Source organism: Mycoplasma sp. 21DD0573, from assembly GCF_034863425.1.
GTDB lineage: Bacteria > Bacillota_I > Bacilli_A > Mycoplasmatales > Metamycoplasmataceae > Mycoplasmopsis.
The window spans coordinates 1-53,521 of sequence record NZ_JAYFEZ010000006.1; the positions used below are offsets into that span (position 1 = coordinate 1).

The 53,521-nt window shown below is 27.7% G+C and carries 40 protein-coding genes, 2 tRNA genes and 1 rRNA gene; 25 read left to right on the forward strand and 18 right to left on the reverse strand.

The genetic code is table 4. The annotated features are described in order from the left end of the window. Positions 1-834: 834 nt before the first annotated feature. The 4 genes from VBM86_RS01105 (at position 835) to nusG (ending at position 3,962) form a co-directional block, all read left to right on the forward strand. A complete protein-coding gene (locus VBM86_RS01105; RefSeq protein WP_323189574.1) occupies positions 835-2,835 on the forward strand; it encodes a hypothetical protein in 2,001 nt (666 codons plus the stop codon). Positions 2,836-2,938: 103 nt separating this feature from the next. Beyond that, positions 2,939-3,088 carry a 50S ribosomal protein L33 gene (rpmG, locus tag VBM86_RS01110; RefSeq protein ID WP_257089433.1) on the forward strand — a complete coding sequence of 50 codons (150 nt, stop codon included), beginning with the start codon at positions 2,939-2,941 and terminating at the stop codon, positions 3,086-3,088. Between the two features lie 2 nt (positions 3,089-3,090). Further along, a complete protein-coding gene (gene secE / locus VBM86_RS01115) occupies positions 3,091-3,348 on the forward strand; it encodes a preprotein translocase subunit SecE (RefSeq protein WP_323189575.1) in 258 nt (85 codons plus the stop codon). A gap of 11 nt (positions 3,349-3,359) precedes the next feature. Next, positions 3,360-3,962, forward strand: coding sequence for a transcription termination/antitermination protein NusG (gene nusG, locus VBM86_RS01120; protein WP_257089437.1), 603 nt, complete (start codon positions 3,360-3,362; stop codon positions 3,960-3,962). A 164-nt stretch (positions 3,963-4,126) separates the two neighbouring features. Here the strand turns inward: nusG and VBM86_RS01125 are convergent, their stop codons facing one another. Continuing rightward, positions 4,127-7,234, reverse strand: coding sequence for a type I restriction endonuclease subunit R (locus VBM86_RS01125; RefSeq protein WP_323189576.1), 3,108 nt, complete (start codon positions 7,232-7,234; stop codon positions 4,127-4,129). On the opposite strand from VBM86_RS01125, the gene VBM86_RS01130 reads away from it, so the two are divergent. Both VBM86_RS01130 and VBM86_RS01135 read left to right on the forward strand, forming a co-directional pair. Next, the gene (locus VBM86_RS01130) at positions 7,235-7,891 is read left to right on the forward strand and encodes a hypothetical protein (RefSeq protein ID WP_323189577.1); all 657 of its coding nucleotides are present in this window, start codon (positions 7,235-7,237) and stop codon (positions 7,889-7,891) included. Between the two features lie 30 nt (positions 7,892-7,921). Beyond that, positions 7,922-8,542 carry a restriction endonuclease subunit S gene (locus tag VBM86_RS01135; protein WP_323189578.1) on the forward strand — a complete coding sequence of 207 codons (621 nt, stop codon included), beginning with the start codon at positions 7,922-7,924 and terminating at the stop codon, positions 8,540-8,542. A gap of 13 nt (positions 8,543-8,555) precedes the next feature. Here the strand turns inward: VBM86_RS01135 and VBM86_RS01140 are convergent, their stop codons facing one another. The 4 genes from VBM86_RS01140 to ychF all read right to left on the reverse strand — a co-directional run bounded on the left by VBM86_RS01140 (position 8,556) and on the right by ychF (position 12,165). Further along, a complete protein-coding gene (locus tag VBM86_RS01140; RefSeq protein ID WP_323189579.1) occupies positions 8,556-10,031 on the reverse strand; it encodes a type I restriction-modification system subunit M in 1,476 nt (491 codons plus the stop codon). A gap of 172 nt (positions 10,032-10,203) precedes the next feature. Further along, a complete protein-coding gene (locus VBM86_RS01145; protein WP_323189580.1) occupies positions 10,204-10,815 on the reverse strand; it encodes a DDE-type integrase/transposase/recombinase in 612 nt (203 codons plus the stop codon). Positions 10,816-10,956: 141 nt separating this feature from the next. After that, positions 10,957-11,030 (reverse strand) — tRNA-Trp (locus tag VBM86_RS01150). Positions 11,031-11,067: 37 nt separating this feature from the next. Next, positions 11,068-12,165, reverse strand: a complete 1,098-nt coding sequence (ychF, locus tag VBM86_RS01155; RefSeq protein WP_323176617.1) for a redox-regulated ATPase YchF — start codon at positions 12,163-12,165, stop codon at positions 11,068-11,070. A gap of 108 nt (positions 12,166-12,273) precedes the next feature. Between ychF and VBM86_RS01160 the strand changes: the two genes are divergently transcribed. Genes VBM86_RS01160 through aspS form a run of 3 tightly spaced genes read left to right on the forward strand, consistent with a single transcriptional unit; the run spans position 12,274 to position 17,024 of the window. Next, positions 12,274-13,929 (forward strand): MAG5620 family putative phospho-sugar mutase, encoded by a 1,656-nt coding sequence (locus VBM86_RS01160; protein WP_323189581.1) that lies wholly within the window; start codon positions 12,274-12,276, stop codon positions 13,927-13,929. Positions 13,930-13,954: 25 nt separating this feature from the next. Then, positions 13,955-15,316, forward strand: coding sequence for a histidine--tRNA ligase (gene hisS, locus VBM86_RS01165; RefSeq protein WP_323189582.1), 1,362 nt, complete (start codon positions 13,955-13,957; stop codon positions 15,314-15,316). A gap of 1 nt (position 15,317) precedes the next feature. Beyond that, complete coding sequence (gene aspS / locus VBM86_RS01170; protein WP_323189583.1) at positions 15,318-17,024, forward strand: aspartate--tRNA ligase; 1,707 nt, start codon at positions 15,318-15,320, stop codon at positions 17,022-17,024. Between the two features lie 50 nt (positions 17,025-17,074). Here the strand turns inward: aspS and VBM86_RS01175 are convergent, their stop codons facing one another. From VBM86_RS01175 to gltX, 7 genes are all read right to left on the reverse strand, one after another. Continuing rightward, the gene (locus VBM86_RS01175) at positions 17,075-17,581 is read right to left on the reverse strand and encodes an adenine phosphoribosyltransferase (protein WP_323189584.1); all 507 of its coding nucleotides are present in this window, start codon (positions 17,579-17,581) and stop codon (positions 17,075-17,077) included. 8 nt (positions 17,582-17,589) lie between these two features. Further along, entirely contained in the window at positions 17,590-19,395 is a 1,806-nt protein-coding gene (gene infB, locus VBM86_RS01180; RefSeq protein WP_323177620.1) for a translation initiation factor IF-2, read from the reverse strand. Then, positions 19,388-19,666, reverse strand: coding sequence for a YlxR family protein (locus VBM86_RS01185; RefSeq protein ID WP_323189585.1), 279 nt, complete (start codon positions 19,664-19,666; stop codon positions 19,388-19,390). Before VBM86_RS01185 ends, infB begins: the two co-directional genes overlap by 8 nt. Further along, complete coding sequence (locus VBM86_RS01190; protein ID WP_323189586.1) at positions 19,653-21,377, reverse strand: NusA N-terminal domain-containing protein; 1,725 nt, start codon at positions 21,375-21,377, stop codon at positions 19,653-19,655. The genes VBM86_RS01185 and VBM86_RS01190 overlap by 14 nt, the downstream gene beginning before the upstream one ends. Before the next feature lie 21 nt (positions 21,378-21,398). Further along, positions 21,399-21,830, reverse strand: coding sequence for a hypothetical protein (locus tag VBM86_RS01195; RefSeq protein ID WP_323177618.1), 432 nt, complete (start codon positions 21,828-21,830; stop codon positions 21,399-21,401). Between the two features lie 167 nt (positions 21,831-21,997). Then, entirely contained in the window at positions 21,998-22,405 is a 408-nt protein-coding gene (locus tag VBM86_RS01200; RefSeq protein WP_323177617.1) for a hypothetical protein, read from the reverse strand. Further along, positions 22,395-23,813, reverse strand: a complete 1,419-nt coding sequence (gene gltX / locus VBM86_RS01205; RefSeq protein ID WP_323189587.1) for a glutamate--tRNA ligase — start codon at positions 23,811-23,813, stop codon at positions 22,395-22,397. Before gltX ends, VBM86_RS01200 begins: the two co-directional genes overlap by 11 nt. A 209-nt stretch (positions 23,814-24,022) precedes the next feature. On the opposite strand from gltX, the gene VBM86_RS01210 reads away from it, so the two are divergent. From VBM86_RS01210 to VBM86_RS01230, 5 genes are all read left to right on the forward strand, one after another. Then, a complete protein-coding gene (locus tag VBM86_RS01210; RefSeq protein ID WP_323189588.1) occupies positions 24,023-25,171 on the forward strand; it encodes a LacI family DNA-binding transcriptional regulator in 1,149 nt (382 codons plus the stop codon). A gap of 182 nt (positions 25,172-25,353) precedes the next feature. Next, the gene (locus VBM86_RS01215; RefSeq protein ID WP_323189589.1) at positions 25,354-26,319 is read left to right on the forward strand and encodes a DHH family phosphoesterase; all 966 of its coding nucleotides are present in this window, start codon (positions 25,354-25,356) and stop codon (positions 26,317-26,319) included. 2 nt (positions 26,320-26,321) lie between these two features. Next, positions 26,322-27,302 carry a DHH family phosphoesterase gene (locus VBM86_RS01220; RefSeq protein WP_323189590.1) on the forward strand — a complete coding sequence of 327 codons (981 nt, stop codon included), beginning with the start codon at positions 26,322-26,324 and terminating at the stop codon, positions 27,300-27,302. 173 nt (positions 27,303-27,475) lie between these two features. Next, a tRNA-Lys gene (locus tag VBM86_RS01225) sits at positions 27,476-27,551 on the forward strand. 159 nt (positions 27,552-27,710) lie between these two features. Beyond that, positions 27,711-29,036: a DUF2179 domain-containing protein gene (locus VBM86_RS01230; protein ID WP_323189591.1), complete on the forward strand. Its 1,326-nt coding sequence runs from the start codon at positions 27,711-27,713 to the stop codon at positions 29,034-29,036. A gap of 117 nt (positions 29,037-29,153) precedes the next feature. Here VBM86_RS01230 and VBM86_RS01235 read toward each other — a convergent pair whose 3' ends face one another. Together VBM86_RS01235 and VBM86_RS01240 are read right to left on the reverse strand one after the other, a co-directional pair. Then, positions 29,154-29,678, reverse strand: a complete 525-nt coding sequence (locus tag VBM86_RS01235; RefSeq protein WP_323189592.1) for a DUF4256 domain-containing protein — start codon at positions 29,676-29,678, stop codon at positions 29,154-29,156. Positions 29,679-29,680: 2 nt separating this feature from the next. Further along, entirely contained in the window at positions 29,681-32,131 is a 2,451-nt protein-coding gene (locus tag VBM86_RS01240; RefSeq protein ID WP_323189593.1) for a hypothetical protein, read from the reverse strand. Between the two features lie 158 nt (positions 32,132-32,289). On the opposite strand from VBM86_RS01240, the gene secG reads away from it, so the two are divergent. From secG to VBM86_RS01265, 5 genes are all read left to right on the forward strand, one after another. Then, positions 32,290-32,529 carry a preprotein translocase subunit SecG gene (gene secG / locus VBM86_RS01245; protein WP_257089479.1) on the forward strand — a complete coding sequence of 80 codons (240 nt, stop codon included), beginning with the start codon at positions 32,290-32,292 and terminating at the stop codon, positions 32,527-32,529. 4 nt (positions 32,530-32,533) lie between these two features. After that, positions 32,534-34,759, forward strand: a complete 2,226-nt coding sequence (gene rnr, locus VBM86_RS01250; RefSeq protein ID WP_323189594.1) for a ribonuclease R — start codon at positions 32,534-32,536, stop codon at positions 34,757-34,759. Positions 34,760-34,863: 104 nt separating this feature from the next. Next, a complete protein-coding gene (metG, locus tag VBM86_RS01255; RefSeq protein ID WP_323177609.1) occupies positions 34,864-37,197 on the forward strand; it encodes a methionine--tRNA ligase in 2,334 nt (777 codons plus the stop codon). A gap of 24 nt (positions 37,198-37,221) precedes the next feature. Further along, entirely contained in the window at positions 37,222-37,506 is a 285-nt protein-coding gene (locus VBM86_RS01260) for a putative quinol monooxygenase (protein ID WP_323177608.1), read from the forward strand. Between the two features lie 80 nt (positions 37,507-37,586). After that, positions 37,587-38,246 (forward strand): deoxynucleoside kinase, encoded by a 660-nt coding sequence (locus VBM86_RS01265; protein WP_323189595.1) that lies wholly within the window; start codon positions 37,587-37,589, stop codon positions 38,244-38,246. Positions 38,247-38,407: 161 nt separating this feature from the next. On the opposite strand, the gene VBM86_RS01270 is transcribed toward VBM86_RS01265, so the two are convergent. Further along, positions 38,408-39,019 (reverse strand): variable surface lipoprotein, encoded by a 612-nt coding sequence (locus VBM86_RS01270; protein ID WP_323177606.1) that lies wholly within the window; start codon positions 39,017-39,019, stop codon positions 38,408-38,410. A gap of 386 nt (positions 39,020-39,405) precedes the next feature. Between VBM86_RS01270 and lepA the strand changes: the two genes are divergently transcribed. Beyond that, positions 39,406-41,208: a translation elongation factor 4 gene (gene lepA, locus VBM86_RS01275; protein WP_257089491.1), complete on the forward strand. Its 1,803-nt coding sequence runs from the start codon at positions 39,406-39,408 to the stop codon at positions 41,206-41,208. Positions 41,209-41,233: 25 nt separating this feature from the next. Here lepA and VBM86_RS01280 read toward each other — a convergent pair whose 3' ends face one another. Continuing rightward, entirely contained in the window at positions 41,234-42,631 is a 1,398-nt protein-coding gene (locus tag VBM86_RS01280) for an MIP family Ig-specific serine endopeptidase (protein WP_323177605.1), read from the reverse strand. Between the two features lie 267 nt (positions 42,632-42,898). Here VBM86_RS01280 and VBM86_RS01285 point away from each other — a divergent pair, with 267 nt between their 5' ends. Continuing rightward, the gene (locus VBM86_RS01285) at positions 42,899-45,436 is read left to right on the forward strand and encodes a S8 family serine peptidase (RefSeq protein WP_323189596.1); all 2,538 of its coding nucleotides are present in this window, start codon (positions 42,899-42,901) and stop codon (positions 45,434-45,436) included. Positions 45,437-45,540: 104 nt separating this feature from the next. Next, positions 45,541-47,637, forward strand: coding sequence for a hypothetical protein (locus VBM86_RS01290; RefSeq protein ID WP_323177603.1), 2,097 nt, complete (start codon positions 45,541-45,543; stop codon positions 47,635-47,637). 222 nt (positions 47,638-47,859) lie between these two features. Here VBM86_RS01290 and VBM86_RS01295 read toward each other — a convergent pair whose 3' ends face one another. Then, positions 47,860-49,767, reverse strand: coding sequence for a M13 family metallopeptidase (locus VBM86_RS01295; RefSeq protein WP_323189597.1), 1,908 nt, complete (start codon positions 49,765-49,767; stop codon positions 47,860-47,862). Positions 49,768-49,883: 116 nt separating this feature from the next. After that, positions 49,884-50,099, reverse strand: a complete 216-nt coding sequence (locus VBM86_RS01300; RefSeq protein ID WP_257089500.1) for an MAG6790 family protein — start codon at positions 50,097-50,099, stop codon at positions 49,884-49,886. Positions 50,100-50,252: 153 nt separating this feature from the next. Between VBM86_RS01300 and VBM86_RS01305 the strand changes: the two genes are divergently transcribed. From VBM86_RS01305 to VBM86_RS01315, 3 genes are all read left to right on the forward strand, one after another. After that, positions 50,253-52,433 carry an MYPU_1760 family metalloprotease gene (locus VBM86_RS01305; RefSeq protein ID WP_323176597.1) on the forward strand — a complete coding sequence of 727 codons (2,181 nt, stop codon included), beginning with the start codon at positions 50,253-50,255 and terminating at the stop codon, positions 52,431-52,433. Positions 52,434-52,466: 33 nt separating this feature from the next. Beyond that, the gene (locus VBM86_RS01310; protein ID WP_257089504.1) at positions 52,467-53,114 is read left to right on the forward strand and encodes a DUF402 domain-containing protein; all 648 of its coding nucleotides are present in this window, start codon (positions 52,467-52,469) and stop codon (positions 53,112-53,114) included. Between the two features lie 190 nt (positions 53,115-53,304). Further along, positions 53,305-53,521, forward strand: a 16S ribosomal RNA gene (locus tag VBM86_RS01315); the annotation flags it as partial.

Sequence of the window (53,521 nt, forward strand, 5' to 3'; positions counted from 1 at the left end):
GAGACAAATCGTTTTTACTCTCTGACGATTTTGTCCCCTCTATATTTCTTTTATTTTTTCACTTACAAAATATGCATGTATAGACCTTTTTTTGATTGTATTTATGTTTTTTCATGTTTTAGGTAAACTCACTTGAATTTTATTTCCAATAATTATTCATTCTTGCATATTAATAACATTGGGTAAGTGTTAGGTTATGAAAACGTATCATCTCAGTTGCTTGGGGGAGTGTGTGGGATGGTCAAAATTAATTAAACTTGAATTTAAGTTTTAAGGGTTAAGGAAAATTCGTAAGTTTAATTAATATGTTTTCTCTTGTTGCTTTTTATTTTATTAGTGTAAATTTTTGAGGTACTTCTCAAAATTACGGTTATCTTCTTGTATGTTGTGGGGACTAAACTCTTTTTCACTTTCCAGTTTATGTTCTTCATTACTCACTTTGGTTTTTTATTAAATTTTTATAGTTTATTTTTATGGTTTCTAAAACAAAATTTAATATGGTTTTAGTTCATTTGTTGGATTATTCCTTTCTAAACATTTGAAAAGTATTTTAATTTCTTATATTTCTCCATTTATTGACTTTTATTCAATATAAGACCTTATTATTAAATGCGAAATACAAAATTGGTTCTAAATGAACCGAAATTCATTATTTTTTCTTCTCTCATCAGTTAGACATTTTCTGTTAAATGTCAAACACCTTTCTTTAATTTTATTATTTAATTTTTTAGAATGTCTATTAGATTTCCACTTAACTTTCTTAAGTTAAGTGGTTTTTGTATCCTCTGTTTGTAAATTTTCTGTTTTTATATTATGTGCTAATATTTTAGTAATATGAATAATCGCAATTTTAGAAATAAAAAATTTGTATTTATCGGCGACTCAATAGCGCAAGGTTTTGATTTATCTCAAGGAACTGGAACATATGGAAATTTAGATGAGTTAGGTTATGCTTATTCAGACTATTTCATTGAGTTATTTCAGAAGAATGTTGGTAGAAATTTAGACATTAAATATAGTAATTTAGGCCTATCAGCAAGCAAGATTAGCACTTGAATTAATATCGTTTCTGGTGAAGAGTTTACGGATGAAACAAGAGAGCTAATGCACATAAATAAAGTTCTAGCTCAAAAATTTAATCACACTTGTTTTAATTATGATTTTGATTCATATTTAAAAGAAATTAAGGAAGCAGATTACTTATTTATAAACTCTAGTGGAATTGAATTTTTATTCAGTATTTCGTATGTAGACTTAGTTGAAGTGATGTCTCAAAAAGATTACTACCTTCAAAATAAACAAATTGATGATTTATTGAAAAATGTTAAACGTACAACACAGCAAATCATTAATGAATATATTGTTTTAGTTAACAAAATTAAAGAAGTTAATACAAATTGCAAAATCTATTTAGTCGATTATCCTATCGCTTCATTACCTGTGCTTAACAAGTTGATTCTTAAAAACAAAGATAATCTTTTAAACAAGAGTTATTCTATTTTTAAATCTATATACAAGGTATTTCAGAATATTTTTGTAGAAGTTTCAGCGGCAACAAATACTAAATATGTTGAAATATTTGACTTTGAACAATGTTTAAGAAATGAACGCAAATGATATCAGTTGTTTTTAGATATTCATTGCAGTAAGAAATGTTATAAATACATTGGAAAGAAACTTTATCTAAATTTTGCTAAAGAGCATCATTTAAATAAATTTACTTGAACTAAATTTAGAAGTATTCCAATATACCCGGATAACAAAATTATTGATCTTGTTCAAACTTGATACAAAGAATTAGGTGTTCTAGAAGGTTCGCTAATTAGAATTTATATAAGCACAATTAGTAATTCATTGATTAATGAGAAACTAACTAAGGGTTTAGATATCACTCTTAATTTCAGCGCACTTCTAAATGAGAATGTTATGTCACTCATTGGTAAGATTTTCCATGACGAAAACGTACTTGAATATATTGAAAATAAATTCAGTTCACTAAAATTCACAGACACATTAATTGACTTTTTAGCTAATAATCAAGAGTTTGTTACATTGATTGATAATGTTGAAAAATTCTTTACTAGAAACAAAAACATTTCGCTTAATAAGTTTTGACAATTCTTTTTAGTTTCAAATGAAAAAACATTGTTTGATATAACAAAAAAATTCTTTGAAAAGTACCCTAATTTCAAAGAAGAGATAATTGATTTAATTCATTTTATCCTTGGAGAGTTAAATAAAAGAAAATTTATTAAGATTCCAATTGATATTAAAAAGATTGATTATGAGTTTAATTTAGATTTTTCATTAGTAAAAAATGATTTAGATGAATTTATGATTATTTTTAAAGATTTCTTTTTATCAAGTTCACATTTTGTTAGCTTCGAAACTTACTTTAATAGTTTTGTTATCCAAAACAAAGAGCTAATCAAACAAATATCATCGAAGTTTCTAAACATTGTTTTAGAACAATTGTTCACTGATAAGGATAAATTAATTCAATTCATTTTAGCTTATTGCAAGATTGATTATAAATATCTCTCAAGAAAAGATTTTGAAGCTCTTGATAGATATGTAGATAAGTTATTGAGCAACTTAAATATGACTAAAATGCAAAATAAAATCATTAATGAAACAATCAACTTTATACTAAAAACACCTAAAATGAAGCTTATTAGTTCTAACAATATTAAGCTTATTGGTCTTATTATTAAGAATCAATTTAGAAATAGATTATTTTTAAGCTTAGTTAGAGGTAATTTAGTACCAACAGTTAATTTAGGAGTGCGTTTAGCATTTGCAAAAGTCAGATCAATATTTAGATGAAGAAAGTAATGTGTCATGTTTTTTTGCACATGTAAATAATTTCAATTAAACCTATTACATAGCATTCATTTACTTAATGTATATTGTAATGTTGTGGTAAAATTAAAACACTATGAAAAGTAACAAGGTATCAATTGCATGTGAATTATGCAGAAAGAAAAATTACGTGACAATTAAGAGTGCTGGAAATGCAGAACGTTTAGCAATTAAAAAATATTGTCCTCATTGCAAACAACACTCAATTCACAAAGAAGAAGTTTAATTATGATAAAAAATAAGAAAGCAAAAACTGAAAATGTTGAAACAGCAAAAATGTCTTTAGAAGACAGATTTGAAAGCAGAAATAAAATTTATTTCTTTAGAAAGACTGTTAAAGAAATTAAACGTGTTCGTTGAGCAACTCCAAGACAAAATTGAATAAACCTTGTTAAAATTCTTGTTTTTACAGCTATATTTGCTTTATTTGTTTATGCAGTAACAATTGGATTTACAAAATTATGAGAAGTAATTGGTTCAGTTTAGAAAGGTAAATTATGAATAATTTTAAATGATACATGATCTCTACTGTTAGAGGAAAAGAAGAACAAGTTATCGAAGCTTTAAATAACCGTATTATTGCTGAAAATGTTGCAGAATCATTTAATCAATATGCAACACAAGATGGCGCTTTTAAAATCTTTAAAAAACCTATCTTAACAGCTAAAGAATTAGAAAAAAGACGTTTAGGTCAAGAATACAAGGTTAAATATACAAACCTTTACCCTGGATACATTTTTGCAAATATGGATATGACAGATGAAGCTTGATACGTTGTCCGTAACACACAAAATGTTACAGGTATCATCGGATCATCTGGTAAAGGAGCAAAACCTACACCTGTTTCTTCTAGAGAAATTAGAAAAATGGAAAAAGCTGCTGAAGAAGCTACACACTTATTTAACTTAGGTAAAAACTTACAAGGACTTAAAATTAATGATTTAGTTGTAGTTTTAGATGGTCCATTTAAAGGTGAAATTGGTCCAATTAAATCATTAAACTTAGATGCAAATATCGCTACAATTCAAATTGAATCATTTGGAAAAAGAACTTCTGTTGAATTGAGCATCGATTCATTAGAACATTCAACAGAATACTAATTATTAGATAAATTGAACAGTGTTAGCTGTTCTTTTTTATTGAAAATTTATCAAAAGAATAAAAAATGACTTTATTACTTACTAAAACAATCGTTTAATAAGTAATAAAGTCTAATTGTAATATTTCTTTTAAGTCGAATTTGATATCCTAAATAATTTAAAGATTAATCTTCACTCATTATATATTCAGCTTGTTTAATAACATCATCTACAGTTTGTTTTTGATATTCTGGAGGATAATTATACTTCTTCAAACATTCTTTTATTTTTGTTCTCATTCTTGCTCTTGTGGATTCTTTATGGATTCAGTCTGTTGATGCGTATTCTTCAACTACTGATTTTAATTCCCTAGCGATAAGTTTAAGCGTTTCATCGTTTAGTAATTCTTTAGCTGATTTATCTCTAATTAAAGCATCATAGAACGCTTTTTCTCTTCCGAATACACCAAGGTCTCTAGCTGTTTGTTCATCCCTTACCATTTCACTAGCGAATCCAACTAAATCAACAATAGTTTGTTCTGGTGAAAAAATAGCATCTCTATCATTATATTTTTCTAAGATTTTTCTTAATCTTTTACTGTATTCTTGAGATTTAAAATAATTATTTTTTCTAGATTCAGCTATTGCTCTTTCAAGCAACTTCTTGACAATTTGAACAAACACATGAGGAGGATTTTTTACTCTTAATTCTTCTATGTTTTTCTCACTCAACAATTCAATAACTTTATTTGAATCTTCTTTCGTTTGAGTTAATACTTTTACTTCATCACCTTTAATAGCATCTGCTAGAAGATTAGAAACATATTCGTTCATTTCTTTTATAGAAACAGTTGGAGTTTTTGCTCTAAGCTTTAGAATAAAACTTCTAATAGCTAAGTAATAATAAACATCATTTTTCTCTTCTTCAGTTAAAATACCAGCACAAACGACAAAGGCTTGCTTTACAGAAAAGGAAAGATCACTCATAAATGCATCTTCTCTTTTGGCTTCTTGTAACACAAATTCTGTTCCGATTTGTACAGCTTCAAATCTTTCGTGATCATTAGAGCTATAGAATTTGCTTTTATCAATTTTGTAAAACCATTCATTAAGTACACTTAATTTTTCTTTCAAGATGACATAAATTTCTTTCTTTACATCTTGAACATTTTCTTGTCTGTCTCTATCTGTATATTCTGTCAATGCTTCATTCAATGCTTCATTTAGACCTATGTAATCGACAATTAAACCATAATACTTACCTGGATAAACACGATTAACACGAGCAATAGCTTGCATTAAATTATAAGATTTGAGTCTCTTAATAAAATATATTGCATCTAAGTCAGGTACATCAAAACCGGTTAATCACATATCAACTACAATTGCGATTTTATATTTTGATGTATCTTTTTTAAATTCTTCACCTAACTCTTTTCTATATGCAGAATCTTTAAATAGATTACGCATTTCTTCTGTGTCTTTATTAGATTCAGTAACGACTAAAATTACTTGTTCTTTCATTTCAGGTGTAATCTCATCAACTATTTTCTTATATAGTTTTAAAGCTGCATGACGAGTTTGACAAACAATCATGGCTTTTCCGTTTAAAGTTCCTTTTCTCTCGGAATAATGAGCCATAATATCTCTAGCAAATAAATCAATCATGTCATCGTCTTCTAAAATGACTTTAATTTTGCTCATTTCACGTTTTGATTTTTCTATTGCTTGATTATCTGCTTGTTCATTTTTCACTAAATCATTATAGTAATTATCAATTTGATTCAATATTGATTGATCTGTCCAAACTTTTGCAAGTCTAGATTCATAAAAAAGTTTTACTGTTGAACCATCGATAACTGATTGAGTCATATCGTAGACATCGATAATATCACCGAAAATGTCTGTTGTTTGTTTTTCCTTTGTTGATACCGGAGTTCCAGTAAATCCAATAAAAGTAGCATTAGGTAATGCTTCTCTAATATACTTTTCTACTCCATATTTGAAAACTGCTTCTAATTCATCAGTTTCTTTATTTCTTTCGTAATGAACAGTCTCATAAATTCCATAGTGTCCTCTATGAGCTTCATCAGTCATTACGATAATGTTTGAACGTTCATTTTGTGGTAAATTATGCTTATCGAATTTACCAACTGTAGTAAAAATTATTCCACCTTGTTTAATGTGTTTAAGCTTCTTAACTAAATCTTCTCTAGATGTAGCTATTTGAGGTTCGCGTTTTAGGTAATTACGCGCACTAAAGAAAGTTTTATAAAGTTGATCATCTAAGTCGATTCTATCTGTTAAAACCACTATAGTTGGAACATTTAAGTCTTTGTTAATCAATAATCTATGTGCAAGCATTAGCATTGAAAATGATTTACCACTACCTTGAGTATGTCAAACAATACCGGCTTTACCATTTCCGTTTGACTTAATGCTATTTAAAATTGATTGAACTGATTTTTTCACCCCAAAATACTGGTGATACTGCGAGATTATCTTAACTGGTTTGTCATTTTTGTCTTGAATAAAGAAAATATTATGTTTAATAATATCTAGTAATCTGCTTTTTTCAAACACTCCATCTATGAAGGTGTTTAGTTTAAATGCATAATTAGCATCATAACCTTTTTTACCATCAACACTTTTTCACTCATTGTATCTATCGAATTTAGAAGTCAATGTTCCGATTCTAGTACTTACTCCATCAGAAATTACTAAAAAAGCAGAGTAATTAAATAAAGTTGGAATATCATAACGGTATCCATTAGACTCGCTGCTTCCACCTAATTGATTGTAAGCGTCTTCCAATGTTGCTCCAGTAGCATCTTCAACTAAAGTCTTAAGTTCCATTACAATTAAAGGAAGTCCATTTATGTACACAACTATGTCTGGTATTCTAGTCGATCTTCCTTCGTTGAACTTAATTTGATGAACCACTTGAAATGTATTATTATCTACATTATCAAAATCAATGAATTTAATAAGAGGATTAACTTGATATTTATTTGACTCAATTGTCACACCTTCTACTAAGATTTTGTGAACTAAAAAATTCCTTACGAATAAAGAAGGATTATCAACTCTCATAAGCATATTCATTGCTTCGTTAAGTATTTCTAAATCATTAAATTTATTTATTTTAATTAACGAATTTAAAAGAACTTCATTATTAATGAATTCATCAAGCTTTCTTTCACTTAGTCATGAATCATCAAAATTTAAAAATTCAAAACCATTTTTTTCTAAAAGTTCTATAATGCTATTCTCAATAGTAGCTTCATTAAACATATGATTTTACCTCGAAATTATTATATAAAAAAGCAGTTATTTTTCTCAAAATTAATACAGATAGTTAACACTATAGGAACAGTTGATGATTTGATTGAAAAAATTGAGGAGAAAATAAATTTTTTAAAAATAATGTCAACAAATCTTTATTCTCAAAATTCTGAATATCCATGTATACAAAATCTATCATTAGCAGATGTATGCTTAATAAAAACAGGAAAACTTAATGCTAATGAAGCTGATAAGGCTGGTTCTTTTCCGTTTTTTACATGTGGTACTAATGAGTTACTAATTAATGATTATGCTTTTGATTGTGAGGCTATAATAATTGCTGGTAATGGTGAAATCTCAGTTAAACATTACAAGGGCAAATTTAATGCATATCAAAGGACTTATGTATTAGAACCTCAAAAATATTTTTACTTGTTTCTAAAAGAATGTGAAAATAATATAAATGTTTTGAAAAATAATTCTCAAGGATCAGTAATTAAATTTATTACTAAACCAATGCTTGAAAAAATATCAATAAATTTAAACAATCATTCTGAAGAGATTAATGAGCAGATAGGTCAAATTTACAACTTAATTTTAAATTATAGAAATCAAATCTCTTTATTAATTAAAATTAAAGATATTTTATTCAGCAAATATTTCTAGATAGTTAACACTATAGGAACAGTTGATAATTTGATTGAAAAGACTTTAGAAATTTTTAATTCAACCAAGAGATTAAGAAGATTACTTTATAAGCATTTTTCTTTAAATTCAATCAATACAGTCCTGTTCAAAGAAATAGTGACTTTTGAAAATGGGGCTCAGCCTCCAAAATCAGAGCATATCTATGAAGAAAAAGAAGGTTATGTTAGATTTATTCAAAATAGAGATTATGATTCGGACAATCATAAAACATATATACCTATTTCAAAACGAAATCATTTATGTAATAAGTATGACATTATGATAGATAAATATGGTGATGCTGGTGCTGTAAGGTATGGTTTAGTGGGTGCATATAATGTGGCATTATTAAAAGTAATTCCGAATAATGAATTAATTAAAGAATATATTAGAGATTTCCTTATGCAAGATGAAGTAAAAAATATTTTATACAACTCTTCTCAGGCATCAACAAGACCATCCTTAAACGATGATACGTTTTTAGGGTTAACAATTCCTCTATTAAATGAAAATGAATTCAAAACATATAATAAGATTGCAGTTATTCTTTTAAATTTAGAAATGGGCTATAAAGAAAAAATTTTAAAATTAAAGTCTATTAAAGAAAAATTACTTTTAAAATATTTCTAGATAGTTAACACTATTACAATTCTTCCATCAATATCTTTTTAACTTTATCTTCTAGTTCTTTACCCTCCTTCATTAATTCTAATAATTCAGCAGTAGTCTTTCTTAACTCTTCTTGAATCTCTTCAGGAGATAATTTGTTAGACTCATCTGCTCCAACGTATCTTCCAGGATTTAAAGAGAAATCTTTTTCTTTGATTTCTTCTAATGTAGCTTTCTTACAAAAACCTGGTATATCTATAAGAGTACCTTCTCTAAAATCACGATAAGCTTTAACAACTTTGTCTACATCTTCTTGTTCAAGGACTCTTATTTTTCTTGAGACTAATTTCCCTAAGTTGTCTGCGTTTACAAATAAAACATCGGTGTTAGTTTTTCCTTTATTTAAGATTCAGCATTGAACTGAAATGGTAACATTTGAAAATAATTTATTAGGCAATGCTAGAATTGCCTCAACCTCACCTGATTCAATCATAGCCTTTCTAATTTTGTAATCATCTTTAGTATTACTTGTTGTAGCTCCGTTTGGCATCAATATTGCTGCTTTACCATTAGGTGCTAATTTAGAATACATTAATGAAAGTCATGCATAGTTAGCATTCTTCATGTCCGGTTTTCCGAATACTCATCTAGGGTCACCTTCAAGAGATGGTTTTCAATAATCTTTTAAATTGTATGGTGGATTAGCGATGATGTAATTTGCTCTTAAAGACTTATGTAAATCATCTGTAAAAGAATCAGCACTTTTTTCACCTAAATTTCCTTCAAGTCCTCTGATAGCTAAATTCATTTTAGCCATTTTTCAAGTTCCAGGGTTTGATTCTTGACCATAAATCGAGATGTTGTCAACGTTACCTTGATGCTCTTTAACAAACTTAGAACATTGAACAAACATACCACCACTTCCACAACATGGGTCAAAAACTTTACCACTATAAGGTTCTAAAATATCAATCATTAATTCAACAACAGATTTTGGAGTGAAAAATTCTCCACCTTTTGTCGGTATATACTTAGCAAAAGCACCTACATAGTACTCATAAACTTGGCCAAAGAAATCACCATCAGCATCTTCCATATTTAAATTATTAGTGAAAAAGTCTACTAAATCTCCTAAAGCAGATTTATCTAAATCACTCTTAGAATAAGTTTTAGGAAGAATTCCTTTTAGTTGATTATTGTGTTTCTCAAGTTCGATGAAGGCATCGTCAATTACTTGACCTAAATCACTTTGTTTAGAGCGACTTGCTATATTGGTTCATAAAGCATTTTCAGGTACTAAAAATACATGATCTTGAATATAATAGTCTTCATCATTTTCTCTACCATCACCAACTTTTTTTAGTTCATCATATTTAGCAATGTACTTATCACTAACATATTTTAAAAAGACTAAGCCCAATACAACATTTTTATAATCAGCAGGATCACATTTGTCTCTTAGTTTTTCTGCTGCTTTTCATAAAACATTTTCATCAATTATTTGTGACATACTTATCCTTAAATTCCTTCAATATTTTTAATTATTTGATTATAACATAATCAAAGCCTTTTATTACTCTATCACTATATTCTGCATGTTTTTGGGTTAAATCAGATTCTAGATTACTGCAACTAGATTGCTGAATTTTATAAGAATAAGAAAAATTAAACTAGGACAAGCCTTATAGACAATTTATAAAAACTCAAATCGTCTCAATATTGTTGAGGTGTTTTCAATTTAAGACAGATTGAAATCTTTCATTGTTATATCATTCAATGTAATCTTTGATAATGTTTTTGAGTTTATTAAAGCAAATTGTTTTGTAATTTACAAAGTTTAAACACTCAGATTTGATGTTTGAAAAGAAATATTCAACTTCCCTATTATCTAATGAATTTCCGACCCTACCCATAGATACATTTCCATTGTTTTTTGCAACTACATCAAGATATTTAGATGATGAATATTGAAACCCGTGATCTGAATGAAGAATTCAAGGTTTTTTAAACTTGATATCCTTGATGTGTGAAATAACTAAATCTGTATCATTTCTTCTTGATAAGTTTCAATTCAAAATTTTCTTTGTTTTGCGATGTATTGCAACTGAAAGATAAACGTGATTTTCATCTATATCATTTGGTGCTTTTATATATGAAACATCTGTTGCAATAATATTATTTGTAATTCCATTGTAATCTCTATTTACAAGATCTTTAATCTTAACATTTGTATTCTTGATTTCTCTGACTTTACGTTTTGACCTAACTACAGAAATTAGATTTAATTTGTTCATTATTCTTCCTAATGTTCTGTAATTTATGTCTATTTTATAAAGTGAAAATAGCTAAAAATATTCTTAAATTTTTCTATTAAAATAAATATCAAAAATAAAAAAATCTGGTACCTCGAAAACACCAGAAAATTTATTTGAAATTGGCAGGGGTTAAAGGAATCGAACCCTTACTTTCAGTTTTGGAGACTGCAGCACTACCACTATACTAAACCCCCTCATATAATCATCACCTAAAATGATGATTTTTTATTATTATTTCCCGAATTTAAAGTGACAAACGTCACCATCTTTCATAATGTAGTTTTTACCTTCAGAACGCATTTTACCAGCGTTTTTAGCACCTAATTCACCATTGTGTTCGATGTAATCTTCGTATGCAATAACATCTGCTTTAATGAATTTTTTCTCAAAGTCTGTATGAATAATTCCGGCACATTTAGGAGCTGCTCAACCTTTATGATAAACTCAAGCTCTTGCTTCGATTTTACCTGCTGTAAAGTATGTTTCTAAATTAAGAAGATCAAATGATTCTCTTGTTAAAACATCTAGACCACTACGTTCTACACCATACATTGAGAGCATTTCATTTTTTTCTTCATCTGATAAATCAACTAACTCAGATTCTAATTGAACTGAAATTGGAATGATTTTTTCATTTGGTTTTAATGAATTTTTAAGCTCATTATAAAGTTTATCATCTTTGTAATTTGCATATTGTTCTGTACCTAAGTTAGCTACATAAATTATTGATTTTAATGTGAGCAAATGATAACCTTTAACAGCTTTTAATTCATTTTCATCAAGTTCAACATCACGAGCTGGTATTGATTGAAGCAATGCATCTTTAACTTTATTAGCAGCATTAAACTCAATTAAACCATCTTTATCACCTGATTTAGCTTTTTTAGTAACTCTGTTAATTACGTTGTTAATTGTTTCTAAGTCAGCTAACATTAACTCATAGTTAATAACATCTTTATCTCTTACAGGATTTACTGAATTAGCTACGTGCAAGATGTTTTTGTCCTCAAAACATCTAACAACGTGAATAATTGCATCAACTTCTCTAATGTTTGATAAGAATTTATTTCCTAATCCTTCACCTTTTGATGCGCCTTCAACAAGTCCGGCTATGTCAACAAAATCAAATGTAGCTCAAACAATTTTATCTGGTTTGATAATGTCTGCAATTTTTTGTAATCTTGGATCAATTAAAGGAACTGATGAAATGTTAGGTTCAATAGTTGTGAAAGCGTAGTTAGATGATTCAACTTGCTTTTTAGTAATCGCACTAAATAATGTACTTTTACCTACGTTCGGAAGACCTACAATACCTGCTTTTAGTGACATAAATAAACTCCTTTTTAATCAATAATTATGTTTTTAATTTTACTCTAAATGCTTGAAAAGTAATTTTTTAATTTGATAAAATTAAAATAAATTTTAAGGAAGGTAAAAATGAGTCAAATTAACAATAAAATCACACATTGATTTAATTTCTATAAATCCAAAGAACTAATAAATTCAGACATTAATGAATTTGTAAGAAAGGTTGATAATCAGTTTCCAAATGGTGAATTTTACACAAGAGCAAAATCAACTGTTTACGGAATTGAATTTGATACACAAAATCAACTTGGTTACAACAATTTGAACCCTTATACATTGCTTAATTTGATTTCACTTTTTGATAAATCACTTCCTAGAAAGTCAATTTTTAATAGAAGAAGAAAAGTTTTAGTTGCATTAAAAAACAAAGTTAATATTAATTCTAAACTTCAAAATTTATTGATTAGATTTTTAAATGATAAAAAGTACCACGTTTATACTTTTAATATTGATAAGCTAAATGATTTTTTTATCAATACAAGTGTAAACAATATGGATTTAGATTATTCAGTTTATTTAGATTACAAAGAAACTAATAATAAGTTTTATTTAAAAATTTACAACAAAAATAAATTAATTTCACTTGAAGAACAAGAGAAGTTAATTAATGAACTTTATGAAGTTAAAGATCACATATTTGTTTCTGATTCAAATTATTCAATTGTTTTAAACTCAGACAAAGTTATTGACTCAGCTTATGAAAACTTCTTAAAATCAGTTAAATATGAATTTGATTTTAGTTCAAACAACAAATTGGTTGTTTATACACTTATTAGCGACAATTTATCAAACTACATTATTAATAGATTTTTATCAAATTTAAATGTTAAGGTTTCAAAGTTGAATCCAACACTTAACAAAGATTTAAAAAATAAAAATTCAACTTTTTCTATTGTTAAATGAGCTCTATCAACTAATTACAATGCCAACTTAATTATTGTCATGGATGAACATAATGATATTAAGTTATTTGCTAGAGTTAAAAATAGCTTTGTTGAATTAAATAATGACCAAATCGCTTATCTTTTCATTTCAAACCAATATTTAAAATGAAAAGAAACTAAGTTAACTGATAAACCAAATATTTTTATTCCACTAGATGCTTCAGAGTTGATTATCAACTTACTTAATACTTTTAAAATTCCTTATGAATTTGAAAATAAAATGTATGACCCAAATAACATTTTATTTGCATACAATTCAAATTCATTTTCAAATGATATTAATGAACATTTAAGTTTTGAAAATTATGATTTTCTATTTAACTTCTGTGTGATGTTGCAAGAGTATTTAGAAAACAATAACTTACTTACACTTAAATACAACAAGATGATTGAATCAATGAATAAAACTTACTATGTTTATTCATACATTAACAAAACTGTTCAAGATATGAAAAATGTTTTTGATTATTTAGTCAATAAACCAACCGGCTTTCTTAAAAAATCAAAAATAGATAAGCTCCAATTACTTGATTGAGATAACACAAAACAACATTACATTTTTCAAGTTAAAACAAAAGGTAAAAGATTTTCAACTATTACAAGCGTTTCTTACAAGAAAGCTAAAAAAGAGATTGAAATTAAAACTGAATTTCAATCTCATATGTATAAATTCCATCCATTTTTAGAAACTATATGAGCTAATTTAGTTAAAAATAAAATCAGAAAAAGAATTTTAAAAATTGTTAAACAAATAAACAAGCTGCAAGAGAAAAAAGTATAATTTCCAAATATATTAAGGAGTCACTATGATTACAAAAATTAAAGGAACAAAAGACTATTCACCAGTAGAGTTTTTATTAAAAGATTTTGTAACTGATATGTTCACTGAAACAGTTGCTAAAGCAGGTTATGTTTTAGTGGAAACGCCTATTATGGAACAAGCTACACTTTTCAGACGTTCTGTGGATGATTCAGAAATTGTTAAAAAAGAAATGTATGAATTTAAAGACAAAGGTGACAGAGATATAGCGCTCAGACCTGAGGGGACTGCACCTTTTGTTAGAGCACTTATTGAACAAAAATGATTAAATGATGGATTTAGTAAATTTGCTTACTATGGACCGATGTTTAGATATGAGCAACCTCAAAAAGGTAGATACAGACAGTTCTATCAAGCTGGTGTTGAATTTGTAGGTGAAAAAGCTTATACAAAGGATGTGGAAGTTATTTTATTAGCTGCACACATTTTAGATAACTTAATGGTTGATTGAGAATTAAAAATCAACACAATTGGTGATGAATTAAGTAGAAAACAATATGAAGAAGCTTTATATAACTACTTATTACCTTACAAATCTGAGTTAAGTGAAATTTCACAAGAAAGATTAGAAAGCAAAAAAGTTTTAAGAATTCTTGATGATAAAGAAGATTCGCAAAAACCTTTTATTAAAAATGCGCCTAAAATTGTTGATTATTTATCAGACGAATCAAAAGAATACTTTGTAAAAGTTACTACAGCACTTGATGCAGCAAATATTGAATACAAAGTTTCAAATGAATTAGTTAGAGGGCTTGATTACTATGATGAAACTGTATTTGAATTTGTAACGACAGGTAAAGGTTCAACAAGTGGACTTACATTAATTGGTGGAGGAAGATATTCAAACTTAATAGCTCAATTAGGTGGAGATAATATTTCAAGTGTTGGTTTTGGAATGGGAATCGATCGTGTTGTTGATGTTGTAAGAGAAAATGCGATGGAAATTTTAAAACCAGATACAGAACTAAGACACGCTGATGTTTATATTGCAATGACAAATGATGAAGATAATATTGCTTTTGGTACTATAATGGGACAAAATTATATTGCAACAGCTGGTTTATCAGTTTACACAGAACATTCTTTAATTAAAAATAAAAAGTTATTTGAAAAAGCAGCAAAGAGAACTGCTGACTTCTTAGTTTATGATGACAAAATGATTAACCCTAACTTATTAATCATTAGAGATATGGTTACAGGAGAAAAAGTTACATTCTCAAAAAATGAAGAGGGTATCATTTCTGCACTTAACTTTATTTTAGAAAATAGCGATGAACACATCACAATCAGTGACTCTAAATTAGTTGATGTTACACTTCTTATTGAAGAATTAGAAGAAGGAAAATAATATGAAAAAAACAATTAAAAATAATCAATTAAGATTAGAAAATGTTGGACAAGTTGTTACTTTATATGGGTGAGTAGCTAACAAACGTAGATTTGGTGAATTAAACTTCGTTGACTTACGTGACAAATTTGGAATTACACAATTAGTATTTAAAACACCTATTTCATTCACAAAAGAATCTGTTTTAGAAGTAACTGGAACAGTTTGTGAAAGAAAAGATAGAAATCCTGACTTATCTACAGGAGATATTGAAATTTTAGTTGATGAATACAAAGTTTTATCATCATCTAAAGAACAATTACCATTCCAAATTAGAGATGACATTGAAGTTAAAGAAGAATTAAGACTTGAATATAAATTCTTAGACTTACGTAGAAATGTTATGCAAAATAACATTAAATTACGTAATGATGTAATTTTTGCAATTAGAGAATACTTACAATCTCAAGAATTCACAGAAATCGAAACACCAATTTTATCTAAAGCAACACCAGAGGGTGCTAGAGACTTTTTAGTCCCTACACGTAATAAAGAAAATGCATTTTATGCACTTCCACAAAGTCCTCAATTATTCAAACAATTATTAATGATTTCAGGATTTGAAAAATACTACCAAATAGCAAGATGTTTCAGAGATGAAGATTCACGTAAAGATAGACAGCCTGAATTCACACAATTAGATATCGAAGTAAGTTTTATGGATGTTACTAGCTTCCAATCATATATTGAAGGTTTATTCAAACATTTTATGAAAAAAGTTATGAATGTTGATATCAAAGTTCCTTTTGATAGAGTAAGATTCGATGACTGCATTAGAGATTATGGAACAGACAAACCTGACTTTAGATTTGAAAACAAAATTGTTGATATTCCTGAATTTGCTAAAAACAGTGATTTCAGCATCATAACAACAGCTCCTTCAATTAGATTGCTTCATTTTGTAGAAAAAATTAACAAAAAAGAATACAAGAAACTTGAAGAAATAGCTAAGAAAAACAAAGTTAAAGCATTATTCTACTTGGTTGTTAATGAAAATAAAGAAATTGTTGAAACAAACTTTGCCCAAAAATTAAATCCAGCAGATGTCCAAGAATTAATTTCACAATTTGGTGAAGGAACATACTTGATTTGTGCTGATAAATTTGAAAATGCTTCACAAGCTTTAGGAGCATTAAGAGTTGAACTTAATTCTTGATATGGATGAGCTAGAGATGAATATAACTTCAAATGAATTATTGACTGACCTATGTTCGAATATGATGAAGAAACAGGAAAATGAGCAGCAGCTCACCATCCATTCACTCAATTCGATAATCCATTAGAAGATTTAGATAAATTACCTAAAGAAAAAATTAGAGCAAAAAGTTACGACTTAGTTCTTAACGGGTTTGAATTAGGTTCAGGTTCAGCTAGAATTTATGATGAAGAAGTTCAAACTAAAATGTTTGAAATGATCAATTTATCAAAAGAAGAACAACAAAACAAATTCGGATTTTTCTTAAAAGCTTTTGAATATGGAGTTCCACCACACTGTGGTATTGGTCTTGGAATTGATAGATTAATTATGATTTTAGCTAACCAAAAAACTATTAGAGATGTTATTGCGTTCCCTAAAAATTCAAAAAATGAAGACCTTATGACACAAGCTCCTTCAAGTGTTGATTCTGAGCAATTAACAGAATTATTCCTTGAAGTCAAGTCTAAATAGTGATGTAAAAAAATACTAGATTTCGTAAGTCTAGTATTTTATTTTGCAATTTATAGAATTGATTTTACATCAATTAGTTTACTGATTTTCTTGTATCCATCAAGTTCATCTAAGATCATTAAAACAACATTAGCTAGAACTTTTACACCTTGAGATTGAAGTAAATCAATAATAGCTTTTGTAGTTCCACCAGTTGCTAAAACGTCATCAATAATGATTGCCTTTTGACCTGGTTTTAGAATTTTATCTTGAATTTCTAAAGTGTTATCACCATATTCTAAGTCATACTTTTGAGAAATTGTGGGGCCTGGTAGTTTACCTTTCTTTCTAACCATTACAAATGGTTTATTAAGTTTGTAAGCAACAGGAGTTCCGAAGATAAATCCTCTTGCATCAGGTGCTACAATAATGTCTGCTTCTTTGCATAATTGTGCCATTTTGTCTATGACATAGGCAAATGCATCAGGATTAGCTAATAGTGGTGCTATATCTTTGAATACAATTCCTTGTTTAGGGAAATTAGGAATATCAGTAATTAAATTTTTAAGATTTTTCATAATAATTATTAGTTAACTCTTACATCTTCATAGAATTCAAGGACATCATCTGCTTCAATATCATTAAATCCTTTGATGTGTGTTCCGAAGTTTTTACCTTTAAGAACTTCTTTAACGTCATTTTTCTCACGTTTAAGTGAGTCAATAACACCTTCGTGAATAAGTTTTCCTTTACGGTAAACTTTGACTTTACAGTTAGATCTTACAACACCTTCATCTAACATTGTACCAGCGATGTTTCCAACTTTTGAGTAGAAGAAAATTTGAATAATGTGACCTTCTCCAATTTTTTGTTCTTCATAGATGGGCGCTTTTTCTCCATCAAGCATACCTTGAACATCTTCGATAATTTTGTAAATAACATCGTGAGAAATAACAGTAACGTTTGATGCTGCTGCATTTTGTTTAATATTTTGTGAAACTCTCAAGTTAAATACGAAAATAACTGCATTTGACGCTTTAGCTAAAAGTAAGTCTGTATCATTGACGTTTCCAACTGCTGCTGAGATAACTTTAACAATAGCATCTTCATTTTCTAAACCATCAATTTGATCTTTTATAGCTTGAGAAGTACCGTAAACGTCTGATTTAATAATAACGTTGATAATTTTTTTACCATCAATATTTTGATCTGTAATAGTTTTTGAGTGAAGTAAATCCATACGATCAGCTGTAGCTTTTTCTTGAGCTAATTTCTTAGCAAATTTTTCATCATTGAATCCAACAAATTTATCACCAGCATCAGGTGCATAGTTAAGACCTGAAATAATTGCTGGTGCTCCCGGTTCGACTGCTTCAATTTGGTTTCCATTAGAATCAGTAATCATTCTAACTCTTCCGTATTTTGAACCAGCGATTAAGAAGTCTCCTTTGTGTAATGTTCCTGTTTCAACAATAATTGTAGAAACAACTCCAACTCCTTTATCAACACGCGATTCGATAATTGTTCCCATTGGATATCTTTTTGGATTTGCTTTTAAGTCTAAAATTTCGCTTAATAACATAATAGCATCAAATAATTCTGTAAGTCCTTCACCTTTAAGTGCTGAACCATAAACGATTTGAACATCTCCACCATATTCTTCGATAAGAACATCGTTTTCAGCTAATTCACCTTTAATTCTGTCAAGGTCTTTGTTAGGTTTATCCATTTTGTTAACAAAAACAATCATTGGAACATTTGCTGCTTTAGCGTGCTCGATAGCTTCTTTTGTTTGAGGCATAACCCCATCATCAGCTGCAACAACTAAAACAACAATATCAGTAACTTTAGCACCTCTAGCACGCATTTGTGTGAATGCTTGGTGTCCAGGTGTATCTAAGAAAGTGATTTTTTGACCTTTGTGACTAATTTGGTAAGCACCTGTATGTTGTGTAATTCCACTGCTTTCTGTTGAAACGATGTTTGAGTTTCTGATTTTGTCAATTAATGTAGTTTTACCGTGGTCAACGTGTCCCATAACAGTGATGATTGGAGATCTTTTAACTAAATCTTTTGGATCATCTTTAAATTGAACTTCATCAAGGAAGTTTGAACCATTAATGTTTGTTTCTTTTCTGAAGTCATATCCATATTCAATTGCCATTTCAGCAATTTGCTCTTCATCTAAAAGTGTATTAAGGTTGTACATTTTACCTTGCATAAAGAATTTTTTGATAATTTCTGTAGCAGGTACTCCGATTTTTTGTGCAAAATCAGCAATTGACATTTTTTCAGTGAAAATAAATACACCATCTTTTAATTCAGTTTTTGTTGTTTGCAATTGCTCTTTAATTTCATTTACGTTCGAAATTCTGTTTTGTTTTTTAGCCATATAACACCTCCTTAAGTTCATTTTCTAATGAATCATATTGTTCATTAGATATGTTAGTTTTATATGTTCTATTTAAAGCTTTTGTTTTTCTTATTTTTTGTCAGTTTTCTAAACTTGCAACAAAATAAGCTCCTCTATGTTTTTTGTTTTTATGTAAGTCTAAAACTAATAAATTATTTTCTTTATCGTAACTGAATCTAGTGAGTTCATCAACTGGTAAAACTTGATTTGTCGCAATACACTTACGAAAAACTGTTTTAATCTCAGTCATCTGAATTTAAGTCATCTAAATCAAGTTTTACGTTTGATAATCCATAGTTTGTAAGGTCATCATCCACTTTAAAGTCTTTAAGTTGATTTTTAGTTCTCTTAAATTCATTAAGCATTTTTCTGTTTTTCTCTTCTTTTTTAGCGTTTTCAGCTTCTTCATCAAGAGTTTCATCTTCAACTTCATCTGTGAATTCGTCATTGTATTTGTCGATTTCATCAACGAAACTGTATTCATCTAATGAGTTAAGAAGTTTTTCGATGTTTGAAGATTCTTCTTCAAAAATATTGTTAATTTCTTCTGCTTTATTTTTCTTAGTTTTAACTTCGCTAGTTGCAGGTTTTTTAGCTTCTTCTGCTTTTTGTTTTGGTTCTTCCACAACTGTTTCTGTTTCTAATTCTGTGTAAATATTGTTGTTAAAGTCTTCAAATAATGAGTCTGTATCAATGTACATATCAATGTTTTTAAGCATTGAGTTTGTTTTTGATTGTTTTTTACTTGCATTAACTTTTGGTTGAGTTGTGTTGAAGTAGTGCACATCATGAACATAATCATTTTTGAATTTAATTCCTTTTACAAGTGCTTCTTCAGTTGTTAATACTTCAATTCTTGTTCCTGTTAATTTAGAAGCAAGTTCAATATTAATCCCTTGTTTTCCGATAACAACTGTTGCATCGCTTGGTTTAACAATTGCATAAACTTTTCTTCTTTCTTCATCAGCTCATTTAATATCAACTGCTTTACCAGGAGCAATAGCATTTTTAACATATTCAAGTGTGTCTGGTGAGTAAACAATAACGTCAATTTTTTCACCATCTAATTCAGTAACAATTGATTGAATTCTTGAAGCAAATTGTCCTGTAATTGAACCAACTAAATTAATTTGATCACTATCTTGATCTTTAAGTGCAAATGAAACTTTAGATCTTTCTCCAGGTACTCTTTGAATGTCTTTAATAACAATTTCACCTGATTTGATTTCCGGAATTTCGTTTCTTAAGATTTCAACTAATTCTTCTGTTGAGTTTAATGAAACTGTAACAATGCTTAATCTTGATTCAGGATTAATCGAATCAACATAAACCATAATTTTTTGACCTAAGTTTAATTTTAAGTTTTTAGGCTTTTTAGCTCCAGGTAAGAAAGCTGTTTGTTTATCTTCTAACATAACATTGTATGAGTTGTTAGATAAGTGTTTTAAAACAACTGCTGGAACTTTTTGTCCAATCATTTTTGAATATTTTTCAACAACTTTTGATTTGTTTGTTAAGTTTAAAGATTGTTTAACACCACTTGTGATTGCTCTTCTTAATTTGTCTGATAATCCAGCAAACTTAAATTGAATTCTAACTACATCATCGACTTGAACATTTGAATCGTTTTTTCTAGCTTCTGAAAGTGGAATTGTGTAGATTTTAGCTAATGCATCATCTTCACTTAAAACTTGAGGTTCATCATCTTCTGAAATTTCTTCATCTTCAATAACTTCACCGTTTAAGTTGAACATATTTACAGCTTTATTATCAAAGTCTACTTCAAATTGAATTTCAGCATTAGGGTCAACTTGTTTAGTAATTGCTTTTTGAGTTTCTGATCTAAATAATTCTAAAACTTCTTCAAATGGAGAGTTTAGACCTTCTGCTTGAAGTTCAATATATTTAAATAGTTGTTGACTTTCAACATCAACTTGTGTTTTATTTTTAGCTTTTGCCATTATTTACTCCTTTATTTTTTGTTAAAACTTAATATATTCTTCAATTTCGTTTATATTAGAAATATCTAATTTAATTGTTCTAATTTGGCCTTTTTTATTTCACTTACCCACTATGTGATCTGGCTGAACTTCAGTTAATTTAATTACAAAATTATTTTGTCCTTCAAAACTTTTTTGAGTTTTGACTTCAATATATTTATCAATGTATTGATCTAACATTTCCATTGAAATTTTAAGGTCTGTTCCTTTTGATAATACTGCTAAATTTATATCATCAGTAAATCATTTTTGTGTCTCTAAAAATGCAGAAATTTCTTTTCCAAGTTTGTTAACTTCATCCAAACTTCTATAATCAACCACCACTTCTAGTGTTTTTCCTAAAAGAGGATCGTGTTCCATTTTTGCTGATAAAACTTTAGAAAATTGCTCTTTTAAAATCTTTTCATCAAACATTTTACTCCTATAAAAATGTAAATAGAAAGAGCTGCTTTCGCAACTCCTTTCTCTTACCTCTAAATACAATTAACTTTGTATATAAATAATACCATATTATTTTAATTGTATTTATTATATGTAGTGATTTTTATGCAAGTGCATAAGGCATAAAAGTATTTTTTGTATTATTCATAAAGTTCTAATGTCATATTAATTGATGTTAAAACTTCATCATTTTCGTATGTAAATAAGTCATATTGAAAGTTAAATTCATTAATTGATGTGAAGAAGTTTTTACATACAGTTTTTAAATTAATTTCAAATTTTTTCTGTGTTGAAGGGTCAACTACTGAAATGCTTGCATTACCCTCTTCATTTTTCTTTACACACACAGTTGTTAAGTTTGTGTAAATATTAACTTCATTTTCTGAAATGTCAATTCTATTTGTTTCGTTGTATTTAGGTTCATTGAATTTAAGCTCAATAACACCATCTTCAGTTTTGTTATATAAATCAAGTTGTGCTAAAAATTCAATAACCTGAGGTTCATCATTTGTAGGAACCTTAATAATTGATTTAAAATTAATTTTCATATTCTTTAAGTCTTTCTGAAATTAATTCTTTTCCAAATAATCAAATAGCTTTTGCTAATTCAGGTCCGTGAGCAATTCCTGTAGCAGCAAGACGAATTGGCATAAATAAGTTTTTACCTTTAACATTTAAATTTGAAGAGGTTAAATTAATTGCTTCTTGAATGTTTGCAATTGTGAAGTCATCAGCTGCAAGTTTTTTGAAGTTATTTGCAAATTCTTTAACTGTATTTAATTCAGCTTCATTGAATTCAGTTTTTGAGTATTCAGGGTTTAAATATGAATTTAAGTGAGTTTTTAATTCTGAAACTGTTACAGAGCTAGCTTTAAATGTGTCGACAAAAATATTTAATCATTCTGAATCTAAATTTGAGTTTTCTAAATTCATTAAGTCAATTAATTTTTGATTGTCTGTATTTTTTAAGTATTGTTTTGAGAATCAATCCATTTTTGAAACATCAAATTTTGAAGGCGACTTAGATAATCTTTGTGGATCAAATTTAGCAATGATTTCTTCTTTGCTCATTAATTCAGATGCATCAGCAGCTGTTCATCCTAATAATGATAAGAAGTTGAAAATACCTTCAGGCATATATCCTTCATTTTTGTAATCTTCGATAAATTGTTTTGTTTCAAGATCACGTTTTGAAAGTTTTTTACCTTCCATATTTGTAATAATTGTCATATGTCCAAATTGTGGTTTTTCTCAATTTAAGTATTCATATAAAACAAGTTGCTTAGGTGTGTTTCCGATGTGCTCTTCTCCACGTAAGATGTGTGAAATTTCCATATCGTGGTCATCAACTACTACTGCAAAGTTGTAAGTTGGATACCCATCTGATTTAAAAATAACTCAATCAGCTATTTCATCAGAGTTGAATGAAATTTCACCTCTAACAATATCATTTCAAGTTAAAGTGTGATTTTTAGGCATCACTAAACGGTATGAATATTCACCATTAGCATCTCTTTTTTGTTTTTCTTCGTCAGAAATTTTTAATCAGTTTCTGTCGTATCTAAAACTTGGAATACCTTTAGCATCTGATTCTAATTTTTGAGCTTCTAATTCTTCAGATGAGTCGTAAGCTTTATATGCGAGACCTTTTTGTAAAAGTTCATTTAAAACTTCATTGTATCTATCTAACTTTTGGCTTTGTCTGTATTTACCAAATTTTGGATTTGGATTTAATGGAGATTCATCTGGAACAATTCCTAATCAAGCCAAGTTATTTAATTGTGATTCTTCACCACCTGGAACATTACGTTTAACATCTGTGTCCTCAAGTCTGAAAACAAAATCACCATCAAAATGTTTAGCAAATAAATAACAAAATAAAGCTGTTCTAGCTCCACCTATGTGTAAGTATCCTGTTGGACTTGGTGCATAACGTGTTCTGATTTTTTTACTCATAGTAAAATAACTCCTTTTGTAGCTGAATATTAAAGTTATAAAATTATAAAACAATATTCTTTCAATGAAAAAACTTAATAAAAAATCCTATTTTCAAACTTTTACCGTAGTGCTCTAGGTGTAAAAGTTTTAAAAAGCACAAAAAAAGTCTTTGAATTTTTTGTTTTTTATATAAAATAATTAATTTTAGAATTTCATATAATTTAAATATGAAATCAAATTTAAATTATATGATTAATGATAAATATAAAAAGAGCAAAAGGCAGTTTAAGGAAGAACTAGATCCTGGAATTTTAAAAAACCACCACGAGCAAGCGTTAGAAATATTAGATGACTCAATCGAAGTGAAAATGCCTGGTAGACTTGGCAAAAGAGTTTCAAGAAAACCGATAACATATCAAAAGATTTCAAAACTTACAGGTGTTTCAGTTGCTACAATTAGTCGTTTCTATAATGATGGTTATGTTTCTAAAGATAACAGAAGAAAAATTGAAGAAATTATAAAGGAATATGATTATGTTCCTAATCCAAGAAGTAGAATTAATAAAGTTCAAGTAAGTTCGATTTTTGTTATCTGCCCTCTTTATGGCCAAAGTTATATTCAAAACATTATTTCAGGAATTATTGCTGGTGCATCAAAAAATAATAGAAGAGTTGTTACATTTTACACTGTACCAACAGCTGATGAATATATTGAAACTTTAAAATATCTTTTATTATGAAAACCAAAATCAATCGTTGTATTTCTTAGTGAAGAAAATATAGAATTATTTGATTTCCTTAAAACCATTAAGGACGTTGCTGTCTTAGTTTATGGACACAAAGTTGATGGTGTTTCTTGAGTTGTTCCAGATGATAGAGAAGCATTTTACAAACTTACAAAATCATTTATTAGAAGAGTCCCAAGATCGAGAAACTCAAACAAAATTATTTTCTTAGAAGATCAAAAGTTATCTGATTATCAAAAATTCCAAAGAATTTCAGGATTCAAGGAAGCTTGTTCAGAATATAGTATGACTTATATGAGATATCCAATCAGTGCTAAGAAAAATAAAGATGAAGTTAAAGAAATTATTGCTTTTGCAAATACAAATAATGTTTCAAATATTATTTGTTCGACTCACGATTCGTTTATTTCAATTAACACGTATGCTTCAAAACACTTCAGAATTAGTGACATTGGTTACCAATCAATTTACGATAGTTTAGGTGTTTATGTTGATAAGATTTTTGTGGACTATCCATATATCGGAGTGATAATTGAATCAATGATTACAAAACAACTTTCATCAAAAAATCCACAAACAGCAGTTATTAAACTTAAATTAATTAGTGAATTAAGTGAAAAAACATCTTAGGATTTCGGATGCAACATCAAATTGCATCTATTTTTTTAATCTAACAATTTGAATAATGAAAATAAAGATTTTAAGACCTATGAGAGTATCTTGAAAGTTATGTTAATAAAAATTAAATGCTATATAATTTAGAAATATTTAATTTAAATTAAAAAAATCACTATTAAGAAAGGAAAATTATTATGGTTATAGGAAATTCAAAAGTAGCAATTGATGCTATTGAAAAATATGACAATATTGTTATTTTTCACCACGTTCGTCCAGATGGAGACTGTTTAGGTTCACAAGCTGGGCTTGCAGAATTAATTAGAACAAACTACCCTAACAAAAATGTTTACACAGTAGGGGATAACTTACACTTATTTGACTTTATGGGTTACCACTTTGATGACATTGAAAAAATCGACTTTACAAACTCATTAGGAATTGTAGTTGATGCTTCAAGTGGAAACAGAATTGAATGTGCAAACTTATTATATGAAAACAAGACAACAGCTAAATTAAGAGTTGATCACCACCCTAACTCAGCTGACATCGATTACGATTACAACTGAATCGATGAACACTATGTTGCAGCTGCTGAAATGATTGCTCAAATCGCATTTGATGCAGGATGAACAGTTACACAAAAAGCTGCATCACACATTTACTTAGGAATCAACACAGACTCAGGAAGATTTTTATACCCTGACACATCAGCTAGAACACACAAATTAGTAGCATTCTTAATGGAAACAGGATTCCACCCATCATTCATCTTAAAAGAACTTTCAAAAAGAACATTCAAACAACTTAAATTTGTTGGAAACATTTTAAATGGATTCAAAAAAGAAGGAAGAGTTCTTTACTACGAGATTGATGCAGAAACATTAAAGAAATATGATATGGATTCATTCGAAGCTGCTCAATACGTAAATGAATTAGCTAATATTGAAGACAACTCTTGTTGAGCATTATTCATTCAACTTGAAGATGGGACAGTTAGAGGAAGATTACGTTCAAATGGACCATTAGTTAACTTAGTTGCTAACAAATATGGTGGTGGAGGGCACGATAACGCTGCCGGAATTACTCTTCAATCTTGAGACCAAGTTAAAGACGTTTTAGCTGACTTAAACCAAGCTATCATTGAGTGAGAGGCTAAATAATTATGGTCATTGGTAATTTAAAATTAGTTACTGAACAATTAGAAAAATACGATAACATCGTTATTTTTCACCATATTCGTCCAGATGGAGACTGTTTAGGTTCACAATTTGGATTAAAAGAATTACTTGAAACAAACTTCCCAAATAAAAAAGTTTATGCAATAGGTGATTCAAAAGGTTCATTCTCATTCTTAGATATCAAAATGGATGAAATTCCATCAGATGAATTTTTAAAAACTGCTTTAGGAGTTGTTGTAGATGCAAACTTCAAAGACAGAATTGAATATAGAGAAGTTTTAGACAAAGACTTATTTGCTCAAGTTATTAGAATTGACCATCACCCAAACGATGATGATTTAGGCGAAAATTGCATTAGATGAGTTGATTCATCATATATTGCGGCTGATGAAATGATTACAGAAATCGCGGTTGTAAACAACTGAAAAATCACACAAAAAGCTGCTAACTTCTTATATTTAGGAATCAACACTGACTCAGGAAGATTCTTATTCAATAACACTACAGCTAGAACATTAAATTTAGCTGCTAAATTATATGAAGCAGGATTACAACAAGACTTTATCCACTCAAATTTAGCTAAAGTTACATTAGATGACTTAAAATATAGTGCTTGATTAATGACAACATTAAAAACAAGAGATGGTGTAGCTTACATTCAAAATGATTTAAAAACAACAAATGAATTTAGTAAAACACCACAACAATCAATTAGAGTAAATTCAATTGCTAACATCGATGGATTCCCAATGTGAGTTCAATTCACAGAAGAAGAAAACGGAAAAGTTAGAGTTGAATTTAGATCAAATGGACCAATTGTTAGAAATGTTGCCGTTAAATGAGGTGGTGGAGGACATGAAAGAGCCTCAGGTGCTATTATTGACTCACTTGATTTAGTTGAACAAGTTATTGATGATTGTGCTGCTGAAGTAGCTAGATGAAGAGAAGAAAAAGCTAACGCTTAATATAAATTTATTCCATACACAAATTAATGTATGGAATTTTTTATTTATTTTTAATTTAGAGAAATCGAATTCAACTTTTAAACCTAGAGCACTAATGTAAAAGTTAATTTTAATTTATTAGATTATTGAATTTAGAAGCTATCAAATTACTCTAAAAGTTTTATAATATTAGTGGATCGTTAGCTCAGTCGGTAGAGCAACTGGCTCTTAACCAGTGGGTCGCAGGTTCGAACCCTGTACGGTCTACCATTTCGTTTAAGCGACCAATCTCCACATATTAAAATATGTGGTTTTTTATTTAATATTTTTAAAATTTCGCTTTATTTGCAAAAGTGATAGAATAAGAATAGTAATTTAGTTATCTTGTTGATAGGTAACATATTTTTTAATTTTAAAGAAAGGAGCAAAATGCTTTTTAAAAAGTCAAATAGTCATAAAGACCAAAATTCTTCTGAATGACAAGACACAGTTGAAAACTTAGAAAAAGTGCACATTAAAAAAGAGAACACTTTATACAAAAGAACAAGAATGTCTAACTTTGGTCTTAAATTAAATTACTTCTACCAACAAATGCCGCTTTGAAAAATTATTTTAATAACAAACATTACAGCAGTTATCTTCGGTGTCATTGGTGTATTCTTTGTTAAAAATGTTGGTATTTACAACTTTGGTTTAGCTGCTTTTGGACAAGCTGGAGCGAAGATTTTAGTAGTTTCTATAGCCGGACAAGTTGATGGAACAGTGCTTAACTTAATTGACCAATTCGTCTTCTGAGTTGCTTATGTTATTTTAAGTATTCCTATTTTCATTTTCGGTTATAAGAAAGTTGGAAAATTATTTACAAACTTAACAATTTTATTCTTAGTTGTTTCATCATTAGTTTCATTCGGAATCGGAATGATCCCAGGTGCTGGTTCAACATATATTATTGGGGACTTCTCAAACAAAGCTGTTAAAGCCGCTTTACCTGAAGCTTACCAATCACTTTCAGGATTAGTTCCATTATTATGAGACTCATACTCATCAGGTAGTGTGTTAGCATTAATGCTTTATGCAATTGTTTATGGAGTATTATTAGCTTACGTATTTGCTATTATCCAAATCATTGGAGGAACAGCTGGTGTTACAGGTGTTATCGGAGAATGATACGCAAACGCAAAACAAAAATCATTCGGTTCAATTAGTGGATATATGAACATAGCAATTATGATTGTCGCTGTTTTAGTTGGGTCTTGATTACCAGGTTCAATTCTTTTATCAAAAGTTGACCCTTCATTAGTTGTTCAAAATAAATCTATTATGGGATTAACGGATTCACAAGTAACTGAATTCACAAGACAAGCAGAAGCATTGAAAGCAAAAGTATGACACGCTGAACTTTACTTCTCACCTAACTTCATCGCTACATTCTTAGTAAATGTTGTTTATATCGGTGTATTAGATAAATTATTCCCTAAATTTAAACTTGTTAGAGTTCAAATCTTTACAAAGAATGCTGCTAAAGTTAAAGAGATTATCACAAGCGACAAGAAAATTGTTACAGGTATGACAATTTTCAGAGCTACAGGTGGATACGAAGGAAAAGATATTGATGTTATTACATCAGTTGCATTATTCAGACATGTGTTACGTATTATTAAAGATGTTCGTAAAGTTGACAAAGATGCATTTATCTCTATTTCAGATATTAAAAGTATTGATGGTTCAATTTACTTACCACAAGATAAATTCTAATAAATCATTAACTAGCTACCTTGTAGGTAGCTTTTTCTTTATCTTTTTTAGTAACTAATTAAAAATAAAAAGCAAGATATCAAATAAATATCTTACTTTTTGTATCTATGTGCATGGTTAAATGATTTTAACTTTAACTCTAAAACCTCTAGAAGAATAATACGAATCAGCACTATTATGGTAGACAAATACTACACCATATCTATTGTCGCAAAATATCGCGCCACCTTTATCTCAAATTTCTTTAGGTGTGTGAATTCACGAAGATGTCTTAGTATCTAGTGGTTTGATTGTATTTAAAAATCTATAGTCTTGCTCAGTTAGAAGTTCACTAAAATAACTATGTGCAAGACTTAAAGCATCATTTTCAGGTACAAACTTCTTTCTGTTAATTAGCGCAGTTCTATCATAGCACAGTGATCTTCTATCAGGTGACTGAGTTGATAAATCTACAAGATAAATGTTATCAAACATTGAAACTAATGTTGGTTCACCATTAGTTTGTTCCATTCAGTCAAATGTGTTAATTAATTGTGAGCTGGAAAGAATTATTTGAACACATTTTTCAAATTCGTCATTTGATAATAGATTAAAATTTGCATTTCTTTCTAAAAGAGTTTTATAAATGTAATTTGTTTTCATAATTAATCAATTACTTTAAATGTGAATCCAATAACAAATTTATTGAATTCTTGAGCTCTTCTTGTTTCATAAGCTGTGTAAACTTTTTCAAGCTCTTCTTTATTATATTTTATTGAGTTTTCAGGATCTGAAATTTGTTCAGGATCACTCTCAGCATTTTTATTAGGGTTAGCAATTTTTGGATCAGTTAATTCAGTTAATTTGTTTTTGAAGTATTCAACTTTATTGGTGTCAAAAATATTTCATTTTTCTTTTTCTGCTTTAGCAGCATCTAATTTTGCTGTTGCTTCTTCCTTTTGTTCTTCTAATTTATCTACTTCAGCTTTGAAAAGCTCGATTTGTTCTCTTAATTTTTGCTTTTCTTCTTCATCTTGTGACGCAGCAAGTTTTTCTTCAGCAGGTGCAATTACTTCTTTTTTGTATGTATCAATTCTAGATGTGTAATTTGTGATTTCACTTTCTAAAGAAGAAATGTATTCTGAACCTTTTGTTGACACATTAATGTAATTATCAATTGCATCAATTAAGTATTTTTGAGGTAGTGTAGATGGAATTTGATCAACAGGAATAGCTTGAGTCGGATATGTTTCATCAGTTACATCTTTAAATCTATACATATAACCGAATTTTGAAATCATTTCCTTATCATCATCTGTTATTGTGATTTCTCTATCTTCAAGTGCTGAAATTTTAGCTTTTAATTCAGATACTTTCGCAAGTTCTTCATCAGACATTTGTTCAATAATTAATGGTTTGATTTGGTTTTCATAAATTTCATCACTCAATGTTATATATAAGTCAAATGAAGCATTAAGATTAATTCCTTGCTCAGAAAGTCTAACAGCATTTTTATCAATTAAGTATTCATATGATGGAGTTAAGAAGAATGTGTCTCATAAATCTTTGTAATGTCTTCCACCTAATAATGAATTTCTAACAACTCCAATTTGCAATAAATTGTATTTGTTGTTGTCTTTAGTTTCTTCTTTAATCTTATATTCAATTGGTTGAACTGAGTTAAATCCCAATGAAATATAGTCAGTTAGTTTTGTTAATTCACTAATATTTTCATCGCTTGATTGTTTATTTATCTTTGTGTTAGCTTCATTAGGGTTGAAAACTCCTCAATAATTAATAATTTCAATAGGTAGTGATAATTTTAAAATATGATCTGCATTTCAGTCATTAATCATTGATGAAACTAATTTTGAACCTTGTGTAATTTTTTCTTCAAGATTTAATTTATCAAATGAATTTGTTTGCTTGTTTTTTGAGTAAATTACAGAACCAAATTTGAAAGATTGATTTCAGTTAGTTGTGAATGAAATTGATAAAGGTAACATTTTTCCATTTGTAAGATCATTTAATACACTTGGATTTTCAATTGTTACTTTTTCTTTTAAGTTTTTAGCTTTGATTTTTTCAATAAGAGCTTTAATTTCTTCGTTTTTTTTGTATTTCTCTAATAAACTATCATATGTTGTTGCTTGGTTTTTGTAAGTCTCCTTACCATTTTCATCAAGAATAGGTTTACCAATTTCGTTCATATTTGGCATTTTTGCAAAGTTAGGAACAATTAATGAGTGAAATTGTTTATTTAGCGAACTTTCTGGTTGTGTTAATTCAAGATACGGAACATTAAATTGCTCTCTAAAACTCATAAATTGTTTTTGGAATTTTAAATATTCATCAGACATTTCTTTGATTTTTTCTTCAGATAATGAAGTGATTGAATCATATGCATAGCTTTGCGCATCATTTAATTTTTTATACTCAGCAATAACATTTTGATTTGATAATAAATATTGATCAACTGAATTTTTAAGTGCAGCATCATTTGTCAATGATTTAATTTTATTAGCTCTATTTTCACTCTCGTTCATTAGAATGTAGTTTTTAATGATTTCAGCTTTACTATTTGAATAAAATAAGTATCCAACTAACTTAGTAAAGTCAGATTTCATTGATTGTTGAATTTCTTCACTTTCAGGCATAAATCTAATAAATGTAGAAAGAATACCGTTAAGAAACTGTGGAGTTATAGCTCATGTGATTCTTGAAACTTCATTAAAGTATTTATAAGTATTTTGGATTTCGCCATTAATGATTTGTTCAATTTGTTTTAAGTTTGAGTCGATAATGTTGTTTTTAAATGATTCTGGATCTGATTTTAAAACATAAATAACCGTGTCTTTAGCATTTTCATTTTGACTAAAGAAATTATTTAATCTTTCATTAGCTGCAGAATCATTTTCAATGATATTTAATCATTTTTGTGCTGTATTGACAATATTGTTAAATAAAACATTCGCTGTTTTTAAGTAGTCACCTTTAAATGATTTTAAATTTTGATCCTCTTTTTGTTGATTGTTGCAAGAAAGCGCAACAATTGGTAATGCAGCAGATATTCCAACTGGCATTGTTAATAAGAATTTTTTAACTAGTTTTTTCATAATTATTTTAATTTTATTAAACTTTATTATTTTTATTATTAAAAAATCATTTTTATCTAGCATATAGTTATATCAGTAAAGCACAAAAAACAGATATTGTGGTATTATTTAAAATATTAATCTAACTTATATTAAATAAGTAAATATTAGGAGTAATAATGTCAACATTTTTAACAGTTATATTGGTAATGGTTGGAATTCTAATTGTCTTCGTTTCATTATTAATGTCACCTGATTCAAATGGTTTTTCAGGAGCATTAGTTGGTTCAGGAGACTTGGAGTTATTTAAAAATTCAAAAGAAAGAGGAGTTAAGAAATTCTTAAAATACTCAATGATAGTTTTAGGAGCAATTTTAATTATTGCTTCAGTTGTTTTAAGAATAGTACTGAAAAAATAAAAGTATGCAAAAACAAGAAATATTAAATTACATTAGAAAATATAAGTCAAGGTCATTTTTAGACATTGCAAAACATTTTAAAGTTTCATTGAGAAATAACAAAGACTTGACTAAAGCTATTTCAGATTTGCAATCTGAATATTTAGTTTTTAGAAATAATAATGATGAATATTATTCACCAGAACTGGAAGAAACAGTTGCAGGAATTTTAAAAGTTGCTACAAAAGGTAACTTTGGATTTGTTGATTATGACATCAACGAAGAAGAAGGAACTAAAAAAAGTGTTTATGTAAAAACTTTTAATTTTAATGGAGCTATTAGTGGTGATGAAGTTAAGGTTAATGTTTATAAACTTCAAAAAGGTGATGAAGAATTAAAAGATGGTGTAGTTACACAGATTATTCAAAGAAACAATGAAAGTTTTGTTGGATTTATAAAAGAAAAAAATGGTGTTAAATCATTTGCGCCTATTGATGCTAGATTTAAAAGTGTTAAATTTAAATTAATTCCTTCAAGTGTTCCAAACAAATTAAATGACTTAGTTTTAGCTAAAGTTTTAGCTTACGAAGATAAATTCATAACAATAAGTGTTGAAAGAGTTATTACAAACGAAGCTGACCCAATGGTTTTTGTTAAATCATACTTAGAACAAATTAAAGTTCCATCAGCTTTCCCTGAAAATACTGAAGATGAAATTAAATTAATTCCTGAAACAATTGATAATGAAGACCAAACAAATAGACGTGATTTTACAAACGAAATGATTGTAACAATCGACGGTGATGATACAAAAGATTTCGATGATGCAATCACAGTTAAAAAGTTAGATAATGGAAATTATTTCCTTGGAGTTTATATAGCTGATGTTTCTCACTATGTCAAAGAAGGTTCATTCATTAACCAAGAAGCCTTAAGCAGAGGGACGAGTATTTATTTAGTTGACAGAGTTATTCCTATGTTACCTGTTGAATTATCAAATGGAATTTGTTCGCTTAATCCAAATGTAAAAAGATTTGTTTTAGCTTGCGAAATGGAAATTGATAAAAATGGAAATACAGTTAGAGCAGATATTTCACAAGGTATTATTGAAAGTAAATTTAGATTAACATACAAACAAGTTGACAAATACTACAATACAGGCGAAATTAATGAAGATCATTCAAACCAAGAAAATGTAGCTAAATTAAAACAAATGCTTAATGTAGCTAAAGAATTAAGTTTAATTATTCACGATTACAAGATCAAAGAAGGATATGTTGATTTTGATATTGATGAACCTAAAATTAAACTTGATCAATATGGTAGAGTTGAACAAATAGTGATCAATAAACGTGGATTTAGCGAAGTTTTAATTGAAGACTTTATGGTTAGAGCAAATGAAACAGTTGCTAAATATCTTTTTGATGCTAAGTTACCTGTCTTATATCGTGTTCACGAAGCGCCGGATGAAGATAAAATTCAATTACTACAAAACTCTTTAGCAGCAGTTTCAATAGACGCATCAAAACTTAAAGCGAACTCAATTACTCCTAAAATATTTGCTGATTTTGTTAATAAAGTTAAAGCTGAAAGAGATGATGATTTTATTAAATTAATGTTCTTGCGTTCAATGCAAAAAGCAATTTATTCAGATGTAAACATTGGGCACTTTGGATTAGCAAGTGAATATTATTGCCATTTTACAAGTCCGATTAGAAGATACCCAGATTTAATCATTCATAGAATAATTAGAGATTTTATTATTAATAAACAAACTGAAAAACTTGAAGAGTTTAGATTAAACTTACCTGTATTTGGTGATTTAAATACTAAATCAGAACAAAAAGCAGTTCAAATTGAAAGAAATGTTAATGATCTTAAGTTTGCTGAATTCTTAAAAAATAAAATCGGTTCACCATTTAGAGCTCAAATTTTAAGTGTGCTTAACTTTGGTTTCTTTGTTGAATTCGATTTTAAAGCTAGTGGGCTAGTTCATAAGTCAACATTGATTGATGGAGAATATGAAGCTAATGAAAACTTAACTAAATTGGTTTCTAAAGATAGAAAATTTACAATTGGTGATTTTGTAGATGTAGTTGTTACAGAAGTTGATTTAGTTGAAGGTAAAATTACTTGTGCATTAGCTGATTTATACGAAGCTTGATTAGCTAAAAAGCAAAAAGAAGAAGCTGAAAGAGCTTCTAAAAATAAGCAAAATTTTTCAAAATCAAGAAAAAATTTTCAAAAATAAAACAATAGCGCAAAGCTAATAAAGAGCTATGCGCTTTTATAATGAAAAGTTATCTTTTATATAACTTATTTAATATAATTAAAAATATTTATTAAAGGATAAAAATGAAAAATAAAAATAGAAATTTAGAGGAAAATTCATTAGGTTTTGATGCTGGATTAGTAATTAAACAAGATAAAGATATGTTTAATTATTCAGTTGACACCATTATGCTTGGTAATTTTATTTATTTAAATAAAAAAAGCACTAGAGCACTTGAAATCGGCGCTAATAATGGTGCTTTATCAATTTTTGTTGCTTCTAGATATGACAAATTAAAAATTGATGCAATTGAAATTCAAAAAAAAGCAGCAGAGTTAGCGAAAGAAAATGTGAAGCTTAATAATATGGAAAATCAAATTCATATTATTAACCAAGACTTTAATGATTTTTACAAACAGCACACAAAGATTGCACAAAAGAAATATCAATTTATTTTCTGCAATCCACCTTTTTATCCTTATGATAAAACAAAAGTTAAAAATAACATTTCACAAGAAAAACTAATTGCAACGCACGAAATTCATTTAAATTTAGAACAATTAATTTTAGGTTGTTCTAAAATAATAGAACAAAAAGGATTTTTATCACTAGTATTACCTGTTGAAAGAATGGTTGATGCTTTTGAATTATTAAGAAAATATAAATTTGAGCCAAAAAGAGTTCAACTTATTTATCCTAGAATAGACGATAAACCTAAATTTATTTTACTTGAAGCAAGATACCAGACAGGTTGAGGTGTTCATTTCTTACCTAACTTATATCTTCATGATAATATCGATAAAAATAATCATGATTATTTACCTGAAATTAAAAAACTTTATAGACCTAAAAAAGTGGAGGAGAAGATGAATAAAAAAACAAGTTATATAACAACACCTATTTATTACGCAAGTGGAAATTTACACATCGGACACTTATATACAACTACAGTTGCTTGAGTTTTAGCTAATTATAAAAAACTACTTGGTTATGAAGTTAAAATGCTTACAGGTAGTGATGAACACGGTTTAAAAATTCAACAAAAAGCTGCTGAGCAAAATGTAAATCCACAAGAATTTGTTGACAATTTAGTTGCTAAATATAAACAAATGTGAGTTGATTTTGGAATAGAATATGATTTCTTTTCAAGGACATCATCACAATTCCATAAAGATTCAGTAAAACACATTTTCTCTTATTTCTTAGAAAAAGGTTTTATTTATAAAGGACAATACAATGGGTTGTACTCAGTTTCAGATGAAGAGTTTTTAACAGAAACACAAGCAGTTAAAAAAGAAGATGGATATTATCATCCGACAAGTGGTCACAAGCTAATTTTAGTTTCAGAAGATTCATATTTCTTCAAAATGAACGAGTTTGTGAAATGATTAGTTGAGTATATCGATGGTAATCCAGAATTTTTAGCACCTAACAAAATCATCAATGAGATGAAAAATAATTTCTTACTTAAAGGACTAGAAGATTTATCAGTTACAAGAACTAATATTGACTGAGGTATCAAAATTGATGAAGACCAAACACATACACTTTATGTTTGATTAGATGCATTATGCAACTATATAACTGCTTTAGGGTATGATGTAAAAAACAAACAACAACCAGATGAGTTTATGAAATTTTGAGCAAGCAAAGACTCAGAAGTTATTCACTTAATTGGCAAAGAAATCGCAAGATTCCATATGATTTATTGACCTATTTTCCTTAAAGCGCTTAACTTAAAACAACCTACAAGAATTCAAGCGCACGGTTGATTAGTTACACCGACAGGAAAAATGTCAAAATCAAAAAATAATGTAGTTGATCCATATGATTTATTAGCTAAATACGATAAAGAAATGATTAAATACTATTTAACATCACAAATCACATTAGGAGAAGATGGTGTTTGAGATGAAGATAGATTTATTGATGTGATTAACTCTGAATTAATTAATAATTATGGAAACTTAGTTTCAAGAACTTTAAAAATGAAATCAAATAGTTTTTCAGGTCCTTTAAAATACAAGTCATCAAAAGATCAAAATGACTTGGACATAGACTTAAAAATTAGAAATTCTATTTCTGAGTATAAAAAACACTTTGACAATTTAGAAATTGACAAAGCATTAAAAGCTGCTATTAATTTATCAAGCGACTTGAATAAATATGTTGATTTAACAGAACCGTGAAAATTAAAAGAAGATTTACCAAGACTAGAGCAAATTTTAGTAAGACTTCTAAATGGTATTTATGCAGTATCAACTTATTTATCAGTTGTATTAAAAGATAAAACAAAAGAAGTAGCAACAGCATTAGGTTTTGATAGTTTTTCTATTGATTTAATAGAAGATTATCAAAAATTTGATAATATTAATCAAGGGAATGAGTATATGCTCTTTGCTCGTTTAAAAAAATAACTTGATCTTATTAAGGAGGCGATTTTGATTTTTGCCAAAGCATCAAGATATGTAATAAATCCAGAAAAATTAAAAGGATTTATTGATTATTTATTTATATTAACTAAAAAAACAAGAATGAAAGAAGAAAACTTATCATTCGAATATTCTGTCGATCCTGAGGGAGTAGTAATTGTTTTAGAAAGATGATCTACAAGATTAGATTATGAAAAGTTTATGCAGTTAGAAGAGTTTAAACAAGAGTTTAAAACCCTTAATAAAATGTGTAAATCAGTTAATACATTATATGATGTAGATTTAGTTAAATAGTAATAATAATTTTAAGTAAATTCAACTCATTAAATTAATCGAGTTGATTTTTTATCCAAATTTATTAAAGTGAGGCATTTATGGTTATAGGTATAAGTGGAATGATTGCTGCAGGAAAAAGTTCGTTAGTTAAAAACTTACAAAAAGAGTTTCCTACTTCAAAAATATTAAGAGAGTTTGAAGAATCCGATGATGTTTTCAACACTTTCTTAAATTGATTGTATGAAAATAAACCAAATTTAACAATTAGTTTTCAATCTTATATAGCTGAAAATCATTCAGATAAGTTTGCAAAATTATTAGATGAATACAATCAATCAAATTCAAATATTAAAAAAGATCACATTTTTGTTGATAGATTCGCATTAGAACATTATATTTTTGCTAAGTTGATATTATCAGCAAAAAGTGAAAAATATTTAGAGGCTTATGATGCTATGTTTGAAAAGTTAGTAACTGAAGATGAAATGCCACATTTTGCAATTTTCTTGGATGTAGATTTTGAAACATTTAAGAAAAGATTGTTTGCAAGAAATAGAGAATCAGAAGTGAAGAATTTTGATTCTAATTACGAATATTTTAAAAATTTACATTCTAACTATTTAAAAATCTTTAAAGAGATAGCTTCAAAATATAACTTTAAGTACTATGTCATAGACACAAATGATAAAGATGAAAAACAAATATTGCAAGAAGCATTATCAATTATTAGTGCTGAAGAAAAATTACTTGGTCAATAGATTTTCCTTTTTTATCACAATTAAGAAAACACTTATTTTTAGTTCTATTAAGAACAGGAATGAGTGTTTTTCTTTTTGCAAAAGCATAAAAAACAACACTAATCTAATTAATTTAGTGTTGTATAAAATCTATGTAAAAATTATTAAGCTGGTGTATTTGTTTAATTTGTAGTAGCAGCTGGAAGATTTAATGTAACTTCGAATGTTTTTGATGAACTCTTAACTGGTGTTGCATCATTAACATATTTAGCAACTTTGAATTTAATTGTAACTGTTCCTTGTGATTCATTGTAAACTGTGTTAAGTCATCCACTTGCCCCTTGAATACCTTGTTTGTTTTCGTATTGAGGTTTTACATCATTAGCAATCATGTATCCACTTTTAATGTGTTGAATTCCTTTTTCAGTATTAATAGCCTTAATTTCTGTTGAAGGTTGTGTAACATTGTAATCTCTACCAACACCTGTTGCTAATTGACCATCATAGTTAGAGAAGAATAATTGTCTTTTTCTTACTTCACCTTTTGTTAATTTGTCAATAACATCTTGTCTTTTTTCTGGTAAGAATGTGAATAATTCAGCTCCTTTAGCCACTAATCTTTCACCAATTCTATCTAATTCAGCAATTTCTGGGTCAGCTTGCACAGGTGAACCTGTGTTTGGGTTAGCAGGTTGTTCTGGGTTTTTAGTATCTTTACATGATACTGCCACGGCTGGTGCCACAATAGCTGATAATCCAGCAATACTCATAAGTAAAGTTTTTAATTTTTTCATAATAATCATCTCCTGAAAATTAATTTATCTACTTAAATTTAAGCACATTTTTCAAATATTATGTAATAAATATGTAATTTTTTCTTATTTTTTTCACATTTTGTGAAAAATTAAGGATTTTTTCTCTAGTTACACCCTTTATTCAGTGAATTCTGAAATAAAAACCACAGCTAGAAAGCTGTGGCGAAGTTATGTAATGCATAATAATGATTATGTGTTTTACATAAAATTATTTAGTGACAGGTGTTTAATAATTTAACACAAGAAGGATGTTTCATGGACATCACATTCTTTATCCGAATCAAGTTCAAGGATAAAGCACTGGTATTATTATAAGATAAAAATTCAAAAAATGAAAAAAATTTTCATCTATAATTTAAAGAACTATGGAAAAAAGTAAAATTCGTAATTTCTCAATAATAGCTCACATAGATCACGGTAAGAGTACTTTAGCTGACCGTATTTTAGAATACACAAATACAGTAGACACAAGAGAGTTAACTGCTCAATTTTTAGATTCAATGGATCTTGAAAAGGAACGTGGTATTACAATTAAACTAAATGCAGTTCAAATCAAGTATAAAGACTATATTTTTCATTTAATTGATACACCAGGACACGTTGATTTTAATTATGAAGTTTCTAGATCCCTTGCAGCTTCTGAGGGAGCTTTATTGCTTGTGGATGCAACACAAGGTATTGAGGCTCAAACTTTAGCTAATGTTTATTTAGCGATTGAAAATAATTTAGAAATCTTACCTGTTATAAATAAAATCGATCTACCAAGTGCTGATGTTGAAGGTGTCAAAAAAGAAATAGAAGAAGTTATCGGTATACCAACTGATAATGCTATTTTGGTGTCTGCAAAAACAGGACAAGGTGTTCATCAATTGCTTGACGCGATTGTTGAATATATCCCAGCACCTAAAAATGCAGATGATAATAAACCTTTAAAAGCATTGATTTTTGATAGTTACTTTGATCCATATCGTGGAGTTGTTATGTTTATCAGAGTATTCGAAGGTAAGCTTAAAACAGGAGATAAGTTTAAATTTATGTCAAGACACGATGCAGGAAATGAGTATCACGTTATTGACTTAGGTATTAAAAATCCAAATGAAACCAAAAAAGACGAATTAGTCGCAGGAGAAGTTGGATGAGTTTCAGCAGCAATTAGAGATGCAAAAGAAGTTAACGTTGGGGATACAATCACTTTAATTTCTAATCCAACAAAACAAGCTCTTCCAGGTTACAAAAAAATGAAACCTGTTGTATTTACTGGTTTTTACCCAATTGACACAAAAGATTACATGGATCTTAAAGAAAGTTTAGAAAAAATTTCATTATCAGACTCTTCAATCACATGAGAACAAGAAACATCAAAAGCATTAGGGTTTGGATTTAGAGTTGGTTTCTTAGGAATGTTGCATATGGAAATTCTTCAAGAAAGACTTGATAGAGAATATAAAGTTGGAATTATTGCGACAAGCCCAAGTGTTGAGTACAAGGTAACTACTACAAAAGGAGAAATTGAATACATTTCTAACCCTACATTATTCCCTGATAGAACATTTATAGAACAAATTGAAGAACCTTATGTTGAGGCAAGTATTTTTGTACCAAATGAATATATTGGTAATGTTATGGAACTTTGTCAAAATAAAAGAGGTATTTATAAAACTTTAGAGACAGTTGACTCTAGAAGAACTAGAATAATTTATGAATTACCATTAGCTGAAACTGTTTTTGATTTCTTTGATAGATTAAAATCTACCACAAAAGGTTATGCATCATTTGAATATGAGTGAATTGGATATAGACCTTCAGATTTAGTTAAAGTTGACATCTTATTAAATGGTGATAAAGTTGATGCATTCTCAATAATTACACATAGAGAAAAAGCATATGAAGCAGCAAGAGAGTTATGTGTAAAACTCAAGGATGCAATACCTAGACAAAACTTCGAAGTACCTGTGCAAGCCACAATTGGTGGAAAAATTATTGCAAGAGAAACAATTAAAGCTTATAGAAAAGATGTTACTGCAAAACTTTATGGTGGGGATGTAACAAGAAGACAAAAATTACTCAAGAAGCAAAAAGAAGGTAAGAAACGTATGAAAAAACTAGGTTCTATCGAAGTGCCACAAGAAGCTTTCTTATCAGTTTTAAAAACAAATATTGACAAATAATTTATTTAACCAGGTTAATACCTGGTTATTTTATTAATCAAGTTTTATAGTTATCTCCATATAAATTTCTAATTGCATCTTTATATGATGATTTTTGATTTTGATATCCTCCATAAATTAAATCATATGGTTCTATGTTGTATGACCCGAAGTTATGTAAATAATCTAATTCAGGCGATCTTAATAAACAAGATATTGATGCTTTATTTTTAAAATCAACATCATATGTAGCAAACATTAAACCAAGTAATTGATTATTTTGATTAACAACCGGAGATCCTGATGAACCATAATATGGTTGATAATCATTTATTACGAATCCTAAACCATAATTAACAAATTTATTTACTTTGAAAATTGATTTATTTAGATACTTAAAATTATTTAGATGCTTTATGTATCTAAAGTTCAGCAAAATATCGACAAAACCAGGATAGTTTTCAAAAAAATGAAATTGCTCTGAATGATTTAATTTATTTGAATTATTAAAAGTAAGCTCATTTTTCTTATCATGGTAACCAATTGAATAAAATTCTTGATTTTTCAAATCATTATCAGAAGAGATTGCGTTAATTTTTTCAATATTAATAAATTTCTCTAATCATTCATTGAATGAGATCTTTTTACATCTGACTAAATTTTCGTTTTTATAGTATTCAAAAATCAAATTACTTTTATTATGAAGATTTTTTAAATCAAGTTCCAATATACCAAAGTCGATCATTTCTTCGATATTATCCATATTGTGGATGTAATCTTTAGGACTAGACTTTAGAAAATCTAATGCTAAATATACAATTCTAAAATCACTGGGATTAAAGTTAAAAATTTCTTTAACTTCTTGATTTTTATTCGGATAAAATTTCACTTTCGAAACTTGAACTTGTGAAGTTATAAAACTACTTTCGTCATTTAATAATTGATTATCATTGACAATATTTGAAAATATTGAGTCATCAGAACAATTCTTTCTAAAATTATTTAGAACATGAGCATTTGTGGCGAAATACAATTTTTCAACTTCACCATTATCATCAAGATGATAATCAAATAAACTGATAGTGCCTGAGTGAATCATATATTTTGATTGTGAGTTTACATTGTTATAAGGGTTATAGTTATGAAACGAAACTTTAAATACATTATCAATCATATCTTGATACTGAGAGTTAAAAATATTAAGATTGATTTGATTGTTTTTATCAAGTTTGATGTTTTCTCAATTCACTTTTGTCGAACCTAGCGAAATTTTATTATTAATTAATAATGGAACAAAATTATTTAAATATTTCTGATTCAATAGATTATTTGTTATTTTATAAGAATTTGTATTCTGATTTTTTTCATTGATTTCTTTAGTTAATTGATAGTTATTTGTTTTACATGAAATAGCGAAAAAACTAAAACTAAAGATCAATTTCATAAAAGTCATTAAATAGACTCCGATTTTTACCATAATTACCTCATTAATATAGTAATTTTTCCAAAAAATGAACTATTACTGAATTAACTAAAGAAATTGAAAAGATTATTAACCTTAAGTAACTTATCCACATGTTTTGAAGTTTTAAATCATATTTTCCACAAAATGTGAAAAAAACAATTTTTTAGTAATGTTTTTCATTTTTTATTTCATTAAGTAGTAGAATAAAGTTATTAGAGGTATAAAACTTATTTTCAGGAGAATAAAATGAACAAAATTAAAAAAATATTTCAAAAATTGCTTTTACCTTCATTAATTTCACCAGTCATTATTTGCTCTTCATTAAGTGTAAGTGCAAAACCGAGTTCCGAAGAATTCGAAGAAATGGTTCGAGATTTATATGATCATTATATTGAACTTGAAAATATCGAGGAATTTAATAAATTAATGAAATCAGAAGAAAATGAAAGTCCTTATCTCCAATATTTCCAAAAATTGGGTATTTCAGATTCGATAAACAAAGTTAATGAAAACAATGATGAAAAGACAAAAATTGGAATTATTGAATTAGGACTTGTTAATCCTTGATTATTTCTACAAAACGATGAAACATCAGATAATTTAAAATTATATCTTCCTAAATATAGCAAGGAAGAAATTTCAGATAAGAAAGATATGGAATATTTTGTCAAAGATTCAATAGACGTTATATCAAGTGAGTCATTCAAGAAAATGGAAAATTCAAAACTAACAAGAAATATGTTATGAAAGCTCAATAAAGAAATTTTTTGAGTAAATAATAAAGTAAATTTGAATAATAATTCAGGTACTTTAGGTGAAGTGATACAAAGAGAATCGCTTGAAAATCTTTTTTCATCTCATGCAACAACTGTAGCAAGTATAATGAGTGGTCATTTAGGTATATTAAAAAATGCAGAAATTCATTCAGCTTCACTTAATATGTTTAATCCTTTCTCTTTAGGAGAAAAAACATTTTTGACATATTATGATCATAAAACAGATGATACGAAAATAATAAATCAGTCACTTGGTCGTACTCCTGATTATTTCAGAATAAGAACTCTAGATTCCATTCTAAGAAAAATGTTGTCTAACAATGTTAAATTAATAAATATGAGTTTTGGAGGATCCACAATCTTCGAAGAGGGAGTTGCAAAAAATGTTTGAAATCATTTAAACAAACTAAGTTCTAGATTTGAAAAAATTAAAGCTGAATACAATATTAAAAATTTTGATGAATTATACATGTATCTGATAAGGAAAGGTGTTTGAAATGACAAGTTAGAACAAGAAGATCTGGAAATGTTTTTAGAAATAAAACACATAATTTTATGATACTTATATACTAACGAGCGTTTAAACACTAAAGAAAATATTCAAGAAGTCTTAAAAATGGGATATAGTAATTTTTGCAATTGGGATGAAAGAAATCAGAAAATAGAAAAATTAGAAAAATTATTGGACCATAAATATTCGTATGCACCTATTATGAGCATGATTGATTCATATGCATTCAAATATAATATGAAATTTTTTATAGCAGCAGGTAATGATGAGGAGTGGCTATCTTTATTAAGAATTTGCGATCGTTTAACTTATCATATGGAAACTAATTCAAAATTGAGAAAAAAATTAGATTTAAAATATATCGATAGTATGTCGGCTAATACTAATAGTGGAAAAAACGTTATATATGTTGGTTCTATGAATCCTTCAGGATATGTCTCAAGATTTAGTCAACAAGGTTCTTATGATAAAGGTGATTTCCCATTAATAATTAATTATGGTGAGTTAAATAATTTACCTATTGAGACAGAAAATAGAAGATCAGAAAATTTATTTAAACTACTTTATAAAGATCAAACTGGCACAAGTTTTGCTACTCCTATGACTACAGGAACAATTGCATTGTTAGAAGCAGAAAGCTCTAAAATCGCACACAATAAAGCACCTAGAGATTGAAAAGCAGCGTTAGCATCTTCTTCAAGATATATTTGGGATTTAGGTGCTAGAGATTATGACCCATCAGATGATCCGGAATTTTTGGAAACTTTTAATGCTTTAGAATTTGAGGCTGTCCATTCTAATAATTCATATACAATGTCTGGTTTTGGTTCAATTAAATATAAAACATTAAAAGATGTTTTAGAAAATGAAATATGAGTAAAAATTCCTGATATAACTAACAAAGAAGATGAACCGGAAATAGTAAAAATCCCTGCAGATCTTAATGGTTGCACAATCCACTTTTTCGGTTTGCCAAGAAATAAAATTGAAAACAACAGTTATCGTGAAGTATTCAGAAAAGGTTTTGATGAAATATCAAGAATTGTAAAATTAGATATTTCTGAATTTGTGAAAAATAAAAATAGTTTAAGAGTAGCTCTGTCTTGAGATTTTACGAATTCAGAATATAGATTAAATAAATTCAAAGAAAAATATTCAGCATTAGCTAATTCAGATATCACCTTATATGAAATTAAGAAAGAGTTAGTAGATATTTTCGATTTAGAAGTATGACCATATACTGAACGAAGTGGTTGACATAATGACGTCATTAACTCAAATAATGTTAAGAAAAAAGGTTATTGAAATTTCAGTACAGGAACTGATACAAATGTTGAGTGTGTTAAAATTGATAAAATAGATTTTGAATATGCAGAAAAATTAGATATTAGACTGATAACAAAAACAAAAAGCAAGTTTTTCACTGAAGAAAAATATGAATTAATTAAGAGGGTATTGGCAGGTAGTTTATTAACAGTGACAATTTCTGCTGATTAAAAATGAAAATGAAAAAATATAAAAGTCTTCTATCTATATCTATATTAACTGCAACAATTTTAACACCTCCTTTCTTTATTAACAGTTGTAATGAAGAAGTGTATTTGAGAGAGAATTATAACATATGAGAAAAAGTGGATGTTGAACCTGCTTTTAAATTAAAATCATTTAATCTAGTGAGTGATGATTATGCTGTGCACATAAAAGATAAAGTGAAGAATGAAATCGATTTTTTATCAGCAAACTTGAAATCTACATTTTTGAAAGATATAGAAATAGATTACGATTCGGCTTTAAATAATTTTATTTTAAACAGAAATAAAATTCAATACAAAATTAGCACAACAATAAAGGAAATTAAAAGTTATTATGATGAGTTACCTGATGAGCCTAACAAAATGTCTACTTTTGAATCTTTTGAGCATAGAAAATTGGATATTTTATTAAATTATTTAAAAAATGCTAAACCTAACATTTTATCAATTCATAAAACAAACCATTTAGCAAGTGTTTCTAGCGATACAAATAAAAAATTGAGCAGTTTAATGAATGACATTAAACCAATTAACTCAAAATTTAAAATAAATTGAAATGAATTTAAAAAATTTTCAAAAGAGTATGATATTAGTTTCCACAATGACGTTGCAAAATTCAATAAGTCTACAATACAAAATAAGTTTGATCAATTTTGATTTACTCACCTTTTAATGAGTACCTTTAATCATAAAAACTTAAACGCTGTATTTGATTTTGACAAAAGTAGTGATCCTATTCTTAATTTCATTGAATTAGCAGATAAATTTATTAATCTGTGAGAGTTAAATTATAATTTTGAAAAATATGCAGTCGCTAATAAATATAATGACGATAGGATTTTCATCCCTAAAATTACTTCATATTATGACGAAGTTCCTCCAGTGAAAATCTCAGACTTTGACAAGCACATACAGGACAGGATTGAGAATTCCGATTTTCTAATTCAAATTCCTGTAGTGAATAATCATAATCATGAACTTGATGAAATTTTAAATGGAATGTTTTCTAAATTTAATAATCATGATAGTTCTTATTGAGATTATGTTTATAATAATATTATTCATCCAAGATATGTTAATTATGCATATAGTAGTTCTAAGAATTATGAAGTAGAAAGATATTACTTCTATATTAATTCTGCATATTATTTTAAAAATAAAAATACTAAACAAAATGATTCTCCAATATGAGTAATAAACTCTTTAACATCATCTAGAGACAAAAATACTAGTTTTCCCGAAGATAAATATTGATTAATGTCTCAAAACGAAATAAACGGTAATAATAAGAATAATCACTCACTATTTTATGATGCTATTATAAAAGATGATATTGAAATTTTAAACACTTATCAAAATTCGAATAATCATAATGATGCAAAAAAATGATTCAAACCTACTGAAGATATCCTAGTTTGATTTGACCCATTAAAAGGAGTGGATGAGTGATATGAATTTTCATCTAGAAATAAAGATAATAATTTCTACATAATAAATAAATACAATAATAGGGTTTATTTAAATCCTAAAGGTAATTTGTACAGTAATGAAACATCACAAATAATATTCGATGGCCTTACTATTAACCAGTGACTAGGTCTTGAGAATTTGGATAAGATAGATGAAAATAAGATTCCTATAGAATATGCAAAATATTTAGAAAAATTTAAGTCAATTTTTAATAAAGTGGAATATCGAAAAAATGACACTTGAACAAAAGTTTATGAGTTAATTACTTTATTTGGACATGAATCTGAATATTTAAAGGAATCAGGTTTGGAAGGTTTTAAAACAAAAATTAGAAATGCAGATTATTCTATTCTAGGAGATAACTATAATATTTCTTATTCGTTTGATGCATCTGAATTAGATAAAATTGCAAAATATATAAATAAGGATGAATTGTTATCTGCTTATTTGAACAAAATAGACTATATAGTCAATAAATTGAAAGAAATTAAAAATGAAATTTTAAGTTGATCTGAAACTGATGATTCTAAGTTTAAAAAACATTTAAGAAATTATTTAAATATACTTCATAAATATGATAATTCAAAACAAAATAATGACAAATATGATGTATTAATAAATTCAAAAATACTTAGTCAAATAAATGATACTGTTGAATTTATTAATCAATTACTTATGAATTTAAAGATTAACTAAAATCGAATTTCACTGATTTGTAAAGTGAGATCCTATAACCTTAATTAAATCAAAACAAGAAAAGTAGGCATAAAATAAAAAACTGTCTACTTTTCTTGTTCTAGTTTGACAGCGGTCGTCTATTTATTTTTTTAAATTTCAATATTTAATCAAAAACCTCAATATAACTATCACTAAAAATGTGTTCGTTATATTGAGGTTTATATTTTTCAATTTAGTTAATTATCAAATTTTGATTTGTTCTTCTTCAGGTAAAAACATTTGATCATTTTCATTTAAGTTATAAGTTTTTGTAAAATCTGGATTGTTTAATAAAACAACATTTCCACGTATTTCTGAAGGTGAGTGAACATCAGATTCCAATCTTCTTTTTGCGCTTCCTTCTGTGATAATCATTCTTCAAACTCTAGCTCAGTTTTCGAAGAAGTTTTTTGGATTAAAGTCATTTTCAAGTTTAGCAGCTTCAAAGGCACATGAAACTCCACCGATATCAGCAATATTTTCAGAAACTGTTAGTTTTCCATTAACTTTTCCATATTTAGTTTCCTTACCATCATATAACTTAATAACAGCGGCAATTTTTTCGTCAAATTTCACTCTATCTTCATCAGTTCATCAGTTGTTTAAGCTTCCATTTTCATCAAATTGTGAACCGTTGTTGTCAAATGCATGTGAGATTTCGTGAGCAATAACTGCTCCAATTCCTCCATAATTTGCAGATGAAGATTGATTAATATCATAATAAGGAGCTTGTAAAATTGCAGCAGGGAAAACAATGTGATTTGCAAATGGATTAAAGTAAGCATTAATTTCTGCTGGAGACATTGATCAATACTTATCATTCTTTAATTGATTGTATTGCGATAAGTTATATTGAGTCTTAATTGATTCAAAGAATAAAACATTTTCTAAAATATTTGAACCTTGCTCATATGTCTTAACAACAAAATCTTTGTAAAATGGTCTGATGATTTCTGGGTATCCAACCATGACACCTAATTTGTTCAATTTAGTAATTGCTTTCTTAATTGTTTCTTTTGATAATCATGTGTTTTCTTCCAAGTTTTTCTTATAGACTTCAATCATATTAGCAACCATATGTTCTACATCTTTTTTAGCTTTCTCTCCAAAGAAATGTTTTGCATAGTACATACCTAATGGTTCTTTGAAATATTTAGTAGCTAAATCATAAGCGAACATTTCTAAATCTCTTGGTTTTTGGATTGAGTAAATTGCGTTTTTAAATTCTGTTGCTTTAATTCTTGTTTCTTCATCTAAATATGAGGCAGCAAAAATTAAGTTTTTAATAAAGAATAAGGCTTTATATTCTTCGAATGTTTCGCTATTGAAAATATTGTTTAAGTTTTCAATAAATTTAACGTTTGAACAAGGCATCATTTCAACTTTTTGGCCTACTAATTGCTCTGCAATGTTTGGAATATTAAAAATTGAACTTTTATCGGCATATCATAAGATTTCTCTAGGGTTGTATAATGAAACATAATCAGCCTTTTGAACATCTGAAAGAACATAATCTTTAATTTTTAAATCAAAAGCAATAGCTTTATTAATTAAATCATTTGATTTTCTTTCATCAAATCCGTATTTTTGTAATAAATCAAAAACCATATTAATTCATACAGTCATTAATCTATTTGCTTCTTGTTCATTTTCATATGTTTCTTTTGATGGCAAAATTAAGCTAAATTCATCAAGTCATAAAACTTGTAATTTATTATTTTTAAAATCTTCCCCAACACCAAAAGATAAAGGTAAAGATACATATCTATTATTAAAGTAATCAAAATTTGAAGCAAGTTGTTCAAATGATTTTAATTCTTCAATATTTTTAAGAAAATCTTTAGCCGGTTTTATTCCGATTTCTTTTCTCTTATCTTTATCAATAATCATTTTGTAAAATTCAACATACTGCTTCATCATAGGATCATTAGGTAATTCTTTTTGACCATTAGCTCACTGAACTGTTAAGTCTTTAAGCAATTTTTCTAATTTGATATCTAATTCACCAAATGCTGACATTGATGATCTATCTGATGGAATTGTAGCAGTATTTAATCATTCATAATTAACGTATTCATAAAAATTATCTTCTAATCTAGGTTTTGACATTTTAACTCCTTATAATTTTCTTTTTATTATATAGCAATTAGAGTTTTTTAAACAAAAACCACCAAAAATTGGTGGCACATATCTATAAAACTAATATATAAATTCTATTTAATAAATTAAACAACTTTAACTGAAACTTCTTTAGAATGTGATTTACCTTCCAAATTGTTTCTTTCTATATGGAATATTTCAATTTTTTCATTTCCCTTGGTGTGTAATCCGTGTTTTTGACCACGGCGAAATCCTTTAATTTGACCTTCTAATTCGTCAATTGTGTTAGCTTGTGCAATAACTTCACCACTAGCTACTAATTTTGCTTTGTATTTGTACATAAGCACCTCCGATTTCTTACACTTTTATTCTATAACTTTTTGAGGTCTAGTTATCAAAAATTTAATATTTTCTAGTAAATTTTTCACATTTATGAAAAAAATAATTACAACACTTCTTATCATATTTGAAGATAAAAAGTGTATGATTTAAACATGACTAAATTACGTAAATCTTTATTGTTTTTAACTGGTTCAATTTTAGGTCTAGGAACACTTGTGACTAATTCATGCAGTTTTCTAGATATTTTTAAATCTTCCGGAAATGGTGATAAAAAACAAGTTAATAAAGTTAAATTAAGATTTACAAATTACACACATCCTACAATTGCAGCTTCTAATGTAGTCTCAATTAACGATAAAGAATTTATGAAAACTTCATCAAAAAGTAATGATGAAGTTAGTCAATTATTAAATAGATTTGAAACTGAAAAAAATAATGTGCATGAATATGAAGAAACTAATGGATCCTGCTATTTTGAATACATAGATCCATACACAAATGTGACCTTTAGAGACTATGCATATTATGTTAGTGAAGACAAAAGTGAACGTAGATATTTATTAGGTCCTGAAGGTTTAGTTTTATATGCTCATGAATTTAAAAGAAAAATTCCATTCAGTACTGAAGTTTTTGATCTTGAAGCTATAAATATAAATAATTTTAGTGTAATAGATAATACTGCAAACGGTTTATATATTCCAAATATTAAAAATATTTTTATTAATGGTTTCTTTTTTTGTGAATCAGGAATGAGCCTTTATGAAATTATTGCTTATATGATGCAAACAACATTCCACGAATATATGCACCATTGAGCAAACTCATATGCAGAAATTGCATTTAAAAAAGATGTACTTGCAAAATATTATAGTTTTGAAAATGATGATTCACATTTAGTTAACCCATCAATTATTTATTATTCACCTGGAGCAACAATTAAAGATCAGCATAATCATCTTTACATTCAATATTGAAATAAATCGTTTGTTGATTCATTTCAATATTTATCAAACTATGATGTAACTTCAAAATCAAAAATCTCTGATGAAACTTGAGAAATATTAAGAGCAGATAATAACAAAAAAAACAGTTTTATTCATAATGTTTTTAGTCCAAAAGATATTTGAGATCTTTCAAACGGAAAACCAAGCAATCCTGATGTAATTGAACTTAATAGAAAATTAAAAGAACATTCAAAATTGTATTATTCACCTGATACAAAGTTCGGTCTTTCATCAAATAATATTCGCTACTATTATTCATTGACTGAATTAGTTCCTAGAGAATATTTAAAATATGGTTTTGAACCTTACTTTAATATAAATTTACCAAATCCAATTGGTCCTGCTATAGAAGATTCAAGAAATAAAGGTCAAGATATCTTTACAATGAGTTATTTTAGCTATGCTCATATTGATAAAACATCTTCAGCCACAACTTACACAATTTCACCAACATCTTTAGCAGATGATATGAGTAAAGTTTTCTTGAATAATTTTGATTCACAATATAGACAAGGATGATACATACAAGGTGATTTAACAATTCAAGAAAATTCAAACAGAACAAGAACTTATAAAAATCAATCTTCAATTCTTCTGCCAACAACACCTTTTGCTTTATCTGAATATCAACCTCAAGTAGGATATAGAACCAAAACTGAATATTTAAATCTTCAGAAAATAAAACAAGATAAATCAGTTGATTTTTACAAATTATTTTTAGATACAATGGGTTATGGAAAAACTATTTCACAACTATATTATGATAATAGTGGATGAAAATGAATTGATTCAGAGCATTCACAAATTGAAAATAATGAAGCAAATCAACATAAAATCAAATTAAGTGGTTACTTAGATTCAAATGAGTACACAGGGTTTGTCTTCGTTAATCCAGATAATAATCAAGTTACTGCAACATCAAAAATTAAATACTTAGATACATTCAATTTTTTTGGTCACAAAACTTTTGATAAAGGTGCATTGTTATCAAATTCATTAACATCAGAACAAGCTCAGCAAAGAGAAGAGCAATTAAATAATAGAATTTATCCAAATTCATTAAATGAATATACAAACGCTTTATTTATTCCATATATTTCGGAAGATTTCATTACAAAACCAAGTAATAATTCAGTTATTTATTTATGAAAAGATTTGAATAACAATAATATTGCTGAAGAAAATGAAATTTTATTAGAAAAAGAAATAACACTTCCTGAAAATAGATGAGTAACAACGGCAAGATCAACAAAAAATGAAAATGTTTACAATATAATAAAAACTACAGATAATAAAGTTAAATTAGATTTTCATAAATTATTTAGATAGTTAAGATATTTACAAGCAAACAGAAAGGGATTTATGCTATGAGATTTTTCTAAATTAAAAGTTGGACAAATGATTAATGTTCAAGCTTATAAACATAATGGTCATCTTTATAGACAATGAAATTCTGTAAAAGTAATTTTTCATAATAAGAGACATATTGTTTTATTTTTAAAAAACACTAAAGTGGCTGAATATGAAAGAGATGTAAATGGGTGAAGATATAAAGAAAATGCAATTTGATTTATTCCGAAAGATTCAATGTACAATGCAATTGTTCTTTTAAAGGAAAGTGGTTCTTATTATTATATAAACCTTGCATCACGTCCAATTTTTGAAGATGACACGCTTAAATTTATTGATTATGATTTAGACATAAAATGTTATCCAGATAAAGAATTGCAAATTGTTGATAGAGAAGAATTCGCTGAACATTCAAAAGAGATGAAATATCCCGAATCATTAAGAAAGACTATTTATGATGAAATTAAAGACATCATTTCTTTATATAATGATTATGAATATTTCTTTTCAGACGAAGTTATTGCATACTATTTAAAAGTTTTATATGATGATAAATTAATAACAGAGAAAACATATAATAAATTATTAGACACTAATAATAGAAGAAAATACAATGAAGAAACTTCAATGTTTGCTGATATTTCAAAAATATACAAATAACAAAAACTTTAATACTGTCCATTAAACTATGATTTGGATAGTATTTTTTTAATCAAAAGTTCAAATAAAAAATTCGAAAAAAATTTTTAAAAAAACTTTGAATAAAAAAAATAGTGTTATAATATTCATGCTTTTGATAGCGAAGAAGTTCTTTGAAAACTAGATATATACAAGACATGACAAGTCAATTTTTTTCGAGAGTTTGATCCTGGCTCAGGATGAACGCTGGCTGTGTGCCTAATACATGCATGTCGAGCGAAGTTCTTTGAACTTAGCGGCGAATGGGTGAGTAACACGTACTTAACATGCCCTTTAGATTGGGATAACGATGAGAAATTATCGCTAATACCGGATACTTATATGGAACGCATGTTCTATATATAAAAGGAGCCTTAAAGCTTCACTAA